Genomic DNA, 56205 nt, shown 5'->3' on the forward strand with positions numbered 1-56205 from the left:
CTGCGCAAGCTGCGCTATCCCTCCCCGGCATGAATGCCGAGGTTTCCCGCGCTAACGGATGAACTCAAACATTGATTTCCCCCGCGACGGCGTCCCGTTATCGGACCAGGTGCGCCGCGGCGAATTGTTGTCGGCGGACTGCCCATCGAGGGAGGTGCTCAAGCATGTCACCAGCCGATGGGGCGTGCTCGTCTTGATGGTGTTGCTGGACCAGACCTGTCGTTTCAGCGATCTGCGTCGGAAGGTGGATGGCGTGAGCGAAAAGATGCTCGCGCAGACTTTGCAGTGGCTGGCGGCCGATGGCTTCGTGATACGCACCGCGTACGAGGAGGTGCCGCCGCATGTGGACTATCGGCTGACGCCGCTGGGTGAGGAGGTCGCGCGGCAAGTCACGTCGCTAGCGGACTGGATCGAGGTGAATCTTTCGCGCATTCTGAGTGCGCGGGTGGTGGAAGCGTAGAAAGCGGACACCTACTCGCTTCTTCTTTGCATTCCCCGATCGCCGGCCTCCGGAAGCGAAGCGCACTCGCCTGTCGCAAGGTTGTTGCGCATCCACTCGTGAAGCCCGCAAACCGCAATGCCATGGCTTCGCCGTGGATAACGACGACGCATCGAAGTCGATCGGGCGTCACTCCGGACATTCTGTACAAGCTCATTGCTCGCGCGACGCGCTCCAGACCCGCATGGGGTGCGTCGGGTTTCTTGCCTGCAGCGCTCACCAAGAAAACGATCTGGTATGTCGAGATTCATCGTGCTTGCCAAGCGTGATAGAGCATATAGGCGGCGACCGAGACGATCATTGCGGAGAAAACGAGATTCAGCGCGCCACGCTTGCGTGCGAGACGACTTGCAGCACGAGTCCCCAAGAGGCCGCCCACAACGCCGCCACCCACAAATTCCGCCGCGACCAGCCAATCGATCTGACCCGAAAGTGAATAGTTGATCGCATTGGAGTGGAGGCAAGGATCATGGATCAGCCTTGGCGCTTCGCCAGCGTAGAGGGCTGACCACACGCCAGGTTCGCGGGTATGGCGACATCCATCATCTTGGGGTTCGGAAGATTCAGGCCCCTCATGATCTCCACGTACTCACTCGCTGTCTTCCCCGCGAGCCTCGGATTGAAATGCTTCTCCTCGCCAATGCTTGACGCGGTCCACCCTTTGTAATCGTGAGCAGGATAGAGCGTTGTTGCGTCAGGCAGCTTGAACAGCTTGTTGACGATCGAATCCCACGACCGATGCGGGTCTCCTCCCTGAAAGTCCGTGCGCCCGCTTCCGCGAATGAGCAGTACATCGCCGGTGAAAACGGCCTTCGGTGCCGAAGGGTTCAGGACAAAACTAAACGACTCGTTGGTGTGGCCAGGCGTGTAAAGAGCCCGCAATTCGATTCCATCGACACGGACGATCTCGTCCTCACTCACGTGCTGCGACACGCAATCCGCCTGCGACAATTCGCCCATGATCGTCCTGCAGTGCGTAGTGTCTCGCAGGTCGCCGAGTGCTGTAATGTGGTCGGCGTGCGTGTGGGTGTCGATGGCGTGAACCAGTCGCAGATCCAACTGTTCGATCAGCTTGAGATATTGCTCGAGCTGGTCCTTGACGGGATCAATGATGACTGCCTCCCCACCTGCTCGAGAGGCGAGCAGGTAGGTGTAGGTGCTCGACGTGCTGTCGAAAAGTTGTCGGAAAAGCATCGACTGATAACCCTGGCAAAAACGCTATATCACTTTTTAATATAAGCTTATATCTTTATTGAATATAGTGTTGAAACCATGGAAAGTCAACGGGAGGAAGGAGTTGTGGCTACGAACGCGGGTATTCGAGCATCGTTCAGCGTGGTGATCGTGGGTGCGGGCGCAGGCGGGACAAGTGTCGCTGCGCGCCTCAAGCGCATGAGTCCGACGCTCGACATTGCCGTCATTGATCCCTCGGAATTTCACTATTACCAGCCGGCCTGGACATTGGTCGGTGGTGGACAGTACGACAGCGCAAAAACGCGACGTCCGATGCGTGAGTGCTTACCGCATGGAGTCGAATTTATTCCCGGCCGGGTAACCGCATTTGAGTCGGCTCAGAACGTGGTCGTTCTTGAGGGCGGCACGAGGATCGGCTACAAATACCTGGTTGTGGCAGCTGGAATTCAACTTGATTGGGATGCAATCGAAGGGCTGACGGATACGCTTGGCAAGAACGGCGTGACGAGCAATTACCGTTTCGACCTCGCGCCTTACACCTGGCAGTGCGTCCAGCAATTCAAGGGCGGCACGGCGCTCTTTACGCAGCCCCCGATGCCAATCAAATGCGCCGGTGCGCCACAAAAAATCCTCTACCTCGCAGCCGATTACTTTCGAAAACACCGGATAACCGCGGACATCCGTTTCTTTACGCCCGGGCCGTCCATGTTCGGCGTTCCTTTCTATGCGAAAGCATTGGATCGTGTCATGAGCGACTACCAGGCAAAGCCTTGCTTTGGTCAAAAGCTTGTGCGAGTTGATGGGCCCGCGAAGACTGCGTACTTTGAAATCACGACCGATGGCGTCAAGTCGATCCAGCCAATCGAATTTGACTTCCTGCACGTCGTGCCACCACAAAGTGCTCCTCGGTTTATCCGTGAAAGCACGCTGGCCGATGCTGGCGGCTGGCTCGAGGTGGACAAGGCAACACTGCGGCATATGCGGTTTCCGAACATCTTTGGCATTGGCGACTGCACCTCCACGCCTAACAGCAAAACCGCAGCGGCCGTCAAGAATCAGATGCCCGTGGTCGCCGCGAACCTGATGGCAGCGCTGACCGGCCATGGGCAAACCGTGACATACGACGGTTACGCGTCTTGTCCGCTGACGACTTCCGCAGGGAGGGTGATGCTCGCCGAGTTTTGCTATGACGGGGTGGTCACGCCAAGTTTCCCGACGGACCCGCGTTCGCCGCGAAAGATCTACTGGTGGCTCAAACGATCGTTCCTTCCGTACTTGTATTGGAACATTGTCATGAAAGGAAAGCGATGGCCGCTCATGCATAAGCGTCGAGATTTCACGGATGCGCTCCCGTCAATCAAGCCATGAAGGGAAAAGCCTCGCCAAGTAGCTCGTGAATTTACGACAGAAAACAAAGACAGGATTGCGAACAATGATTATCGACTGGGCAAATTTCACGCCGACCAAATCACTGGCAGGTGGCGCGATGATCGGTTTGTCCGCTGCGCTTTTCATGCTGCTCAATGGGCGTATAGCAGGGATAAGCGGGATTCTTGGCGGCCTTCTGACGGCTGGCGGATGGCGTGACGGTTGGAGGGTCTCTTTTGTCGCAGGGTTGCTTGGTGCGCCAGTGCTCTACGTTTTGATGACGCCGTTACCTCCGATCGTTGTTCAGACCAGCGCGCCGCTTCTCATTCTCGGTGGCCTGCTTGTTGGATTTGGCACACGCGCGGCAAGCGGCTGTACGAGTGGTCATGGTGTGTGTGGAATATCACGCGGTTCGGTCCGCTCGGGTGTCGCCACATTGACATTCATGCTGGCCGGCTTCGTGACGGTCTTCTCTATCAGACATCTGTGGGGCGGCTAATGCGAAACATCAGTTCGTTTCTTGTCGGGCTGCTTTTCGGTTTCGGCCTGATCCTATCCGGCATGGCGAACCCTGCGAAAGTGCTTGGTTTCCTCGACCTCGCGGGACAATGGGATCCTTCGCTGGCCTTCGTCATGATCGGCGCGATCGCGCTTGCATCAATCGGGTTTTTCGCAAGCCGACGGGCTGGAAAGCCGCTTCTTGATCAAACAAAGCATCTTCCCGCGAAGAAAGAAATCGACGTGCAATTGATTGTGGGAAGCGCGATTTTCGGAGTCGGCTGGGGGATTGCGGGTTTCTGCCCGGGACCCGCCGTGGTTGCGGCAGGCTCGGCGAAAGCTGCCGCTGTAATTTTCCTCGCCGCGATGCTTGCAGGCATGTTCGCCTTTAAGTTGTTGGCCGCGCGGAGAAGTATCGAGTCGAACTCGAGTGCGCGTTAAGCGGTCGTCGCTTTCGCTAGTCCGGATCGCCGAACAGTTTGACGTGCGTTGAAATCTTATTGCGTTCTATGGGAGCAACGAGCGCTCCGGCTTTTCAAGGCGCCCTTCGTCGCGCGCGACAAGATCCTCCTGCAAGGCCTCGGGTAATGCGCAGAACCACTGGCAGGCACGCAGTTTCTCGCGGTAAGGTTCCAGCTCGTCGGGTAGCCGACAGATTGGGTGCAGGGTTCGGGTCATGATGTCGTTTGCCACGCTTAGGAGGGTACTGCCGTGAAATCCCTGGTTGACCAGCTTGGGCAGTACGCGGTGTATCACCGCGACTCGCGCAACATTGTTTCGCACCTCATCGGCATTCCGCTGATCGTGGTCGCCGTCGCCACCCTGTTGGCGCGTCCGTCGTTTGATATGACCGCAGCATTGACCTTGTCACCGGCGATGCTGGTCGCCGCCGCGGTGGCAATATTCTATCTTCGACTGGATATACGATTCGGCATCCTGATGACTGTCTTGCTGGCCTTGAGCGTTTGGGCCGGGAAGCTCCTCGCCATGCAATCGACCGGGCTGTGGCTCGCCTGGAGTTTGGGCCTGTTTTTTGTCGGCTGGGTGATCCAGTTCATCGGCCACTATTTCGAAGGCAGCAAACCGGCTTTCGTGGACGATGTGATCGGGCTGGCGGTCGGGCCTCTCTTCATTGTGGCCGAATTGGCGTTTTTCCTGGGTCTGCGCGACCCGGTTCGCCGCGCGATGGAAGAACGTGCTGGCCCGATACGCAGCGGCGCGAGCAAGAGAACCGTCTGATCTAGGTGTTATCAACAACCGAGGCGCACAAAACCGTCAGGTAATCGTAATTCGACAATATCGTCGACACTCGGGTGTTCTAGGGTTTACGCCTAATTCGACAATAATCCCTTGCGCACTCTGCTCTTAATCTTAAGCGTGCACTTACCTAAACTTGAATCACTGAAACGCGAACAGGGTTGTTCGCGACAAAAACCAAGATTCGGAGGTAGGTCATGAAACTCGTTCAATCTCTTATTGTTGCTGCTGTCCTCGCCATCCCGGCTGTCTCGTCTTTCGCTCAATCGAATGCGCCTGTTACCCGCGCCGAAGTGAAAGCTCAACTGGTTCAGCTTGAAAAGGCGGGGTATCAACCCGGCCGTGACGACCCGGATTATCCGGCAAACATTCAAGCCGCTGAAGCACGCGTTGCTGCGCAAAACGGCGCTGCTGTTGGTTTTGGTGGTGTGACCGACGGAACGTCGGTATCCGGTGCCCGCGCAGTCGTTAGCCCCGCGCTGAACGACAACGCGAAGTCGGTCTACTTCGGTCGTTAATTAATTGCGTCGCCAAACCGCCAGACATCCTGGCGGCATTGAAGATGGGTTGATGAGCGCGCGGCGATCCTGCGCGCTTATCCATTTCAAGTAAACGAACAGCACCTCCTCCAGCGGGGTTGCTCCGATCCCGATGGATTTGCCCAGCTAAATGTTGGGCTTTTTTTCAGATTGATCGATGGCGCGATGAATCGCTGGACTAACAAGCAAACCGGTTCACGAAGCAGTAGGCCAACCCATCCGCGCAGCGCTGCGCAAGCTTGATCGAACCACCATTTGATGGAACGGCGCGATCAGCATGATGTAGACACGTCCCAGAAGATTGTGGCATCGGACAACCGTCGACACGGTCAGATAACGCTCACCGCCTGCGGCATCGTCTTTCGTCTCCTGGAACACGGACACCCTGAAGTCGAGATGCTTGTCGTCCTCGCCGATCACGATTTCGTCGACGGTGCGCTCGTAGATTCTGAATATGTAGAGATGCTTATCACTTTGAGAGCGGGCAGACTCTGCCAGCTGCTTCGCCGTCTTGAGGCCAAACCTGGCAACGAGTGCGTCGCGCATACGCATGAGTTTTCCAACCCATGCCGCCTGATGCGAAAACATGAATCGGGCGAGCAGTTCGGGATCGGTGCTTGCGTTGTCCGGCAAGCGGATGGTGTAGGCATCGGCGAGGTTCGGGCTCGCGTACATTTCAGTGACGTGTGACCGGGCCGGCAACGCGACGGAGGTCACGGACACAGTTGAATTTTTCATGGTAATCGTCCGGAGATGAATCGGTTAAGCGGGAGCCCAATCCGAGCGCCTACGCGCTTACTCAGTGCGCAGATGCGCAATGACCAGATCAGCTACGGCGTCAGGTGCTTCGCGAGGCGGAAAGTGCCCGACACCGTCCAGCACCACACGCTTATAGCCACCCGTGAAATACCCCTCCATCCCTTCCGATGAAGCCGGTTCATCGCAGAAATCGGCGCCGCCCTGAATCATCAGCGTGGGCGTCGAAAGCTGGTCGATGGCCGCCAGTTTCTCCCGCAACGCGGCATACGCGGGATCCGATACCTCGCCTTCACGCCAGCGCCGTCGATACCCGTTGAGCGTGATGGGCACCCAGTCGGGGTTATCGAAGGCAGCGGCGGTGCGGGCGAACTCGTCCTCGTCGAACCAGCCCGGCGGGGACCAGGTATCCCACTGCAAGCGCGCGAAACCTTTGGGATCGGCGGCGACCGCCGCGGGACCGCCATCGAGCGCCATGAACCACTGATACCAGAGCTTCCGGGCCTGCGAAAAGTGCGGCAATTCGAACGCGCCTTTCGGCTGGAACTGCAGCGCGAGCCCGGCGATGCGGCTGATGCGCCCGGGAAAAAGCGCTGCCAGCGTATATGCCGTGCGTGCGCCCCAGTCGTGGCCGACGACATCGAAACGATCGATTCCCAAGGCGTCGGCCAGATCGATAACGTCCTGGGCGAGCGCTACGCCCGAACCGTCGCGCGGCGTGTCGGACGAGAGAAAGCGTGTCTTGCCGGCACCGCGCAAGTCTGGAACGATCGTACGAAAACCCGCTGCGGCGAGGCGTGCCGCCACGACTGTCCAAGCCCGAGCCGCGTCGGGCCAGCCGTGCACGAGCATGACGGACGGCCCGTTGGCCGGTCCCGACTCGGTGTACGCAATCTCAAGTTTGGTCGTGCGTGCCAGCAGGTTCTGATCGTCCATGCGCGTTCTCCGCGAGAGGGTGGCCAATCATATTGACACGCAATTCCATCTGCATGTTCCAGCGGTTCGGACGCTGGTGCATGACGCGCTGCGTTGATACTCTGTCGATCATTCGCACCGGTTTTCCAACGGGCGCCATCCACGAAACGAAACTACACGAGACGAGGTGAGACATGGACTCAAGCAAAGCCGCATTGCGGAAAATGGTCGATGAACGGCGCGGCCTGGTCGTGCCTGGTGCGTTCAACGCGATGAGCGCCCGTGTCGTGGCCGAGAACGGCTTTCGCGCCGTCTATGTGACCGGTGCGGGCGTGACCAACATGTACATGGGCATTCCCGACTTGTCGTTCATCGGCCTGCACGAGATCTGCGAGCACACGGCGCGGATTCGCGACGCGGTTGAAATTCCCGTTATCGTCGATGCGGATACGGGCTTTGGGAATCCCGTGAATACCTACCGGACCGTGCAGATGCTCGAGCGCGCCGGCGCCGACGCGATCCAGCTCGAAGACCAGATCTTCCCGAAGAAGTGCGGGCATTTCTCGGGTAAGGAGGTGATCGACATTAAGGACATGGAAGCGAAGATCAAGGCCGCCGCCGATGCCCGCAAGAACCAGGACCTCATGATCATCGGCCGCACCGATTCGGCGGCGGGTGAGGGTTTCGATGCCGCTATCGAACGGGCGCAACGCATGGCCGAGGCGGGCGCTGACATCCTGTTCGTGGAGGCGGTGGAGAGCGAAGCGGAGATTCGCAAACTTCCGCAACTGCTTGACCGGCCGCTGCTGATCAACATCGTGATCGGCGGCAAGACGCCGACCCTGGACGCCGACGCATTCGGCGCGATGGGTTTCTCGATCGTGCTGTATGCCAACGCCGCGCTGCAGGGCGCGGTAGCGGGCATGAACAAGGCGCTTGGTGTGTTGAAGGAGCGGGGGCGTATTGATGAAGACCCCGCGATCGTTGCCTCCTTCGCTGAGCGCCAGCGGCTCGTAAACAAGGATTTCTACGACGAACTCGAACGCAGGTATAGCGTGGAATGAGGACGAGAGGGCGTGTCGTGTCCGGTACGCCTTCACTAATAAAAGCAACTAACTGTCCGCCCTGCCAGCGCCCTCGAGTTTGTTACCGCCCCACGTTCATCAAAGCAGGTTTCGCAGAAAAAGGGCCTTCCGGCCTTCGATGTCAAGATCCGCTCAACTTTGAACGTTGTTCACTTAAGTCTGAACTCGTGAACTGTGCGGCCCTTTCTCATGGCATCCGTTCGCTAATCCTAGCGACTCACGCCAAATCCAGGGAACCCCCCACCCGGGTTGCAATCGTCAGTCACGTTCAGGCAGATCGAAGAACACAATCCGGCACTCTGCCTCCCCGTGCAGTGGCCCCGGGTTCACTTGCTCAATCAATTCATCACCGAGCAATGCGATAGCAACTGCGTAAAGATACATCTTTAACAACTGTTATTGGCCGGCGGCCGGCGACACGACGCTCGGGGTCGCCAGCGTGTTGTGACTTCCGGGAGCGTTAGTGAGGGAAGTCGCGCTATTGTTCGTGCTATTCGGCAGACCCGAGTTCGGCGACCCGGCGCCCATGCCGCTTTCCGAGTTGGTGACGCCAGGCGTGCCGTAGCCGCTCGTTGCATTGGCCGGCGACACGGCGGCCGGCGACATTACGCTCGGGGTCGCCAGCGTGTTGTTGCCCTGTGCATAAGCGCCGCTCGACAGCGTGAGTGTGGCGACGGCCGCGATCAATGTGCTGGTTGCCTTGTTCATGACCCGTTCCTCCTTGATTGGACTGGAATTTCGACGCAAACGATCCATTCGTATTTTTCCATAGCGGTCGTTATAGGTTTGGCTCGTGGCGATCAAACAAACTCGCCCGACCGTTCGTAGTGGTGCACGTGACGCAAACGACAGATCGCCGCTCAGGGTCGGCAACGAGACACGTACTTCATTCCTGGAAAGAATCTACGCCCGCCTAAGGCCTACCTGGGTGACCGGCACCTCGTTTATGCCCACGATGCCCTCTATGTCTCAATCAGCTCAAGCGACGCGCGACAAGGCCTCTCGGGCCGATATTGCACAGTATTGACGACATACAGTGCGCCGACAGCGCGCGATCGAGTCCATAGCAGGCCATACCAAGTTTAGGAAAGCGGTCGCTGATAATTAAGCGCATTATTCGCAAGGGTGAATTTCTATTTTCGGGGTTACCCCTGATGGGTCCTGGTCCCCAATCTGAGGTCGGCGTGGTTCGGCGTTGCGCGGTGCATGCTACGTGACCCGCGAGGAAATTGATTGGGCTGCGTGGATAGCGAACAGCCACTGGAGCGGGGGGGCCGGTAAGCAAACTTGCAAACGAACTCCCCCACGATTGGCGACGGTCTGGGCGGAAGCATCGAACGTCACTTCCTGGCCGATTTCGGGAATTTGCCATAGGCTATCGGCCGCTGGCCGTCATGGTTCAGGCTGCGCTCCAGAAAATTCAAACTTAAACCATCCAAACTCCAGATGGCTCAAACCTAAGTGAACTGCGGGTTCAAAGTTGGCTGAGCAGTACGCCCCGAAACTCCTATCCTGGAGACATCACCAGTTCTCAGTTAAATGAATCTCGACATTCGATATGAACCAGATGAGACATGAGCGGCATCGCGTAAAATTTCCCTTTCGACAAGAGACGAGACGCTTCGCTTAACCCATGCAAACGCCCGAGATCAAACCCGGCCCGAAAGAGAGCGAAGGCGTTGCCGTCATCGACCGTGCTTGCGCGATCCTGTTTGCATTCAGGCCGGACGATACATCGCTTACGCTCGCTGAACTCGCGGCGCGTACCGGGCTCTACAAAAGCACGCTGCTTCGCCTTGCGGGCGCGTTGATCCAGCACCGCTTGCTGCTGCGTCTGGACGATGGCCACTATCAACTCGGGCCGGCCACCTTCATGCTCGGTGCGTTGTATCAGCGCAGCTTGAATCTCGGCGATATCCTTGTCCCGCTGATGCGCGAACTCGCCGAAATAAGCGATGAAAGCGTGTCGTTCTATGTTCGCGACGAAGCGGTGCGCGTGTGTTTGCATCGTGTGGATTCGACGCACGCGGTGCGTTATCACGTGCGCGAAGGCGACGTCCTGCCGTTGGAAAGCGGGTCGGGCGGATTGGCGCTGCTGGCGTTTGGCGGCAGCGAAGGCGAAGTTTTCGAGCGCATTCGCGACGACTTCTATTGCGTCTCGATGGGCGAGCGCGACCGCGAAACAGCGGGCATTTCCATGCCCGTCTTCGGCGTGCGCCAGACCTTGCGCGGCGTGTTGACGCTTGCGGGTCCGAGCTCGCGGATCGATCAGGTATTCGTGGAACGCAACATCGGCGCGCTGTTCGATTGCGCCGCCCGCGCCACCGATGCGCTCGGCGGCGACGCGCGCGCGTTGCGCAGCGCGCAACGGCGTGCAGCCGGAATTCAGAACAAATGAGTCAGAGCAGATGACGCTCGGGTTTGCCGGTGTATTTGTAGGCCATCTGACGCGGCATCGGCCCTTTATTGCGCTCGTTGCGGCCGCGCTGTTCCCACGCATGCGACAAGATCCCGACTGCGCGCGATAGGCAAAACACCCCACGCGCCAACTCCGGCGCAAAGCCGAGTTCAGCATAAATCACGGCCGTTGCGCCGTCGATGTTCATCGGCACCGGCTTGTTTTTCCGCTGCTTCAACAACGCTTCGATACCGCGTGCTACCGAAGCATATCGGCCGCTGATCGTGCCTTGTTCGACGCTTGCATCGACTAAAGCAAGCAGTTTGACCGCGCGCGGGTCGACAGGATGAAACCGGTGCCCGAAGCCGGGCAGATATTTACCGCGTTCGGCAATAAAAGCATCCACGCCTTGCGCGACCGCATCGTTCGAAGCGGCACCCGCCTCTTCGAGCGCGACGATCGAATCGTATAGCTCGACCGCTTGCTGACCCGCGCCGCCGTGGACGTCGTCGAGTGCATTGATGGCCGAGGCCATCGCACCGTTCAACGGCAAACCGCAACTCGTCGCCATGCGCGAAATGGCAATGGACGGTGCGTGCGGACCATGATCCACCGACGCGACGAGCGCCGCTTCAAACAAACTCGCTTGGGCTTTATCGGGCAATTCGCCGCGCAGCATCAGCCAGATCATCTGCGGGAAACTGACCGCGCCGATCAGCTCCTGAATCGGAAAGCCGCGAACGCTGATCGATCCCGGATGGATATCGATGATCGACGTGCTCCAGTAATCCGCAGCGAGCGTGGCGGCGTCAACAGCTTGCGTCATGTTCAGATCACTCCTTCGGCGCGCAGATGGTCGATTTGTTGGTCGTCGAAACCGAGCTCCGAGAGATGCCCGTGTGTGTTCGCGGATAACATCGGCGCGGGGGTGGCGGGGGCTGTATCCGCATCGGAGAAACGGAAACCCGCGCGCGTAACGCGCTGTCTTGTCGTGGTGTCGTCGCTGTTGAACTCGCGTACGAATTCACGCGATACCAGATGCGGATGCGCGAGGATTTCCGGCACTGACATCACGCGTCCGGCCGGCACGCCTGCATCGATAAACTTTGCATCCCAGTTCGTCGCGCTATCCGTCGCCAATGCCGCTTCGATCTCGACCTTCAACGCCGCGCGATTCAGCTTGCGTGTGTTGCGCTCGGAAAAACGCGGGTCGTCAGGGAGATCCGGCCGCCCGATCAAACGGCACAAACTCACGAACTGCTTCGTTTCGTTCGCCGCGATGTTCAGCAAACCATCGCCCGTTTTGAACGTCCCGGACGGCGCGGCCGTGAAGTTTTCGTTGCCCATCGGTGCGGGAGTGACACCGGCGTTCAGGTAGTTTGACACGACCCAGCCCATGGTCGAGAGCGTGGCTTCGAGCATCGATACATCGAGCATCCGGCCGCGACCGCTCGCGCGGGCATCGACCAGAGCCGCGCATATCCCGAACGCCGCGGTCAGGCCGCCGACCGTATCGGAGACCGGATAGCCGACGCGTAAAGGCGCGCTGTCGGCATCGCCTGTGACGCTCATCACGCCTGAAATACCCTGGATGATCTGGTCGTAAGCCGGACGCTTCGAAAACTCGCCGTCCATTCCGAAGCCGGAAATCGCGCAATAAACGAGCTTCGGATTGATCGCGCTCAACGCGGCGTAGCCCAGGTCCAGTCGTTCCATCACGCCGGGCCGGAAGTTCTCCACCAGCACATCCGCCGTCTTCACGAGCGAGCGCAAGATCTCTTTGCCGCGCGCGTCTTTCAGGTTCAGCGTGATCGACTGCTTGCCCGCATTGACGGCCACGAACGACGCACCCATGTCGCGCGCCGACGCTTCTTTATCGGCGCCTAGACGCCTTGCCAGATCGCCGCCTTCCGGATGCTCGACCTTGATTACCTCCGCGCCGAGCAGCGCGAGTTGGTACGCGCAAAAAGGCCCGGCGAGCACATTCGATAAATCCAGCACCCGCACGCCAGTCAACGGAAGCGTCATGTCAAACCCTCTTGTTCAATGCTAAAAAGCCGATGCAAAGCGTCATTGCGAAATTTCATCAAGATTGCGGTTGTTGGTACGCGGCCCGAAGATGCCGATCGCGCCCATCACCATCACCATCGACACGCTGATCAAAGCGAACACACCGGTCACCTCGAAGTGGCGCAGCGCGAACGCGATCATGAAGCCGGAAAACATGGCCGAAAGACGCGAGATGGAATAAACGAAACCGACGGCGCGCGCCCGCAAACGCGTGGGGAACAGCTCGGTCTGGTAAGCGTGATACCCGACGGAAAGCAAGGTGCCGCAGAGCGTGATCAGCACGCCGAGAATCATCAGCATGACCGGCGATGTCTGGACGGCGAACAAGCTGCCAAACACAACAATGCCGAACGCCGACAGCACAATCAGCGTCTTCCGTTCGATCCGGTCCGCAATCGCCATCCCGATCAGGGGACCGAACGGATTCGAGATCGCGATGACAAACGAGTACAGCAGGCTGTGCGTGATCGTGACGCCTTTGGAGACGAGCAGAGTCGGCACCCAGGACGCGAAACCGTAGAACCCGATCGCCTGGAAAAAGTTGAAAACGAGCATGGTGATCGCGCGTTTGCGATACGGCGGCTGCCAGATTTCGCGGAACGCGGCTTTCGTCGTCGCCGGTTCGAGGGTTGCGACCGGTGGTGGCAACGCGCGTCCGTACTGCGCGGCGACCTTCGCCTCAAGCGCTTGCAGCACCTTTTCCGCTTCCGCCGCACGGCCTTGCTGCGCGAGCCAGCGCGGACTTTCAGGCACGCGCCGGCGGATCGCCCAGACCACGACCGCACCCAACGCACCGATAATCACGACCCAGCGCCACCCGTCCATGCCGAACGGCTTTTGCGGCACGAGCCACCACGCGAGAAACGCGACCGAGGGCACCGCCGTGTACTGCACGAGGTGCACGAACGCGAACGCGCGGCCGCGCAAGTGTTTGGGGACGAGTTCGCTGACGTAGGTATCGATGGTCACGAGTTCCACGCCCACGCCAATGCCTGCAATCAGGCGCCACAGGTTGATCGCGGGCGCGGTGGTTTGCAGCGCCATGACCAGCGTCGCCGCGGAATACCAGAGGAGCGAGACGGTGAAGACGGTGCGGCGGCCGTATTTATCGGCGAGACCCGCCAGGAAGAACGTGCCTATAAACAAGCCCGCGAACGACGCCGCCACGAATGCGCCAAGTCCCGAAACGCCGAAAAAGGAGGCGGTTGTCGTGGAATAGAGTCCGCTCTTGACGAGGCCAGGACCGACGTACGCGGTGAAAAACAGGTCGTAGAATTCGAACCAGCCGCCGATGGACAGCAGGAACACGAGCATCCAGACGGAACGCGTCGCCGGCAGCCGGTCGATGCGCGCGTTGACGCCGGGCGTTGGTTCGCCCCCGCCAGCGCTTGAGTTAGGCGACCCGTGTGTCGCGTCGATCGGCAGGCTTGCCATGGAACCCTCCTATGGGCGTCTCGCTTTTGTGTCGTTCTATCTGATAGAACGACGTTCTGTTTAATGGTGGCGCGAGAGTAGTGCGTGAGGAGGGCACGCGAAATCAGGGGTTTTACCTAGATGAGGGATAGCGGTGCGCCCGGAGCGGGCGCACCGGTGCAAGCAGTTTCAGTGATCAGGTGCGCCGGCCAAAATCCACGCGATCACGGTATGCAGGTCGGCGTCGCTGATACCCGGGTTCGCGGGCATGGGAACTTCTCCCCAAACGAACGCCCCGCCTTTGCGGACCTTGGTGAAGAGTGTGTCGGGCGCCGTGGCATCGCCGCGATACTTCTTCGCAATCTCTCGATACGCCGGCCCGACAACCTGTGAATCCACAGCATGACAGGAGACACAGTTGTTCTTCTGCACGATCGATAACGCCGTCGCGGCATCAGGCGCTGCGTGTGCCGTCAGTGCGAATGCAGCTAGTAATAGACTGAATAGACTGCGTGGCCATTTTGTCATCGGTCAGCCTGCCACCTTGTCAGTCGCCGTGGCTGCCACGTGGCTGCGAAAATCCATCGATGCATTCGCTCTTAGCCCTTGATATCGAAGACAGGTTACGCGCAGGAACGACGCGAAATTCGTCGTTTCGCCCAGATGCTGCGTGACCTCTTCATGCAACTTCGCGATGAGCTGGTTGGTCGTCATGTCGTTGTCGGCGGCGAGCTCGGACAGCGTCTGCCAGAACAGGTTTTCCAGCCGGATAGTGGTTGTCACGCCGCTGATGCGGACAGAGCGCGCGCGGCATTCATAGAGAATCGGATCGGTTTGAGCGTAGATTCTGCACATGATATCTCCTCAAAAAGAAGCAGGAGCCGCCGGGCGGCGGCTCCTGCGCACGCTAGAGAAAGCTAGATGCTGCGGCGTTTCATCTGGTCCGCGATGTAGTCCGATTGCCGGATCGCCAGCGACACAATTGTCAGCGTTGGATTTTCAGCCGCGCTCGTGGTGAACTGACTGCCGTCGGAGATGAACAAGTTTGGCACATCGAAGGTCTGGCCGTGTTTGTTACAGACGCCGTCGCTGGCTTTCGCACTCATCCGGCAGGTGCCCAGATTGTGCGTGGAAGGATAGGGCGGTGTGCGTAGCGTCTTCGTTGCCCCGGCTGCCGCGTAGATTGCTTCGCCTTGCTTGTACGCATGATCGCGCATGGCGATGTCGTTCGGATGATCGTCGTAATGGACGTTTGCGACTGGCAACCCGACCTGATCCTTCACGTCGTGATTCAGCGTGACGCGGTTGGACTCATGCGGCATGTCCTCGCCGACAATCCACATGCCCGCCGTATTTGCGTAGTTATCCATATAGTAGGTAAAGTCCGATCCCCACGCACCAGGGTCGAAGAACGCCGCTGCGAACGGCAGGCCGAGCGAGATCGTTTCCAGCTCGTAACCGCCTGCAAATCCGCGCTTCGGATTGAACCCGGCTTCGTCCGTGACGATGCCTGCCATCACCGTGCCGCGATAAAAATGCACGGGTTCCTTGAACACGCCGAATACCGAGCCGGTGGTGTGCCGCATGTAGTTGCGGCCGACCTGGCCCGAACTGTTCGCGAGGCCGTCAGGGTGCTTCGATGATTCCGAGAGCAGCAACAGGCGCGGTGTTTCTATCGAGTTCCCCGCGACGCACACCACGCGTGCGCGCTGGCGCTGTTGTTTGCCGTCGGCGTCCATATAGACCACGCTGCTGGCCTTGCCGGCCGCGTTCGTCTCGATGCGCATCACATGCGATTCGGGACGCAATTCGAGCCTGCCGGTGGTTTCGCCAGCGGGAATCTCGGTGTAGAGCGTCGACCATTTTGCGCCCGACTTGCAGCCCTGGAAGCAGAAGCCGAGTTGCATGCAACGGCCGCGCCCGGCGCGCGGGCGGCTGTTGATCGCCATGTGGCCGGTATTGCAGGTTTTATAGCCGACCTTCGTCGCGCCGTCGTACATGATCTTGAAGTTGTTGTTGCCCGGCAGGCCCGGAATGCCGTTCGTGCGCGTGACGCCCATCTTGTTCTCGGCGCGGGCGTAGTACGGTTCGAGATCGGCGAGGGTGATCGGCCAGTCGAGCAGGTTCGCCTGATCGACGGAACCATAGGTCGTGCGCGCCTTGAACTCGTGCTCGTGAAACCGCAGCGACGCGCCTGCCCAGTGCGTGGTCGTGCCGCCCACTGTCTTGCAGACCCACGCTGGCAATTCCGGGAAGTCCTTGGCGACGCGCCAGTTACCGGACGTGGTGCGTTTGTCGGTCCAGGCGAGTTGCCCGAACGACTTCCATTCGTCGTTGATGAACGTGGCCGACGACTGGCGCTTGCCAGCCTCCAGCACGACCACTTTCACGCCTTTCTGACACAACTCGTTCGCCAGCGTCCCGCCGCCCGCGCCCGAACCGACAATCACGACAACGGAGTCGTCGTTGTAGTCGAACTTAGCCATGCTTGCCTCCTCGGCAGGTATCAGGTGTGCGCCCGGATCTCAGGCAACCGGCGGACTTGCGTCGGCGGGCGGATTGGGCAACCAGGTCAGGTCGTTGAAGCCGCGATACACGTAGCCGCCCTTGCTGAACGCTTCACCTTCGTAGCCGAAATGGGCAAACGCCATGTCGTTGTTGTACAGCGATGTGATGCACTGGCCGCGCACGAGCAGGACGAACGGATCGGTCTGGTTCGCTTCGACAATTGAAGTGCGCTGCGCGTCCGAGAGGCTTGCGGTGTCATTCCATTTGCCGGACGCCGCATCGTTCAGTTTCGCCACGCCGGTCTTGATGACATCGACGGTCTTCGGGTCGGTGGCCTTTGCATCCACATCTTTCACCGCGAGCGCGTAGACCGCATCCGGCAGCGTCTTGTGCGGGTAGAGCGTGCGCGCGAGCACCATGATGGCGTCAGCCTGGTTTTGATCGATATGGCTCAGTTCCACGGCCCAGGCTCGGCTCGGCGCAAGCAGGGCGATCGGGGTGCCGGCCGCAAGCAAACCGGACAGCACCACGGAACCTTTGAGGAAGTGCCTGCGGCTCACGCGCGCAGACGACACAGCGGGGATCGCATCGCCCGTCGATCCGGTGAAGGTCTCGGCGGCGACTATGGCAATGGGGATTGCCTTTGGCATGATTTGTCTCCTTTTATATTTTGTACTGCAGCAACCTCAGTTCATACGTAGTGACCCTCCCTGGATAACACCTCGATCTTGTAGCCGTCGGGATCGGTGATGAAGAAAAAGCGCGCGGCGATAGCGCCGTTGTGGGTTAACGATTTCAGGTCGCCTGGTTGCAGGCCCTGGCTTAGCAGACGGTCACGGAATGCTTCGATATCGTCAACGGCAAACGCCACGTGGCCGTAGCCGGTGCCGTGGGTGTATGGCGTGGTCGTGCCTTTGTTCAAAGTGAGTTCGATTTCGGCGCCACTCTCGGGATCGCGGAGATAAACGAGTGTGAAGGTATCGAAGTCAAGGCGATGCGACTCGCGCATACCGAGGGCGTTTTGATAGAACGCAATAGAGCGATCCAGCGATTCAACGCGGATCATGAGGTGAAGGAATTTGGACATGCGCGGACTCGTGTCGTAGCGTCACTTCAGTATGCAACGTTGACACAAAAGCGGGTAATAGCGGGTTATTACGAGGGTTTGGTTTGGTTGGGTTAAACACCTAGGGCGAGGTGTTTCGCTCGCGCCGGTGGACGGGTTTCTGGGTTCTGGCGCTCGTTGGGCTGGGTCGATGCCGGGTTGCTGCTGCTCGGGCCTTTGCGCGGTCTGTCCTAGCTGTTTCTTTACCACTATCAGCCACTGTGCGTGGCGCCCTTCGTTTTTTTCAAAGGATGTGAGCTACCGTCCAACACTATCGAATGAGTGTTAGATCCTCCGTCCTTACATCGCAAACCAGCATGTAACCCGGGGCGTGAGTGATGCATATCGGCGGCCGTGCTTCCATCGCCGCTGCCTGGGGCGTCACTCCGCAGCCCCAGAAAACAGGAATCTCTCCGGCGCGGACCTCGGTCGGTTCGCCCTCATCGGGTAAGTCCACATTCGCAATCCCGATCAACGCAGGGTCACCCATATGGACGGGCGCACCGTGCGCGCCCGGTAACTTCCGGCAAACCTCATACGCGATCGCCGCCTCAGCCGGCGTGTACGGCCGCATCGATACGACCATCGGCCCGCGAAAAGCGCCGGCGGATTGCGTCTGAATAGAGGTGCGGTACATTGGAACGACCTTACCTTCGTCCACGTGCCGCACCCGCAAACCTGCAGATTCCAGCGCGTGCTCGAACGACAGCGAACAGCCAAGCACGAAACCAATGAAGTCCTCCTGCCAGATCGCGGAGATATCCGTCAGTTCCTCCACGAGTATGCCGTCGCGCCAGACCCGGTAGCGCGGAATATCGGTGCGCAGGTCGATGTCGTCGCCCAACATCGGAACAAGGCTGCTCCCGGGTTCGGTCATTCCGATGAGCGGGCAAGGTGTGGGATTGGCATGGCAGTACGCGATGAAATCGTCAGCCCACGATTGCGGCAGAACCACGAGGTTGCCCTGCGCGAAGCCGGGAGCCATACCGCTCGTATTGCCGTTGAAGCCGGCACGAATAAGGGCTCTCGCACCGCGAGGCGTGGAAGCCAAACCGGCCAGGACGCTGCCCGGCGATGCGCCAATTGTCTGGTTCATGACAGGTCCTTCAAGCAGGATTGCATTGAGATTCGTGTTGCGCGATGGCATTTACAGCAAGGAGGAGTCTGCGGTCTCACGCGTCCTGGAAAGCGTCAACAAACCGATTGCCGCCGCGCCAACCAGCAGGAACGCTGGACTCAACAGGTTGCCGGTCTTGCCGATCAGCGCAGTCGCAATGTAAGGCGTCACGCCGCCGCCGAGCATGGCGCCGAAATTGAAGCTGAAGGCCATCCCGGTGTGGCGCACCCGCGTCGGGAATTGCTCGGCATAAGTAGGATAACCAACCGATTGAACAACAGGCATCGGCAGGGCGACGATAAACATCGCAAGGAAGGCAAGAGCGAGATTCTGATGGTTCATGAGCATCATCATCGGGAACACCAGCACGATGTATCCGACAAAGCCGATCGCCAGCACGCGACGACGCCCGATGCGGTCCGAAAGTCCTCCCCACAGGGGCATCTGCACAGCCATCGACATGCTGACGATCGACATGATCCAGTAGACACTTGTCTTGTCGTATTTCAGGTACGTGGTCATGTAGATGGTCATGAAGACGAAACCTACCCAATACCCGGCGTTCTGCCCGAACGAAATCAGGAAGACCTTGAGCATGGCGGCACGATGGTGCGCGAACACTTCATTGAGCGGCGCCTTCAGCGGTTCGCTGTGTTCGAGCGTCTTCTTGAACGCGACCGACTCCTCCACGCGTTTGCGCACATAAGCCGATATCAGCACGAGCGGAACCGCCGCAAGGAAAGGAATCCGCCAGCCCCAGTCATGCAACTGCGACGAACTGATGGCAGCCGTAGTCAACCCGCACACTGCCGCAGCAAGCGCGCCACCGAGAGCCACACCGACGGGCGTGAATGCGCCGTAGAATCCGCGCCGTCCGTGAGGCGCCGACTCCGCGACGTAAGCGGCAGCACCGGTCACTTCCGCTCCTGAAAAAAATCCCTGCACGAGACGCACGACCAGCAGCGCCGCCGGAGCGAACACACCCGCGCTCGCTGCGGTCGGCAGCAGGCCAATGACGGCAGTCGCGACACCCATGCCGATAACGGTCACCAGCAGGATTGCGCGGCGCCCGAGCTTGTCGCCAAGGCGCCCCAGCACGATTCCGCCAACTGGGCGCATGAGGAATGCACTGCCGAAGATCGCCAGGATCGAAAGCAGTGCCGCAGTCGGATTGTCCGACGGAAAGAACAGCGGCCCGATTACCGCGGCCATGTATCCGTACACGCCGAATTCGTAGTACTCGATCGCGGTTCCGACGGCGGCGGCAGTCGCGGCCTTGCGAGCGACGTGTTTGGCCGGAAGGGATGCAGGCGGAATGTCATCGTTAAAGGCGGCTGTTGGGGCGTGGGACATTGTGCGTTCCGTTGTGGGGGTGAAAGATAGACTCGTCCCGCCGAGATCGCGGTCGAAGTCGCGATTCAAATCGCGATTACGCATGGCACAGTTGCTCCAACTGCGCGAAGCTGCCTTCCTGCGATAGAAGAAGGCGCTGCGCCTCGGCCAGGTCGACCAGCGCGAAGCGCACGCTGTCTCCGGGTATCTGCTGGGCGAGACGCGGCAAGTCGACGGCGCACACGTGCGCGATCTTCGGATAGCCTCCGGTCGTCTGGCGGTCCGCCATCAGGATGATCGGCTGGCCATCGGCGGGCACCTGGATCGCGCCGAAAGCCACCGCCTCGGACGCCATTTCCCGGGGAGCCACGAGGCCGAGTTCCGGGCCTTGCAGGCGATAACCCATGCGGTCGGATTGCGCAGTGATCTTGTACGTTTGATGTTCGAGCGCCCGCTGTGCATCCGCCGTGAAATATCGCCATTCGCGCCCTCGTGTGATCCTGATCGGCGCGTTATTCGATGACAGTACGTCGTCGGCAAAGACCGTTTCCGAAAAGAGCGAGCGGCTATGCCATGGCGTGCTTTCCCGCGTGACCAGCTTGTCGCCTTTCTTCAGGGGGCGGCCGGCGTGGCCGCCGTAACCGCCGCGGGTGAACGTACTCGTGCTGCCCATGACCGGCTCGATCGCGAAGCCGCCGCGCACGGCAAGGTAGGTGCGTAGCCCTGTTCGGCGATCGCCAAACGAGATCTCGCCGCCTGCGGGGACATTCAAGGCGCAATGGCTAAAGAGCGGCTGTCCGTCGAGTTGGCAGTCGAGATTGCCGCCGCTGAACGCGATCGTTGCCGTGTCGTGAAACCTGAGCGTCGGCCCCATCAGCGTAATTTCGAGCGTCGGCATGGCGGGCGGGTTGCCGACCAGTGCATTGGCCAGCCGATGCGCCCGTTCATCCATCACGCCGTTGACCGGAATGCCGAGATGCTGATATCCCACGCGGCCGAGGTCCTGAAACGTGCTCAACGCACCCGGCTTGATGACCTCGATACTCATCGAGCTGCCCTCGCATGCCGGTGCGTCGATTGACATGCTTGGAACTGCTTCGGCGTGATCGGCACGAAGCGGATCCGGTCGCCGGCATTCACAAGACAGGGTATATCGCGCGATGCATCGAACATCAGACTGGGGGTCCGGCCGATCAGATTCCAGCCGCCCGGCATGGTCATCGGATAGATGACGCTTTGCCGGTTTGCGAGACCCACGGAGCCGGGCGCGACCGCCACGCGAGGTGTTGCGCGCCGGGGCGGCGACAGGCGTTCGTCGAACATGCCGATGTACGGATGTCCGGGGGCAAAGCCGAGCAGCATCACATCCAGCAGCGACTCGCTGTGCAACGCGATGACTTCATCGCTGGAGAGACCGCACGAACGAGCGACGTTTTCAAGATCCGGTCCGTGCTCCCCGCCATAGCACACGGGGATCTCCACGATGCGCGCCGACTTGGGCTGCGCTGCAGTTGCGCGTTCCAGCAGGCCGGTCACTACTTTCACCAGCGCGTCGTAAGGCGCCTCTGCCGGATGTGACAGCGGAACCCGCGACGGCGCATAGTGAATGCCGACAGTCGTCATGGCAGGCGTGATATCGATCACACAGGCAAGCTGCGCGGCCGCCATGCACGCTGCAAAGTTCCGCGCACGCTGGTTTTGCACGATGCGGTCGGTTCCCGCCACCTCGATAATCAGAAGGCTCTCGCCCGATGGGAAGATCGACCATGCGTACTCAGGAATAGCCTCAGCTTCTGGCAGGTAGGACGCGCTTTTCATGGGGCAGATCCGGCTTCATGGGGAATGCAATGCAATGAGCGGCGTCATGACGATGCCGCTCATTTACGAAGTGAACACGCAGCGCAACGCTTACTTTGCGAACAGCAATTCGATATGTGCGAATGCCTTGATCTCGAGCGCGTTACCTGACGAGATCAGACCGATATAAGTTGAATGATTTAGCCCGCGACAGGATCGCAACCGCATCTTCCCGCCATGTTGGTGCGCCTGGAGAACACGCCATGAGAAGCAGTCTAGGGATGACAAAAATAGCGTAAAAACGATATATTTTTACCCTCAGCATCAATAATTTCGATCAATCAACCCATGATACGAGAGCTCAAATCCCTGGCCACCTCCGTTTTCGCAACACTGAATTGACGCTGTGGTTGGCTTGCTTAAACCCCGGGGGCAAAGCTGCCAGGGTGCGCGCTGGCTGACGCACACGTAACCACGACGCGGCCCAGTTTGCAGAGGGTTGGTTCTGTCGCGGTCGGCACTAGGGGGTAATCGCTCCGAAGCCGGTCTGCTTCAGAATTGCTATAGCAAGGTGGGAGAGACAGGCTGGGGTGGGCGGGGCGGGGCTGAAGGATCTTATTCCTCGCGAACCATTGCCGCCTTGAAAAACCGGTGAAAGCAACTTTGACCGCCTCAGTGCGTTGAGGTTTGTTATTGGCGCGACGGCGACACTTTTAATTCGGTTTACGGCTTTATCGTCACGTTTTTCGCGGTTTCGCATTCGACGTCGACCATGTTGCCAGCGCTACACCAGCAACAGCAAAGGCCATCGCGCCCCACGCGAGCGGTGGCATGACTTCCCTCAACAGCAGTGAAGAGAGGACAGCGGCAACCGGCGGAATGAAGAAAAATAACGACGCGATCTTCGATGCCTGGCCCGCCCGAACCAGCGCAAGAAGCAAAGTAATCGCAATCAGCGAGTTGCCGATCACGAGGTAACCCAGCGCAAACATAAACGTCCCGGTCCACTCCACATGAGCGTCTTCCAGAAGAAGCGCCAGAGGAGCACAGAAGACCAAGCCAATCGAGTACTGGATCAGATTCGCCGTCACCGGATGCAGTCCTACACCAAACCGCTTCTCATAGAGCAAGGCAGCCGTCATCCCAATCAACGCACCAATCGCGAGGAAGAGACCAGACGCCGAATTCACCGACAAGCTCGACCTGGCAATAATCACCCCCGTCGCGCCTATCAACCCGAGCGCCAAACCCAGCCATTGCCGCCCGGCCACCCGCTCACCAACGAGTCGCGGAGCTAGCGCCGCGACCAGCACGGGTTGCAAGGACACGATGACCGCCACCACGCCCGCTGAAGCCCCCGCTTTGAAGGCGAGGTAACTCATGCCGAAGTAGATAACCTGCACAAGGAACCCGACCACGCTCGCATGTGCCCAGGCGATGGGATCTTTCGGCAACGCAGGTTTGGTGATGATGAAGAGCGGGATCAGCAAACAGACGGTGCATCCGTAGCGCAACGCCAGCAAGGTCAGTGGCGGCGCGTATCCCACCGCCAGTTTCGCAATCGGGAAACCGCCCGACCAGAGCAGGACGAAAACCATCTTGGCAGCGAAAGTCTTTTGGCTGGCATGTTGCGTCGACGCATTGGCTGGCAGCATTGTTCCTGGCTCGAGTGCTCTCCGATTCCTCATTGCAGCAGGCATCGATCCTTTAAGCGCCCGTGAACGCGGGCGCTCGTCGAGAGGGTTGATTCTTATAGGTCGTGGCGTTCGCGCCGACGTCGCGAACGCTTTGAGATTTCTGCAATTGCTTGCGTTTTGTCGCCGACGTCGGAGATCCGCATGTCCTCTTGTTCGACGCGATGTCGCGCTTAATTGTGAGGCGGCTGATTGCCACCACCTCCGCCTTGTCCTCCACCGCCACCACCGTGACCGCCTTCGCCTCCGCGACCACCGCCTTGTTCACCACCCCCGCCGCCGTGACTGGGCTGTGGGTTCGGAGGATGTCCGCCGCCCCCTTGTTGCCCCGGAGGGCGGCCCCCGGCCATGCCCTGACCTTGTTGTTGCGGAGGACGTCCGCCTTCGCCATGACCAGGTTGTGGCCCCTGCGGTGGACGGCCACCTTCGCCCGGCTCACGCCGTGGCGGCGGATGACTCTCCCAGCGCGATCGGTCGTTATACCAAGGGCGGCCACGGTAATACCTGTCCCAATACGAGCCGATGGAAAACGTCACGATAGGTAAGCCGATCACCATCCCGTACGTGAGGATCGGCACATTGTTGCCCTGATACGGATAGCTGAGATTTGCCCCGTAGACCCAGCCGCGCAAGTTGGGCACAACCACGTCGCACCACGAATAGTCGCTGACGCAACCCATCACGGTGACGGGCACGCCGCCGGGCAACTGAGCCACGGCCGGATAATCTCCCGCGGGCCCGGCGAACATATAGACCGGGCTATTGGTGTACGCCTGCTGCTGCGCGAACGCCGCGCCAGGCAGCGCCAACAGACCCGCAATCCCGGCGCATCCCCATTGAATCAACTGTTTTCGCATATGGCCTCTCATCGTGCGAGTGCAACTTCCGATGCTTATCTGCAACCGTCCCCGTAACAGCGGTTTCCGATCCGAAAATCCGATTATCGGACGATTTAAGCAGGTGTGGAGTTCACTTTTTGACGAGTCTATGCGCGTGACGCGCGGCAGAACAGAAAATCTACTGCGTCGGCGCAGCGCAAGGCTTTAAACATCGGCGACACGGCGATCCGCAGAGCCCGCTGTCGCGACGGCCAACACAGGTAAGGCCGCCGCTGCTGGAAGTTAGCCGCTTTGTAGAATGGCCGCCGATCTGCCAAAGTTAGTCTGTAGCGCAATCCAAATCAGAAGGACTTTCCATGCTTGTTGGAATACGGGAGGCAACGGTCGAAGACGCGGAGGCCATCGCCAAGATCCACGTGAACTCTTGGCAAGCGGCTTATCAGGGAATCTTGCCCGACGGTTACCTGGCGAAGCTGACTGTCGAGGCGCGCAGCGAGGCATGGCGTCAATCGATCATGTCCGGAAGACCCCGGGTCCTGGTCGCCAACGCTAACACCGATACCGATGAAACGATTCTCGGCTGGATCGCATTCGGGCGCAGCCGGGACAGTGACAAGGGTTATCACTGGGCCGAGGTAGAGACGCTCTACATTGCCCCGGCGTTCTGGCGAAAGGGCGTGGGCAAGCGATTGATCGACGCTGCACGACATGTATTGAAGTCCGCCGGATATACGGACGTCGCGCTTTGGGTCTTGCTGGACAACCGTCGCGCGCGGGCCTTTTATAAACGAGCCGGCTTTGTCTGCGATAACTCCAGCAGAGGTGTCCAGCTCGGCGGCAAGTGGCTGACCGAGCTTCGATACTGTTGCTCTCTCAGCAGCGCCTGAATAGTGAAATCAACCAAACAGGAAAACGCCGTGGCACGCGACAAAGGTCTCGAAGAACTCTTAACCGATGAGCTTAGGGAAGAGCCAGGAATCACGGAAAAGGCAATGTTCGGCGGCTGGGTGTGGCTTGTGAACGGCAACCTTCTGTGTGGCGCCCGGGAAGACGGAATGCTGGTGCGGCTCGGCAAGGACAAGGATGTCTGGGCTCTTCAAATGCCCGGCATCGTTCCGATGATTTCACAAGGCCGTCGAATGCAAGGCTGGGTATGGGCCGCCCCGGAAGTCTATGGCAAAGACGCGCTACGCCGGAAGCTGTTGGACGCCGCTCTTGAGTTCGCACGGTCGCTACCGGCGAAATAAATCGAAGCAGTATCTGAGATGGTTGCATTGGCGACACGCCATGTGACGTCGCCAACAATTTGACGCAACAAAATACGAGGGAAGTCATACAATCCTGTGCATGTATTACACCGAAAATCACGCATGCAATCCGACAGCCGACTTCCCCGTTATCAACGCCTGCGCGACGAGCTTGCGTCGAAGATAGCTGAGCGTCGCTGGCAACCCGGCGACGCCATTCCCACAGAACAGGAACTTGCACAGAGCTTCGATCTCGCGGTTGGAACCGTGCGCAAGGCGATCGACCTGCTGGTAGCCGAAGGCCTGCTCGAACGTTATCAAGGGCGCGGCACGTTCGTCCGCCGCGCGAGTTTCGACGGTTCGCTGTTCCGCTTTTTCCGCTTCCAAAGCAAGTCGGGCGAGCGACGGATTCCGAAGAGCCAGATTCTGAAACGCAGCGTGGTGGAGGCGCCGTCCACCGTCGCGGCGACGCTGCAGATCGCGCCTGGTGCCCATGTGATCCAGATGGCGCGGCTACGCTTGATCGAAGACGCACCTGTTTTGACCGAGGACATCTGGCTGCCGCTCGACCGTTTTGCGGCGTTCGCCGACTTGCCGCTCGACTCCATCGGCGATCTGCTTTATCCCGTATACGAAGCGAAATGTAATCAGGTTGTCGCGTCGGCCACGGAAACCTTGACGGTCGAAGCGGCAAGCCCGAAACACTCGAAGCTGCTGGGAATCGAGAAGGGAACGCCGATCGTGGTGATCGAGCGGCTGGCCTACGGATACGACCGCCATCCGCTCGAATGGCGTCGCTCTCGCGGCCCGGCGAGCCAGTTCCTGTATCAGTCCGAGATACGCTGAACCGCTCGCCTGAGCGTGTTCAGAACGTCCGTGCTTCCGGGCTCACGCTGAAAATCGCGAGCGCGTCTTTCAACGACTTCGCCTGATCCTCGAGCGATTGCGCCGCAGCTGCGGCCTCTTCCACCAGCGCGGCGTTCTGCTGCGTGACGGCGTCCATCTGCGTGACGGCGGTGGCGACCTGGCTGATGCCGCGGCTCTGTTCACCCGATGCCGCCGAGATCTCGCTCATGATGTCGGTCACGCGCTTCACGGCCTGCGTGATCTGCGTCATCGTCGTGCCTGCTTCTCCAACGAGTCCCGAGCCCGCACTCACCCGCTCCACCGATGTATCGATCAGGTCCTTGATCTCTTTCGCCGCGCTGGACGATCGTTGTGCGAGGCTGCGCACTTCGCCCGCCACGACCGCGAACCCGCGGCCTTCCTCGCCCGCGCGAGCGGCTTCCACGGCTGCGTTAAGCGCCAGGATGTTGGTCTGGAACGCGATCCCTTCAATGATCGTGATGATGTCCGCGATCTTTGCTGAACTCTTCGAAATATCGGCCATGGTCGATATCACGTTGTCGACCACCGTGCTCCCGTGGCTCGCAATCGCCGATGCGTTCGCGGCGAGCGTGGCGGCCTGGGTGGCGTTGTCGGCGTTGCGTTCGACGGTGCCGCTGATCTGCTCCATGCTCGCCGCAGTCTCCTGCAACGAGGCCGCCTGCTGCTCGGTACGCGATGACAGGTCGGTGTTACCCGATGCAATCTCGCCGGCCGCAACAGTAATCGATTCCGCTGAATGGCGAATGTGCCGCACGGTGGTCGCGAGTTCGGTCTGCATGCGGCGCAACGCGCCTTGCAACTGGCCGATTTCGTTGTCGCTTTCCACGACGATCGGCGTACGCAGGTCGCCGCCGGCAATGCGCTCGAAGTCGGCGGCCATCGCCGTGATCGGCTTGACGACCAGGCGCGTCAACACAATCCGCACCGTGACACCAATCGCCAGCGCCAGCAGCGCGCATGCGGCCAGCACCATATTCACGACGTCGGCGGTTGTCTCCGCGGCTTCGAAACGCTGCTGGGCACGCGTCGATACATAGCCGAGTAATGGCTGCGAAAGCTGGTCGAACTGGTTGTATAGCGGGCTGCTGAACTGCATCTGGATACGTTTATACGCGTCGAAGTCTTTCGCTTCGAGCGCGTCGAACTCCGGCATGATGCCTTTTTGCATCATTGCGGCGTGCTTGGCGGCGGCGTCGGTAATGAGCGCTTGCGCGTCACCCGATACCGGCAACGCGGCAAACACATCCCACTGCTTTTGCGATTCGTTGCAGTACTCGTGGGCCGCGGCCAGTTGCTTCGCGGCGGCGTCGGCCTTGTTATCGGTGGTCAGCGATTCATAGCGGTTCTTCGCCGAGCGGCAACGCAACAGCAACTCGGAACTGCGAGTCAAAGCCGTGCTCCCCGCCAGATCGTGCTCGTACATACCGCTGAGCGCGTGGTTTGCCCGGCCTAGCGAAACAAATGCACACGTTCCGACAACGAGCACCAGCAAGACGAACACGCTTGTCGCAAGGCTCAAGCCTGTCTTGATTGAAAGGTTTCTAAGCACTGTCCGTTGGCCTCAATGATATGAACATATATATGACTATGTTTAACGGACCGAGAACAGAAGACTTGAGTTTTTTTCCTGTTACCGGCTCTTAGCTATCTGTTTCTAGCGAAAGTGGAACAGCTCCGCAGGCGTGTCGATCAACACGGCCTGTCGATGTGACGCATCGGTGACAAGACGGTGCAGGTCGTTTATCGCGCGTTGGGGATCGCAGACTTGCTCGAACTGGGTGTGCGGCCAGTCCGTGCCCCAGAGCAAGCGGTCGACGCCGAAAGCGGGCAGCAGTGCGGCCCAGGCGCTCGCGGCCGTCGCGAAGGTCGCTTTCGCATCCCCCGGTTTTGCGCTTACCCGATACGCCGCCGAACCCTTCACCCACACGCGCCCCGTTTGGCCGAGCGAGACCAGGTGCGCGAAACCCGGGTCGCCCATGCAGAGCGCGGGATCGAAGCGGCCGAAATGATCGATCACGATCCGCACGCCGCTCGCCAGCAGGGCGGGCGTCACTTGGTCCAGTCGCCCCGCGTCGATCTGCATTTCGAGGTGCCAGTCGAGCACGACCATTCGCGATAGCAGGGCGGTCCAGTGGTGATCGGCGAAATCGGGCAGTTGCGCGCCGATCAGGTTCGCGCGAATTCCCACGACCCCCCGTGCATGCCAATCGTCGATATAACCGAGGGCGTTCTCCGGATCGGCCATCACGACGCCGCGCAATTGCTGCGGATAAGCGTCGAGACACGCGAGCAGATAACTGTTGTCGAAGCCGAGGAAGCTGGGCTGGATCAGCACGCCATGGGACATTCCGATGCTCGCGAGCATCGCCCGGTAGCGATCCGGCGTGGCATCGTAGGCCGGCGCGTAACGCCGGCCGGCTGTGAGCGGCAGGTCTCGCGTGAAGACGTGGGCATGCGTGTCGATGCCGGTAATAAGGCTATCGGTCATGATTGTCTATGCCGCAACGTCTTCAGTGAGCGTGCGCCCGCGCGTTTCCGGCAGCATCATCACGCTGACGGCAACGATCGCATAAGCGAACGCCGCGTCCACGCCGATTGCAAACCCGAGCGAATACTTCGCGGCCAGATGTCCGACCATCACCGGGAATCCGGCGGACACCACCCGGCCGAAGTTGTAGCAAAAACCCACGCCCGTGCCACGCGTGCCGCGCGGATAGAGTTCGTTGAACAACGCGCCCATGCTGGCCGGAATGCCGGCTGCGAAGAAGCCGAGCGGGAAGCCGAGCGCCAGCATCGCGTGATTGGAGAGCGGCACGAACAAGTACACGATCACCGTCGCCACGCAGCATACGGAGAAAAACAGGATGGTCTGGCGGCGCCCGATCCGGTCCAGCAACTGGGACGCGGCGAGACAGCCCAAGAAGAATGCCGCGATGATCACCGCCAGATAACCGCCGGTGCTCAGCACCGAAAGATGGCGCTCGGTTTTCAGGTAGGTCGGCAGCCAGGTGGTCAGGGCGGAATACCCGCCGTGTGCACCCACGCCGAGCAGGCCGCCGATCAGTGTCATGCGCAATACGTCCGGCGCAAAGATCGACAGCAGGGGCGTGCGTTTTTTCGCGCCGTTCAGTGCCGCGGTCTTGGGTACGGGCGCAACGGGTTCCTTCACGTTGCGCCGGATGTAGATGATCAGGAGCGCCGGCAGGATGCCGATGGCGAACATCACGCGCCAGCCCATGTCGGGGGACATGAACGAAAACACGGCCGCATAGAGCAGCACGGCCCCGGCCCAGCCCACGGCCCACGCGCTTTGCACGGCGCCCATCGCCTTGCCGCGATGCTCGTTGCGGATCGTCTCCGCCATCAGCACCGCGCCCGCTGCCCATTCGCCGCCGAAGCCAAAACCCTGCAGCGCCTTCAGCACGATGAACTGCGGATAGTTTTGCGCGAACGCCGACAGCAACGTGAACACGGAGAAGAAAATCACGGTGACCTGCAGCGTCTTCACGCGGCCGTACCGGTCTGCCGCCGCGCCGCAGATCCATCCGCCAAGCGCCGACGCCACCAGCGTGACACCGCTTACGAGGCCCGCCTGGGTCTTGCTGATGCCCCATTCAGCGATGATCGCGGGAATGACAAGACTGAACATCTGGACATCGAGGGCGTCGAGCGCCCAGCCGCCGAAACACGCCCAGAACGTGTATCGCTCACCTTGAGAAACCTGCCGGTACCAGGAAAACATCGAGTCTCCGTGCGTCTTTGTCGTGCTTTGGATGAATGAGGCGAATCGAGATTGACCCATAGTCAACCATTCGATGAAACATATATATGTTTATATGAATGGTGAATCCATGGCATAGGTGTTTACCCGTTATCGGCAGGTGGCACTCAGACTTTAGCGTTTGTCTTTGGCGCCTTGGCCGTTGGGTTCAACATGGACCGTACGATCTGGGCAAGCCTGCCGACGGCTTCGTCGGCGTGTGCTGCGGCCACGCCTGCATAACCCAGCAGAAGGCCGTTGTAGCGAGCGGCTCTTCCCCGGGCCAGACAGAATGTGCTGACCGGTGCGACCCATAACCCGGCTGATCGAGCGGCACGGCACACATCCACGTCGACGAGCGGCACGTTCAGCCGTACCGTCAGATGCATGCCACCGGCGTCGCCTGAAATGGTCACGGCCTCGCCGAAGTGGCGCTGGAGCGCACTGATCAATGCAACGCGCCTCTGCGCATACAGCACCCTCATGCGTCGCAGGTGGCGGGTGTATGCGCCGCTTCGCATGAAATCGGCGAGCGCCAGTTGATCGGCGACGCGGCCTTGACGAGAGATCTCGCCGAGCGTGTGGGCAAACTCGCTAGACAGAGCGGCCGGCACGACCATAAAGCCGATCCGCAGCGCCGGGAACATGGTTTTACTGAAGGTGCCGAGATAGACGACGGGCGTATCCGCCGCCAGTCCCTGCATGGCGGCGAACGGAGAACCGGTGTGACGGAATTCGCTGTCGTAATCGTCTTCAATGACCCATGCACCGTGTTCCCGTGCGCGCTCGATCATGTCCATCCGCCGTTCGATGCTGAGCACGCTGCCAAGCGGATACTGATGCGAAGGTGTGACGTAGATAAGTCTGGGCGGTGAGGTCGCCCAATCCATCGGCGATGGCGCGATGCCGTCAGCATCGACAGGTATGGGTAAAAGCGTGAGGTTAGCGCCCTGAAACGCGGCGCGCGCACCGATGTGTCCGGGTTCTTCGATCCACACCCGGTCGCCGGCATCGGCCAGCATTCGCGCGCACAGATCGAGGCTGGTCTGCGTGCCGTCCGTGATGAACACTTGCCCGACGTCACATCGTACGCCCCGCGATACCTTCAGATAGTCGACCAGCGCGTGCCGAAGGTCGGGCAGGCCCGCGCTGCTTGCGTAACCGAGATCCGCCGCGTCCAGACTGCGCCACGCGCGGGCGATGGCTGCCCGCCATGGCCGCATCGGAAACTCGTCGAAGGCGGGCAGGCCGGGACGAAACGAAATGGGGGTCTCGCGGGTGGGCGGCTCACGCCTCAATCCGTCGACGCGGCGCGACAATCTCGCCGAAGCCGTTTTGTGCCCGGTCGACTTCAGCAGCGATGCCGCGCCGACCCGCGCGACGACCGAGCCTTGGCGGCTAACGTCGAGAAAGCCTTCCTCCGCGAGTTGCTCGTAGGCGAACATCGCCGAGTTCCGCGCGATACCCAGTTCTTTCGCTAACGCGCGCGTTGCCGGTAAGCGCGTAGCTGCCGGGAGCAGACCTTCCAGGATGGCATCGCGCAACGCTTCATACAGCATTCGCTGCTGCGTTATTTTTCTGCCGTCTAGCCGGGCAGTGAATGAAGAAAACAGCAGTGCAAGGTCCATGCGGGAGTCCGGCTGTGGCTCTAGTTCGAATGAGTTTATTGGGTCTATGAATGGTGCCAACACTATTTTATTCTTATAACCGACCTGACGAGCCGGAGAAGCACGATGCGAACGACTACACGACAACTTGAAACGCGTGCTTTCGCATGGAATCTTGTTCGGCTGCTGCTTGCCGCAGTGCTCATCGCGGCGCTCGCGTTCGCTCACCCTATTCGTCGCATAGCTGACGCGTCGAAGAGAAATGTCGAGTTATGCGTGGCAAGCCGCACCGCCGGAGCGTGAGAAAAGCAAACGCGGGCTCTTCAGCCGGCGGAGCGCTACACGGTGCTCGGCGACTGCGCTGCTTCTACATGACGCACCATGCCAACCGCGGCCACCGGGCCGCTAATCACTCAAGCACTCGATATGACCGAAGCCATCCATGTACGCCCTGTTGTGTTGTCCGATTTTCCCGCGTGGAAGCCTCTCTGGGATGGCTACAACGCCTTTTATGGCCGCCACGGCGACACGGCGTTACCACTTGAAATCACCAAGATGACGTGGTCGCGGTTCTTCGACGCCTACGAGCCCATGCATGCATTGGTCGCAGAAAGCGCGGGGGAGTTGATCGGCCTTACGCACTTTCTTTTTCATCGAAGCACGATCCAACTGGGACCGAGTTGTTATCTGCAGGACCTGTTTACAGCGGAATCTTCCAGAGGAAAAGGGGTCGGTCGCAGGCTGATCAACGAGGTCTATCGATGCGCGCAGACGTCAGGCGTGGAACGCGTGTATTGGCACACGCGAGAGACGAACACCACGGCGATGCAACTGTACGACAAGGTCGCCGAGAAGCAAGGGTCCGTGGTCTATCGCAAGCTGCTCTAAGCGACACAGTGCGCTTCGTGTTCAAGCAAGCCCTTTGTCCGCGAGGCGTTGGTAGAACAGCAGATCGAGTTCAGGCGCACGCCCGGCCAGACCGGTCAGCAACGCATGCACCTGACCGCGGTGATGCGTCTGGTGATTGAACCAGTGCGCGAGCGCGGGCGCGAGCGGTTGCGTGATTGCTTCCGGCGTTGATACACGCCGGTACGTGATCGAGCCTTCCAGCGCGGCCTCTTCAAGCCCGGTTACGTAGCGCACGATCCGTGCGTCCTCCACCTCGCGCGCGCGATGCAGCGACTCGAGTTGCTCGAAGAGGATTGCATCGAGCCGGTCAGGCGCATCGCCCTCGCCAGTGAAGCGAAACATCCACACCCGGTCGGTCACCAGCAAGTGATTGAGCGTGCCATGTACCGATCGGAAAAACGCACCGCGATCGGCTTGATAATCGGTGTCGCTCAAGAGGGCGGCAGCATCGAAGAGTCGTGCATTTGCCCACGCGTTGTAGCGCGCGAATGTGTCGAAGTGCTGTTTGAGTAACCCGTCCATATCGTCTCCTTCCGGCGCCGCGGCGCTGATATTGAACGGATTTTAATATCAAAATCAAGCGTCGAGATCGATGGCGACCTTCCCGAAATGCGCTGCACTTTTAAGGAACCGGTAAGCATCCACGGCTCGCTCGAAGCCGTAGGTCCGATCGATCACTGGCTTGATGCCGGCCGTGGCGATTGCGCGCATCGCATCGGCAAGATTCGCTGTCGATCCCGTGTTGTTGCCCACAATATTCAGTGTCTTGATGTTGATGGGCAAGACCGGAATGGTGAGCTCCATCCCGCCGACAAAACCCACCACAAAGATCGTCCCGGCCGCAGCCGCCGCGTTAAGCGAGCGCGCGAATGTCTGCCCGCCCACCGTCTCGACAATCAGGTCTGCGCCCAAACCGTCGGTCGCGGCGAGGACCGCTTCGTCCCAGGCTGGCGTCGATTGATAGTTGATCGTCACATCCGCACCGAGTGAGCGCGCGCGCTCGAGTTTTTCATCCGATGCCGACGAGATAATCACCCGAGCCCCCGCCGCCTTGGCGAACTGCAGCGCGAACAGGCTGACCCCGCCCGTACCCAGCCACATGACCGTCGATCCCGGGCGCACCCGTCCGGTGACGATAGCGTTCCAGGCGGTCGTTGCGGCTATCGGCAGCGTGGCGGCTTCTACAAACGAAAGCTGATCGGGGATCCGGACCAGCTACGTGGCGGGAACCACTGCATAGTCGGCGAGCGAACCCGGCATGGTCACGCCACGCAGGCGCTTGACGCCCACGGCCGTCAGAGTCCCGGCCGGCCAGTCGGCCATCAGGCCGGGCACGACCCGATCACCGACCACCCAGCCCTGCACTCCGCTGCCGGTCTCCGCGATCTCGCCCGCGCCATCCGTGCCGGGGATAAACGGCATGATCGCGTTACCGAATCGTCCCGACGCGACCATCAAGTCGAGGTAATTCAGGCTCGCCGCGTGCAGACGGATCAATACTTCATCGGGCTTGGGCCGGGGTGTCGGGGCATCGACACGCTTCAGGGCATCGATCGAAGCGGCGGTCAGGTGGAAGGCGCGCATGGCAATCTCCAGGAGGCAATGGAGAAAATCGTAACAACGTCCCGACGCTATAATTCATCGTGAAAACAAAACACTACTGCGTGTGGCGCATCAATGGATAGCGTAGAAGCAGATCAGACGGCGGCCTTTCTCGCCGTTGTCGAATTCGGGAGTTTTTCAGCGGCCGGCCGCAAACTCGGTCGCGATGGATCGGTCGTGTCGCGACGGGTTGCGGCACTCGAAGCACGCCTCGGCATTCGCCTGCTCGAGCGTTCGACGCGCCGCGTGGCGCCGACCGAAGCCGGTGTCCGTTTCCGCGACCGGATGCGCGACGCCATGGAGATGGTGCGCGCGGCCGAAGACGAGGCGCGCGCGATGGCCGCTTCGCCGACGGGTCTGCTGCGGCTTACGCTACCCGTTACGTTCGGGCGCATGTGGATTGCGTCGCGGTTGCCCGAGTTCCTCGCACGGTATCCGGCGGTTCGCGTCGAGGCGCTTTATGCCGATAGATACACCGACCTGATTGCCGAAGGATTCGATGCGGGTATCCGGCTAGGCGAGATGAAAGATAGCCGGCTGATCGGCCGCCGCCTCGCGATGACGCGCCGCCTTCTATGCGCCGCGCCCTCGTACCTTGATCGGCGGCCCGCGTTGAGAGAGCCGGATGATCTGCTGCGTCACGACTGCGTCGGCTTCACGCGGCTGGCTACCTATCCGGTCTGGCATTTGAATCGCGATGGCAAAACCCGGACGGTGAGGATCACAGGACGGCTGGAAACGGACGATGCCGAAGCCGGCGTCCAGGCAGCACTCGCCGGCACGGGCATCTTCATGGCGGCCGACTGGCAGGTGGCGAGGGAACTGGCCGACGGCCGGCTCGTGCCGGTGCTGACGGACTGGGCGGTTAGCGAAGAGTCGGGGGTCAGCGTGGTGCGGCCATCCATTCAACACGAGCCGGCCAAGACCCGCGCGTTTGTGGAGTGGATAGTTGGGGTCTTCGCCAATCGTCCGTGGCAGGAAGCAATCTAGACGGAGCTCGACCGCTCCTCGACCGCCCCTTCGCAGCTCACGCCGCCGTTTTTTTCAGCGCGTTCGGTCGCGCCCGCTTGGAGAGGTCTTTTAACAGTCGCTGCACGCGGTGTTGTTGCACGGCCACCAGGTTGTTCTCTTTTACCAACGCGCGAATCCGGCTTTCCCAGTACTCCTGGTCCATGCCGTGAACCGGTCCGACGGGGTTGGCACGCGCGACGGAACGGACCATGCGTTCAATGTGGTCAAGCTGGCGATCGGCTAGACTTGCGGGCAGCAAGTTGCCGGGGCTAGGCGACGGTGCTTTCTTTAAAGCGCTCATTTGCTGATATCTCGTCTTGCTTCGCTGAGCTTCTCAGGAAGGATGCTGCGATCAGTTCGTCCGGACATCGCCGATCAATCCGCTCGCTCAGCCCATACGCATCCCGATGAACAAGGGCCGCGGTACCGTTATGCCGGTCTTTCTGACGGGTGAGCCTGCGATTCCAGCGTGCAATGCCGTAAACCAAGCATCGCCATTCGTGATCGGGAATGGACAGCGATGTTATTAATCTGAAGATATCGCACTGTCTTTGGCAGGCTTTACCCTATGTCTCAGTTCTCGAAATAAATTGAACTCTGTGTCCCCGCCGGATTGTCTGGCTGTTTTTGGGGCGCTATCAGGTAACGAAAATGTCTTCACACTCCCGTCCAGACGGGTCCGCTCAGGCTGCGACGCCAGATGCCGGCATTGTCCGCAGCAGTTTCAGCACTCATGGCACGGCAGTGGACCGGCAACTTCTGGCCTGGCGTGACCGTGTGGGGCATATCGTGGATGTTCCGCCTTCGAACGAGCAGATCGCCGGCGGCTTCAGCGGCCGTATCGACCGGTACGCCGTCGGCGATTTCGTCTTCACCGACACCGTTACCGACGCGATGCAGCTCGAACGCTCGGTCGCGAGAGTGTCCACCGACGTGCGGCGCGACTATGTTTTCCACGTCTTCGTGGAGGGCGAGGTCGGCACGGTAACGGGCATGCAGAAGAAACGCAGCGCCGCGAATTCCGTGCGGGGAATTATCGCTTTCGACCTGGATCAGCCGTTTCACGTCGAGCGGCCTGCGTGCCATGTATTAACGCTTTTCGTGCCGAAAGCGATGGTTGCGGCGGCGTTCCAGGATGTCGATTCGATTCATGGCCGCGTGGTCGAGCAGGGTGCGCCATTGACCCAGCTCATCATGAATCACGCCACCGCACTGAGCCGTAATCTGCTGCGAATGAGCGCGGCGCTGGCAGCGCAGGAACTGGATGCCGGCGCGCAACTGCTGCTCGCCGCTTTTCACAAGCAGGCACGACTGACAGGCGATGCCCGTGCGGCCGTGCAGGTCGCAGTGATGAGCCAGGTGCGGCGGTTTATTGAAGCGAACCTCAACCAGCCGGACCTTTCGCCTTCGAGCGTGGTGGACGCGCTGCAACTGAAGCGCGCCACGATCTATCGCTGGTTCGAGCATGAGGGCGGACTGGGGGCTTATATCCGCAATCGCCGTTTGCGCGAGGCGGCCGACGAGCTGGTCCGCTTCCCGCACCTGCAGGTCATCGATATTGCCTACGGCCTGGGTTTCAACAGCGCGTCGGATTTCACGCGCGCGTTTCGCCGCGCTTACGGCATGAGCCCGCAAGATGCGCGCGCCCGCGCGTTCGAGCTGCAGCGGGCGAGCAGGCTGGACATGCTGTCGTCGCAGGCGCCCGGCGGTAAATGATTCAATGACTTGCTGACGCGCTCAGTCGGGCATCGTTTCGGGGAAGCGCTGCAAGGCAAATAGCGTGATGACGATGGCGGCGATGAGATACCACGCGGGCATCATCGGATTGCCGGTCGTGGCAATCAGCCACGTAACGATGAGCGGCGAAAAACCCCCGAAGATCGTCACACCGAAGCTGTACATGATGGACAGCGCGGCGGCGCGTTGATGCTGCGGAAAGGCCTCCAGCATCAGCACCGTGCTGGCGCCAGCATTGCTCAGCGCCACGGCGACATACGCGAGGATGATCAGCAGCGCGGTTACATCGCCTACGCCTGACCTCAGGCCGAGAAACGCCGGATAAGTCATCACGAGACAGATCACGAGGGTCAGGTACTGGATTGGCTTGCGGCTCCGTTGTCGATCGGCAATGCGAGCCAGCAGCGGATTGACCACCAGGATCACAAGGCCGGACAGACTGGCGGTCATCAGGCTGATGGCTGCGGGCCGGTGCAGCGTTCGCACCAGATAGCTCGGCATGTAGAACACGGTGATGTAGATGCCCACCGAGGGCGCGGCCATCATCAACGTTCCGAAGAGCAGCGGGCGGGCGTGTTGAGCGAATAGGCTGGCGAGCCGCGGGCGCTCGGGTGCATCCACGACGACTGAGGGCATGCGCCGGCGAAGATACCAGCCGACGGGGCCGATCAGGCCACCGAGCACGAATGGAATCCGCCATCCCCATTCCTGCATGTCGGCGGGCGAAAGCCAGGCGGTTGTGATTGCGCCGACCAGTGCCGCGGCGAACGCGGCGGCGCCCTGGCTCGCACCACGCCAGCTGGTGAGATAACAGCGCCGGTTGCGCGCGACCGATTCCATCAGTACCGCTGACGCCGGGCCGATCTCCCCTCCCGCCGCGAGCCCTTGCATGAGCCGCGCGACGACCATGAGTACGGTTGCAGCTGGGCCGATGGACGCAACGGTGGGCAGGCATGCGATCAGCCATGTGCCGAGTGTCATGAGCGCGAGCGAGCAGGCCATGCCGGCCCTGCGTCCCCGGCTGTCGGCGATGTGCCCGATGATCATTGCGCCGAGCGGGCGCATGACGAAGCCTGCGCCGAAGGTCGCCAGCGACAGCAACAGCGAAGACAGCGGGTTGTGCGACGGAAAGAAAAGTTTGCCGATGATGACGGCGGAGAAGCTGTAGACCGTGAAGTCATACGCGACAAACGCGTTACCGATGATGGTCGCCAGGACAATGCGGGCGGGTTTTGCGTTTGGGGCGTGGGTCAGGTGATCTGCTGCGGGGTACATGGGCGGTCGTTGGCGGCTGTGCCCATGTGCATGGGTCGCTTTTTTCTGGTCGACGAATGATAAGGCAATGCGAATACTCGCGCTTGAGTGCGAACCCAAAACCCGTCCACCGGCGCGAGCAAACCCCCTACGGTAACTTCGCGGCTAGCGCATCGAACTCCCCGAGCCACTGGACTCTCCAGGTTTCCCGCGTCGCGTCATCGATCCAAGCCGCATCAATCCCGTTCAGCATAAAGCCGCGCAAATCGCTGATGCCAAATCCGAAATGGCTGAACATCAGTTCCCACGCCTCGCTCGGATTCACCTTGTGCAGCGCCGGGTCGTCGGTATTCGGATGGATCTTCAAACCAAGCCCCGGCATGCGGCGAATCGGATGCAGCTCCGCCCATTTCTCCGGCGCAAGCGTGCGCAAATAATAAGAGTTGGTCGGCACCACCGTGAACACCAGACCCGACGCAGCATACTTGGCTGCAAGCGCAGGATTATCGACGATCGTATAACCATGATCAACACGATCCACCTTCAGCAACTCGACCGCCGTCTCCACATTGCGCCAGGGCATGCCGAACTCGCCGGCATGCGCAGTGGTCTTGAAACCCGCCTCGCGAGCATTGCGATACGCCTTCCAGAACAACTCCGGCGGCCGGTCGTTCTCACGATAATCCACGCCAATGCCCGCGACTTCATCGGCGCGATGGGCTTTCATCCACTCGACCAGCATCACCGCTTCGTCAGGATCGGCCTCACGATCGATACTCGGAATCAAACGCGCGGACATTCCAAAGTCCCGCGAGGCATCGCGAATGGCCGCGACTATGCCCGCCTGCGCATCGCCGTATTCAATCTTCGATACGCGTACCGTGCCAGTCGGATTCCAGAAAAATTCGGCATGGCGCACGTTATGCGCAGCCGCGTCCTCCAGATACTCATAGGTGATGCGGCGCAGGTCGTCGGCATCGGTGAGCAAGTATTCATCGAGTGCGCGCAGCACGCGCAACACGCCCACCGGTTTCTCGCCGCGCGTATAAAACGCGTCGATCTCAGCCCGTTCGATCGGCGCGCGGCTTTTTTCAGCCAGCGCGATAAACGTCTGGTGCCGAACCGCGCCCAGCAGATGGCAATGCAGTTCGACCTTCGGGATTGCCTTGAAGAATGCCCGGTGCGCGGGCGTGATCTCTACGCCGGTGCGTGAAGCGGGCACGTTGCCAAATGTCTCGTTCATATTTTTCGGTACTTGCGGTAGTGCAAAATTAATGATGTTTTACAACGGTCCAGAAGTAATAACCAAGCGGAATCGCCAGCACAACAAGACCCCAGGGGACTTCTTTAAAGCGCCCGGCAAGCAGCTTCACGATCACGAAACACAACAGGCCGCCTGCAATCCCCGTGCCGAAACTATTCGACATCAGCGTGAGCAGGACCATGGACAGGACCGGGAAAGCGTCCGTGAAATCATCGAAATGCGCGTGGCGGATCGTGCTGAACATCGACAGGCCGATCAGGATCAGCGCCGGCGCGGTGGCTTCCTTCGGGATCGCGAGCGCGACGGGCACGAACAGCAGCATCAACGCAAACATGGCTGCGGCGGCCAGCGACGAGAGACCGCTGCGACCGCCCGCTTCCACCCCCGCCGCCGATTCGACCAGCGCCGTGAGCGCCGGAATACCGAACACGGGGCCAAGCGTGGCCGCGATCGAATCGACGAGGAACGGCCGGTTGATATTCGGCAGGTTGGCGTTTTCATCGAGGAGATTGGCTTTGGCGCCGACCGCGAGCGTCGTGCCGAGGGTCGAGAAAAACTCGGCGGCGAAGAACACGAACAGATAAGGAATCGCAGCAACGGTCAGCGCGCTCGGGATATCGAGCTTGAACGCAACGGGCATGATGTCGTGCGGCAAGGAGATCATCGATGACGGCAAATGCGTGACGCCAAGCGGTACACCTGCAGCCGCTGCGATCAGGATCGCCCAGAGAATTGCACCGGGAACACGGCGCCCCTGCAGCACAACAGCCGCCGCCAATCCGATCAGCGCAACGATGGTGCCGGGCCGCGAAAAATCGCCGAGCGCAAGAGCGTTGGTCTTCGCATTGGCGAACACCATGCCGGCGTTGCGGAATCCGAGCACCGCGATAAAGAGTCCGATAGACGCGCCCAACCCCAGCTTGATCTGCGCCGGAATCAACCGCACGACGAGACTGCGCGCGCCGACCAGCGTGAGGATCAGGAACAGCACGCCCGAGATGAACGCGATGCCAAGACCCGTCTGCCATGCGACATGTTCGGTCGCAGCCAGCGTCACGCCAAGGATCACCGACCCCCCAATCCCCGGTCCGACGATAAACGGCAAATTCGTATAAAGCCCCATGAAAATGGTGCTCAAAGCGAAAACGATGATGGTCGACGTGGTCGCCGCGCCCCGATCCATGCCACCCGTTGCAAGCAGCGAAGGAATCACGACGAGGAGATAGGCTGCCGCCAAAAACGACGTAATACCCGCAAGCGTCTCGATGCGCACGCTGGTATTGCGTGCGCTCAATGCAAAGCGGCGATCCAGCCAGCCGCTCGATGTTTTTGCTGCGATCAGGTCGGGAGATGACATCGAAGATTCCTTGTTCACTATTAATTTCCTTTGCCCGGCCAGACTTGCACGCGCCTTATACTGCGGCGCATCTGTCTCAAGCGGTGGCGCTCAATGTCCGATCGTTCGTCCCTCTTGCCTGCGCTGACGCTGCGGCAAGTGCAGTACTTCGTTGCGCTTGCGCACGCGCGCAGCTTTACGCAGGCGGCGCAATCGCTCTCGCTGACGCAACCCGCCCTGACCGCCGCGATCCGGCAGATCGAGTTCCTGCTCGGCGGTCCCCTGTTCGCGCGTTCCGCCCACCGTCTGACGCTGACCGCTGCCGGGGCCAGCATACTGCCGCTCGCCGAACGCCTGCTCAATCACGCACGCGGCACCTTCGACGACATGGCCAGTACCTTCGCCGAACGTCTGCAGACGGTGCGTATCGCGATGATTCCATCGGTGGCGGGACGCCTGCTGCCGGTGTTGAACGCCTTCCGCGAACAGCGGCCCTCGCTGCGTTTCACGCTTACCGACTTGCCGAATACGGCGCTTATCGAGGCTGTTCGCGACGGGGTGGCGGATATCGGTATCGGCGTGCACGAGCCGGAAGCAAACCACGAGGCCTTGCGCTTCAAGGACATTTTCGAAGACGAGATCGTGGTGGTCCTGCGACGCGACGATCCACTCGCCAAGCGCAAGACGCTGCCTTGGGCGAAGCTCGTTGGTCGCGATCTCGCTGTATTCGTGCGCGGCAGCGTGAGCGATGCTCTGAATCGTACGAGTGGCGATGAAAACCTGCGCCTCTCGGTGGCGTACCGGATGGAATACTCCGAACCGCTCTACGCGCTGGCGCGCAACGGACTCGCCATTGCGGTGCTGCCGAGCCTCTACACGCTGCATTTGCACGATCCCGAACTGATAGCCTTGCGTCTCGACAAACCGCGCGTCACGCGTGCAATCGCGTTGATCTCGCTGGTCGGTGAAGATCGCGGTCCGCATGTGAAAGCGTGTTGGGACTATATCGCCGCACACATTTGAGCCATTGGTCAACGGCGGTTTAGGGCAGCGTTGCAATGCTCGCCCGTAAGGCGGCATAAAACGCATCGGCATCGACCTCGGTGATCCAGGTTGCGTTCGGCGCACGGCCGCTGTGACCGCTCCAGTCGACCACGGTTTCGCCCAGCGTCCATTGCCCCGTTGTTTCCACCATCACATTCACCTGGCGCCCCTTGAACAACGTCGGGTCGACGAGATAACCGGCTGCGGTGGGATCGTACATCGGCGCTTCTTCCACGCCGCGGCGGCCCTTCTGATACTTGACCTCGGCCGCCATGATGTCTGCGACGATCGCGCCGCAGCGGTTGCCGATGGCGCGTATTGGCGCAATGCGCGCGGGCGTGATGGACGCTTTCACGGCGACATCGCGCGGCAGCACGACAATCGGCACGCCGCTCGCGAACACGATGCTGGCCGCTTCAGGATCGACGTAGATGTTGAATTCGGCGGCCGGCGTGATGTTGCCGCGTTCGAAGAACGCACCCCCCATCATGATGATTTCGCGCAAGCCTTCGCGGATCTCCGGCGCTTCGGTCAGCGCGGTGGCAAGGTTCGTCAGCGGTCCGATCGCGCAGATCGTCACGCTGTGGGGCGCGGCTGCTTTCAAGGTTTCGATGAGATACGCCACGCCATGTTGGGTGCCAAGCGGCGCCAACGGCTCGTGCAACTCCACGCCTTCAAGACCCGTCTTGCCATGCACGTTCGCAGCCGTGATCAACGGGCGCATCAGTGGACGCGGACAGCCTGCGTACACCGGCAACGTCTTCGTTTGACCCGCCCAATCGCGAATGATGCGGGCGTTGCGTTCTGTCAGATTCAGCGGCACGTTGCCCGCAACGGCCACCAGCGCGCGCACGTCCAGCCGGTCTCGAGCGCCGAGGGCAAACAGGATGGCGATGGCGTCGTCCTGACCCGGATCGCAGTCGAAGATCACCGTGCGGCGCTCGTTCGCAGCCTGCGCCAACGAGTTGAAAAGCGCACCGGCAGTCAGCGCCGCCGATGCCTTGAGAAACGTACGGCGAGGGAAACGAGAAGTCTGGCTCATGATCAGAATACGTGGCGCATGCCGATGGTGGCGACCAGTTGGCGCGTGGTCGTCGAACGGGCGAACGCGAAGATCTGCGCATGCTGGGCGTCGCCGGCGGCTTGCTGGCCGATCACCGTCAACGCTACGTCCGTCCGCTTCGAGAGGAAATAGTCTGCCTGCAAGTTCACCTGATGCCACTTCGGGCTCTGGTTGATCACGTCGTATTTGCCGTCCGTGTAGCCGTATGCAGCACCGAGGAATAGCGATGGGGTCATCGTGTAGACCACGTTTACGCCGAAGTTTTGCAAATGCAGGTGGGAGTTGTCGAGGTAATCGTAGTGGACATCGGTGAAGAGCGCGGCGAATTGCGCGCGGCCGATGGTGTAGAAACCGCCGGTGCCGGCAATGCGTTGTTTGCTCGCGAACACGGACGGCGTGGTCGCGCTCTTTGCAAAGATCAGCAGCGACGAAGCGTAGTCGTTCGAGATCGCGCCGTCCTGATTCGTGCTGCTGTACGGGTGGTTGTACTGCGCGTAGACCACGCTCCACTTGAACGGGCCGTGCTCGTAACCGAGTCCGAAGCTGTACGCGTTGTTGTCGCCGAAGCCGGTCGCGTTGCTGAAGCCATAGATGGCGGTCGCCTTCAGCCCACGATAATCCGGGCTCACGTACTTGACCGAATTCTGGATGCGGATGTCGTTATAACCGTTGTCGTTATCGCCGATATTCACGCCGTTGCTCGCGATGATCACCGGGCCGATGTAATCGTGGATCGCATCGTATTGGCGGCCGAGCGTGAGCGTGCCGTAGGTTTTATCCGCAAGACCAACGTACGCCTGGCGGCCGAATTCGCGGCCGTTCTGCGAGGCCGTGCCGGTCATGAGGTTGAAGCCGTTTTCAAGCTGGAACACCGCGCTCAGGCCACCGCCCAGGTCTTCTCGTCCCTTCAGGCCCCAACGGGGGTTCTGGTTCGTGCCGCTAAGCGCCTGATAGGCGTTGTGACCGCCCTGGTTAGTCGCGAAGCCGACGCCGCCTGAAATCAGGCCGTAAAGGGTGACGCTGCTCTGTGCATACGACGAAGCCGTGAAGGCGCCGAGCACCGCGAGAGGAGCAAGCTTGAGTAGTTTCATGGTGGTCCGGTGGCGAGTGGATGTTTTTGTCGCGCTCGTTTTTTATTGCCTGGCGCGTTGTGACTGCATCGGACTGTACAAAGCTGAAAACCATAAAAATAATTGTGTTTTTTTATAAACCCATCAAATGAATTTATACAAGCGGGTTCACGCTCGGGGAATTCTCAAGCAAGGGGAGACAAGAGCTGAACGCTCAGGCGATACCTTGTTCCAGCATCGGCACGGTCCGTAGGCGCGCCGCGTCTCGTCCGGGCGGCGCGCCGAACAGGCGGCTATATTCGCGGCTGAACTGCGACGGGCTTTCGTAGCCCACCTCGAATCCCACCGCGGCGACATCCCCTGAGCTCAGGAGCCGGGCGCGCGCCTCCTGCAGGCGTATGCGCTTCTGATATTGAAGCGGGCTCATCGAAGTAACTGCACGGAAATGCCGATGAAACGACGAAACGCTCATGCCCGCCAGCCGGGCGAGTTCTTCGGTCGCCAGCGTCTCGGCGTAGTGGCTGCGAATCCAGCGGATGGCATGGCTGACCTGCGATAACCGGCTGTCCGCCAGCCCGATTTGCCGCACGATGGCGCCTTGTTCTCCCGCGAGCAGCCGCCACAGGATTTCGCGCTCGATCATGGGCGCGAGCACGGCGATGTCCTCGGGACGATCCAGCAGGCGAAGCAGACGCACGACCGGATCGAGCAACTCGGGCGAGGCGTTGCTGATGCCCAGACCCAGGGGCTCGACAACGGCTCGGTCGCTGGTCGCAGTCTCCAGCAGCAGCGTGGCGATGTTCGCCGGCTTCAGCATCAGCCCCATTGCCAAAAATGGCTCGCTGGGGCTAGCCTGAACCACATGGCCGGTGATCGGCAGATCGACGGACACCACCAGGTATTGACCCGCGCGGTACTCGAAAATCTTGTCGTTCAGCACGGTTCGCTTGGTGCCCTGGGCGACCACGCCAAGCGCGGGTTCGTACACATGGTGGATCGGTTCGGTGGTGGTGTCGGAGGCTATTACCGCGACGCCCGGCAGCGCCTCGACCATTATGTCGCGGCGAGCGTGGCGGGTGATCAGTGCGCGAAGGTCGGCGAGATGGTCCATCCTTCTACGGTAAGCGGTGAACGCGCGAGACGCAAGGTCCGCACGCATGATTCGCTCAATGTTGGCAGGATTGTGCAAGAGCTTGCGAGCATTGATCTACCGCCGGCCAAGCGCGCGATGGTCTCATCGATGTCAGGCGAACCCGTCAATTTTCAGGAGAAACTTCATGTCGCTGGATTCCTACGTCACCCTCGGCCGCTCCGGCCTTCGCGTCAGCCCGTTTTGTCTCGGCACCATGACCTTCGGCGAAGACTGGGGCTGGGGCTCGAGCCCCGCTGAGGCAGAAACCATCCTCGATGAGTATCTCGACCGGGGTGGCAATTTCCTGGATACCGCCAATATCTACACCGTCGGCCATTCCGAGAGGATCATCGGCGATTTCTTTGCGCGGCAAAAAGGCCGCCGGGATCGCACGGTCATCGCCACGAAGTTTTTCGGCAATCTGTATCGTGGGGATCCGAACGGCGGCGGCGCCGGGCGCAAGGCCATCGTCGAACAATGTGAACAATCGCTGCGCCGGCTGCAGACGGATTACATCGACTTGTACTGGATGCACAACTGGGACCGCACCGCGCCCATTGAAGAGACGATGCGCGCCATGGACGATCTCGTGAGCGCGGGGAAAGTGCGTTATCTGGGGTTCTCCGACGCACCCGCCTGGAAGGTCGCGCAGGCGCAAGTCATCGCGCAGTTCCGCGGCTGGACGGCGTTGATCGCGATGCAGGTCGAATACTCCCTGCTGCAACGGACCGTGGAGGGCGAACTCACGCCCATGGCGCAAGAGCTTGGCATCGGTGTGATGCCGTGGAGTCCTCTGAAGAACGGGTGGTTGTCGGGGAAATACAGCCGTGACAATGTCGGGACCGTGACGTCCGATCGCGGTTCTCTGGTCGGCTTGCCGGGCGAGAAGGATTTTCAGGTTATCGATGCGCTGACCGCTGTCGCCAAGGAAGCGAATGCCAGTCCGGCGGCGGTGGCGCTCGCGTGGGTGCAAAGCCGTCCGGGCGTGAGCTCGACGATTATCGGTGCGCGCAGGATCGATCAGCTTCGGGCGAATCTTGCCGCGCTCGAGCTCAAGCTGACGGAGGCGCAGATCGCGACGCTTGACGAGGCATCGAAGCCGGTTCTCAACTTCCCCGCCGATATCAACAGGGACCTATCGCCAAGCTTCGCGTTTGCAGGCGCGACTGTCGACGGTCAGCGGACGGCGGTCTTGCCCTTGCTGCCCGAAAACATGGTTCGATACTAAAGACTGGTGAGCAGCGGCGCCGGGGCTTCGCCGGGGTTTAATCCCCGGCGCGATCAACCAGGTGGCGCATCATCCAGCGTTCCGCCTTCCGAGCGCGGCCGCAGCGTTGTCATGGTCCTTTCCGCCAGCACCGCATCGCGCTTCGACAGCAAATGGCTGCGCAGGATCGTTGCCATCCGTTTGCCGTCGCGTGCTTCCAGCGCCTCGATCATCGCTTCGTGATCGCGGATTGCACTGTCCCACTTCACCGTCTGGAAGTTGGACCGGAACCGCAACGCCTGCAGCCGCCGGTTCACCGCGATATACGTCTGCCTTAAAGCTGAATTGCGCGCGGCGTCGTTGATCTTGTCGTGAATGGCCTGATTGCGGCTGTAGTACCCCGACAGGTCGTTCTGCTCGCGGCACGCGAGCATGGCGTAATGCAGCGCCTTGATCTCGCTGAGCTCGGCGGGCGTCATCCGTTCGCACGCGAGTTCGCCCGAGAACGCTTCCAGCCCGCTCATCAATTCGAAGGTCTCGCGAATCTCCGCCTCGCTCATCTGCGACACCGACGCGCCGCGATTCGGCAGGATATCGATCAGGCCCTCGGCTGCCAGCACCTTCAGCGCCTCACGCAACGGCGTGCGCGAAATGCCGAGCGTCTCGCACAACGTGCGTTCGTTGAGCTTCATGCCCGGCGCGAGCAACCCCTCGACAATGAAATTGCGCAGGTGATCGACCACCGTGTCGTGCAGCCGTTGCCGCTCGACTTTCGGAAGCATGCTCGGGATCTGCGCAACCTGTGCGATCTCCGCACCAGGCAGATGATCATTTTGCATTCAATACCTCGAATCATTCTGTTGACGCGATTTTACCGTACCACCCTCGCAAAACAGGAGGGACGGGTTTTCACCTAAGCAAAACACGAATTTAGCGCTTTGAGTCATCGCATCGGTGCGCTAAAGTATTTTGCATGCAAAATTCAAAGGACGCATCATGTTGAAGCTCGATTTCCATCCCGCTGGTCGCCATTTCCTGCAGATTCCGGGTCCGAGCCCGGTGCCCGACCGCATCCTGCGGGCAATGAGTTACCCGACGATCGATCATCGCGGGCCGGAATTCGGCGCGTTGGGGCTGAAGGTCCTGGATGGCATCAAGACGATCTTCAAGACGGCGCAGCCGGTGGTCATCTATCCGTCCTCGGGCACGGGCGCGTGGGAAGCGGCGCTCTGCAACACGCTGAGCCCCGGCGACACCGTGCTGATGTTCGAGACCGGCCACTTCGCGACGCTCTGGAAAAAGATGGCCGAAAACCTCGGGCTGAAGCCGGAATTCCTGGGCCTCCCGGGCATCGAGGGATGGCGGCGCGGCGTGCAGGCGGACATGATCGAAGCCCGTTTGCGTGAAGACACGCAGCACACGATCAAGGCGGTCTGCGTCGTGCATAACGAAACCTCGACGGGCGTCACGTCGGATATTGCAGCGGTGCGCCGCGCGATCGATGCGGCGGGGCATCCGGCGCTTTTTCTCGTCGATACGATCTCCGGCCTCGCCTCGGCGGATTACCGGCATGACGAATGGGGCGTCGATGTCACCGTGTCCGGTTCGCAAAAAGGCTTGATGCTGCCGCCGGGAATCAGCTTCAACGCGGTCTCGCAGAAGGCGCTGAAGGCAAGCAAGGACGCGAAGCTGCCGCGCGCGTTCTGGGCGTGGGACGACATCATCGAGATGAACAAGAGCGGGTACTGGCCGTACACGCCGAACACCAATTTGTTGTACGGCTTGTCGGAAGCGCTCGAGATGATCGGCGACGAAGGCCTCGATCAAGTGTTCGCTCGCCATCAACGGTTGGCCGCGGCTTGCCGGGCAGCTGTCAACGCGTGGGGACTCGACATTCAATGCGCCGACCCGGCGGTGTATTCGCCGGTGCTGACGGGCGTGATGATGCCAGACGGCGTGGACGCAGACGCGATCCGCAAGACCATCTACGAGACATTCGACATGTCGCTCGGCACCGGTCTCGGCAAGCTCAAGGGCCGCATGTTCCGCATTGGGCACCTGGGGGACTGCAACGACCTCACGCTGATGGCCACCCTCACAGGCTGTGAAATGGGCCTCACGTTGTCGGGCGTGAAGCTCGCCGGCAGCGGTGTCCTCGCAGCGATGGACTACCTGACGAGCCACCCCGCGGCGCCGGCGTTGAAAGCGGCGGCGCGACGCGAAGCGGGACTTGCAGCCAGCTTGAACGCTCCTATCAATCAACCGCGCGCAGACGCCGATGCTGACTAAATCATCCGAAGCACTCGTCCAGCCCATCCACCTGATGCCGGTCTCGGCGCGTGCCACGCTCTCGCCGCTGGCTACGCGTCTGCGTCGCGAGTTGAAGGGCGATGTGCTGTTCGACCGTGCGGCGCGTGGACGCTATGCGACGGATGCATCGATTTACCAGATCATGCCGCTGGGCGCAGTCGTGCCGAAGGATCAGGCCGACTTGCTGCTCGCTCTGGAGATTGCACGCGACGCCCGCGTGCCCGTGCTTGCACGCGGCGCGGGGACGAGCCAGTGCGGGCAGACGATTGGCGAGGCGCTGGTTATCGATACAAGCAAGTGGCTCAACAACATCGTCCACTTCGACCGCGAAGCGCGCACGGTGACGGTGGAGCCGGGCGTGGTGCTCGATCATCTGAACGCGTGGCTGAAACCGCATGGCTTGTGGTTTCCCGTCGATGTCTCGACCAGCGCGCAATGCACGATCGGCGGCATGGCGGGCAACAACTCGTGCGGCTCGCGGTCGATGGAATACGGGATCATGGTCCACAATGTAACGTCGATAGACGCCGTTCTGGTCGATGGTCATCAAGCGGTGTTCGCGGCTTTGCACGCGATGTCCTCCGATCCACGCACGCGTCTGCTGGTGGAAGGCGTGCAGCAAATAGCGCAACGTGAACGCGATGAAATCCGCGAGCAGGTGCCGAAGGTACTGCGGCGTGTTGCAGGCTACAACATCGATCTCTTCGATTGCCAGAGTCCCTTGCCCTTCAGCGCCGACGGCGAACCGAACCTCGCGCAGTTGCTGGTGGGCTCTGAAGGCACGCTCGTGTTCAGCCGGCAACTCACGCTGAAGCTGTGGCCGCTGCCCGAGCACAAGACGCTGGGCGTCGTGAACTTCCCGGCGTTCTACGACGCCATGGACATGACGCAGCACATCGTCAAGCTGGGACCGGTTGCGGTCGAACTGGTCGATCGCACGATGATCGATCTGTCGATGTCCAATCCCGCGTTCCGTCCGGTGATCGAACAGGCGCTCGTTGGTCAACCGCAAGCCGTATTGCTGGTCGAATTCGCCGGTGCCGACAAGGCTGTGCAACTCGCGAAGCTGGCGCAGCTCGTGGAGCTGATGGGCGATCTCGGCCTGCCCGGTTCGGTGGTCGAGATGCCCGATGCCGCGCAACAAAAGGCCTTGTGGGAAGTGCGCAGGGCCGGCCTCAACATCATGATGAGCATGAAGGGCGACGGCAAGCCGGTATCGTTCATCGAAGATTGCGCCGTGCCGCTCGAACATCTGGCGCAGTACACCACGCGTCTTACCGAGGTCTTCCACAAACACCATACCGAAGGCACCTGGTACGCGCATGCGAGCGTCGGGACGTTGCACGTGCGGCCGATTCTCGATATGCGCCGCACGGGCGCACAAAAGATGCGGGCGATTGCGGAGGAAGCATCGGCATTGGTGCGCGAATACAAGGGCGCTTATTCGGGTGAACACGGCGATGGCCTGTGTCGCGGCGAATGGGTTGCGTGGCAATACGGACCGCGTATCAACGCTGCGTTCCGCGAGATCAAAGCGCTGTTCGATCCCGACAATCGCATGAGTCCGGATCGCGTTGTGAATCCGCCGAAGATGGACGACGCGACGAACTTTCGTTTCCCGCCGAGCTACCGCGAGCGTGAGTTAAAGACGCAACTCGACTGGTCGCAATGGAACGTGACACGCGATCCGTTGACCGGAGCGGAGACCGCGCCGGGAACGGGCGACGATCGCACCGGCGGTCTCGCGAAGGCCGTCGAGATGTGCAACAACAACGGCCATTGCCGCAAGTTCGACGCAGGCACGATGTGCCCGAGCTATCGCATCACCAAGGACGAACAGCATGTCACGCGAGGCCGCGCGAATACGCTGCGGCTCGCGATCAGCGGACAACTCGGTGAAGACGGACTGGCGAGCCAGGACGTGAAGGACGTGCTGGACCTCTGCGTCTCGTGCAAGGGCTGTAAGCGCGATTGTCCGACCGGCGTCGATATGGCGAAGATCAAGATCGAAGCGCGTGCGGCGTGGACCGCGAGGAACGGCCTGCGCATGCGCGATCGGCTGGTCGCGTTCCTGCCGCGTTACGCGCCGTATGCGAGCCGCGTGCCGTCGTTGTTCGGATCGATGGAGCGGTTACCGCGTTTCGCGGGCTGGTTGAAAACGCGCCTTGGCCTTGCGCCGCAGCGCTCGTTTCCGCGCTTCCTGAAGTCGTTTTTATCGTCGGCCGTGCAGCCCTTATCACCCAACCCGGACGGCAAGGAAGTGCTGCTTTTCGTCGATACCTTCAACAACTACGTGGAACCCGACAACGCACGCGCTGCCCAGCGCGTGCTGGAAGCGGCCGGTTATACGGTTCATTTCAACGTGAAGGCGGGCGAACGGCCGCTATGTTGCGGACGCACGTTCCTGTCGGCGGGACGGGTCGACGAAGCGAAAGCCGAAGCGCGCCGCACGCTGGACACGCTGCGGCCTTACATGGAACGTGGCGTGCCGATCGTCGGCCTTGAACCCTCGTGCCTGCTTTCTTTCCGCGATGAGTTCCTCGACTACGGTTATGGCGACGAAGCCCGCAAGCTCGCGCAATCCTCGTTCTTGTTCGAAGAGTTCCTGGTTCGCGAGAAAGAGGCGGGACGTCTGAAGCTTTCCTTGAAACCCCTCGCTCAGCCGAAGGCGCTGGTGCATGGCCACTGCCATCAAAAGGCCTTCGATGTGTTTCGTCCCGTGCAGACCGTGCTCGGCTGGATTCCTCAACTCGATGTGTCGGTAGTCGAATCGTCGTGTTGCGGCATGGCCGGAAGCTTCGGTTATGAAGCCGAGCATTACGAAGCATCGAAGGCGATGGCGGAGTTGTCGCTGCTGCCGGCGGTACGCCGGGCGCAGGACGCCGTGATCGTAGCCGACGGCACGAGTTGCCGCCATCAGATAGCCGACGGCACGGACACGAAGGCGCTGCATGTCGCCCAGGTATTGGCGTCGGCGCTAAAAGATTAGCGACGCGCAGGGATTCACATAAACAGCGGACGGGCTCACGTTCCGCGAACAGGAGACACGCATGGCACGACCGCGCAGACCCAGGATTCGACACATCGCTTTAACGCCCGTTCAGTAACGCCTTATCGACGTTTCAGATGCAGCTCGCTTCAGGCGCCCGTGGGCGTCGTGATGAAACACGCACTAATCAAGGAGACGATGATGTTCCGTCGAGCTACGACGCGCGTTCTGTTGTTGCTGTGCGCAATGTATTTCATTACCTATGTCGACCGTGTCAACGTCAGTACCGCCGCCTCGCAGTTCGGCGCGGAACTGCACTTGTCTCATACGCAAATCGGCTTCGTTTTTTCAGCGTTTGCCTATCCGTATCTCGTGTTCCAGATTATTGGCGGATGGGTCGGTGACCGGTTCGGGCCGCGTCGGACGCTTGCCGTCTGTGCCGTGATCTGGGCAGGTGCCACGGTGATGACCGGGCTGGCCGGCGGGTTCGTATCGCTGATCATTGCGCGCTTGTTGCTCGGGCTGGGCGAAGGGGCAACGTTCCCCACCGCTACCCGCGCCATGTCGAACTGGATGCCCGCCGATAAGCGCGGTTTCGCGCAAGGGACCACACACGCCGCATCGCGCATCGGTAACGCCGTGGCGCCGCCGTTGATCGTCTGGTTGATGATCGCGACCAGCTGGCGTGGTGCGTTTATCGTGACGGGGGTTATCAGCTTTTTGTGGGCGGTTGTGTGGATCTTCTATTTCCGCGATAACCCGCGCGAGCATAAGAGCATTACCCCCGACGAGTGCGCCACGCTTTCGTCGTTCTCCGGAGTCAAGCAGCGCGTGCCCGTGCCGTGGCGTGCATTGCTGGGACGGATGGCCCCCGTGACCGCCGTGTACTTCTGCTACGGCTGGGTGTTGTGGCTCTTCCTCGGCTGGATTCCGCAGTACTTTCTCCACAACTATCACATGGAGTTGGGGAAGTCGGCGTTGTTCGCCTCGGGCGTTTTCTTTGCCGGCGTGCTTGGTGACTGGCTCGGCGGATCAATGACAGATCGCATCCTGCGGCGCAGCGGAAACATCCGCCTGGCTCGCAATGTGATGGTCGGTGTCTGCATGTTCCTGACGCTGCTTTCGCTTGCGCCCATCATGCTGGTTTCCAACATGTCGATCACCCTGGCCGCGGTGTGCCTGAGCGGTGGGTTCTTCTTCAACGAGATGACGATCGGGCCGATGTGGGCCGTGCCCATGGACATCGCGCCGAAACACGCGGGCACCGCTAGCGGAATCATGAATTCGGGTTCTGCGCTCGCCGCGATCATTAGCCCGGTTGTCGGCGGATTCCTGATCGACCGGACCGGGAACTGGAATCTGCCTTTCACGGTGTCCATGATCTTGATGGTTGCCGGCATTGTGCTTTCGTTCACCATGCGGCCAGACCGGGCGCTGGATGACGTTGTTGCCGGTGCTGACGGGAAGAAGGGCGCGGAGCCGGAGCGGAAGTTTGTTTAGGAGCGCGCTCGCGCCGGAAGCTGTTATTTCTTGCTCCAGGAGACGATGTGGCTGAACCATCCATCTTGATCGAACGCGGGGATTTCATCGCGACCGTTGTCATCGATCGGCCAGCGAAGCTCAACGCCATGACCAAACCGTTATGGCAGTCGCTGGGCGAAAACATCGAAGCGCTCTCCGCCGATGATTCCATCCGCTGCATCATCCTGCGGGGCGCCGGCGAGAAAGCCTTCTCGCCGGGCAACGACATAGCCGAGTTTCAGACCGACCGCTCCAACGTCGAACAGGCCCGCGCGTATGGCGCGATCATGCATCGCACGCTTTCATCGCTTGGTGCATGCCGGCATCCGATAGTCGCGATGATTCACGGCATCTGCGTGGGCGGCGGGCTCGAAATTGCAGCCATGTGCGATCTGCGCATCTGCGGGGAGTCCAGCCGTTTTGGCGTGCCGATCAAGAACCTTGGCCTCGTGATGGCGCATGCGGAACTCGACGCCCTCGTGCAACTCGCGGGTCCCGCCGTTGCGCTCGAAATCTTGCTGGAAGGGCGCATCTTCGGCGCGCAAGAGGCGCGTGCGAAGGGACTCGTCACGCGGGTCGTCGCCGACGATCAGGTCACCGCAGAAACGCTAGCCACAGCGCGCCGGATTGCCGACGGTGCGCCGCTCGTCGCGCGCTGGCATAAGCAGTTCGTGAAGCGCGCAATGAACCCGGCGCCGCTGACGGCCGAGGAACGCGACGAAGGTTTTGCGTGCTTTGGTACGGAAGATTTTCGTACGGGTTATCAGGCCTTCCTCGATAAGGTCAAACCGGAATTCAAGGGGCGTTGAAATGCTCGAAACAGAAACACGCAGCAAAGGTCCGCTTGCGGGCATGTGCGTCATTGAACTCGCTCACATCATGTCTGGTCCCATCTGCGGAATGATGCTCGCCGACATGGGCGCCGATGTCATCAAGGTCGAGAAGATTCCCGGCGGAGACGACTGCCGTCGATTCGCGCCTATCCTTGAAGGCGGCGAGTCGGCGTCGTTCATGATCGTGAACCGCAATAAGCGCGGCGTCGCAATCAACCTCAAGACCGAGGGCGGCCGCGAAGTGCTGCGCAAGATGCTGGCCACCGCAGACGTAGTTACCGAGAACTATCGGCGCGGCACGATGGAAAAACTCGGCATGGGTTATGAGGCGCTCAAGGCCGAGAATCCCGGCTTGATCTATTGCGCGATCTCGGGTTTCGGCCGCAGCGGACCGATGGCCGACAAAGGGGGGTTCGACCTGATCGCGCAGGGCATGAGCGGCCTCATGAGCATGACCGGCGAACCCGGTCAGGCGCCCATCAAAGCGGGCTCGCCTGTCACCGATATCAACGCGGGCATTCTCGCCGCGCTAGGAATCTGCGCGGCCTACGCCGGCAGGCAGCGAACCGGGCTGGGCCAGATGGTGGACACGTCGCTTTTCGAAGCGGGTTTGCAGCAGATGTACTGGGCCTTTGCCAACTACTTCGCCGACGGCACGGTGTTGCCCAAGGCAGGCTCGGCCAATCCGACTAGCGCGCCGTATCAGGCGTTCCGGACACGCGACGGGTGGGTCAATATCGGCGCGGCGAATCAGAGTAATTACGAGCGTCTGGTGGACGCGCTGGATATTCCGGGTCTTGCCGGCGATGAGCGTTTCAGGACCAATGCTGGACGGTTGAAGCATCGTGGCGTGCTTGTCGAAATCCTGACCGCGAGGCTTGTCGAGCGGACGACGAACGAATGGCTCGCGACATTCGATGCAATCGGCCTGCCGTCCGGGCCGGTGCTTGGCGTGCCCGAAGCGGTCGCACACGAACAAGCGATCGCGCGCGGAATGATTGTGGAGACAACACATCCGGTTGGAGGGCGCATGCGCGGTCTCGGTCTGCCGATCCATTTCTCCGAGGGCCTCACGCAATCGCCCGTGCCCGCGCCGCTGCTCGGTCAACACACATCGGAAGTGCTGCGGGAATACGGTTTCTCCGATGAACGTATCCATGCGCTAAAGCAGGAGGGCGCCATTCTATCGAGCGATGTAGCGGTCTAAGTTATCGTGATTAAAACTGTCGGGTTCTCTTGTTACTCAATCGAGAGCCTCAACGCGAACGCCAGCAATGCCGCCGAGAACGTCCAGCGCTGCACGACCTGGGCGCGCGGATGACTGCGCAACCAACCCGAAATACGCACGGCAGAAAACGCGAGCGTCGTGTCGAAAACCGCGCCTATAACAACCAGCACCACACCCAGTTCTACCACTTGCGACCACACCGCACCCGCCTCGGGATGCACGAATTGCGGCAGCAGGACTGAACAGAACAGGAGCGCCTTCGGGTTGAGCAGACTGCTCAGCACGCCCTTCGACAGAGCGGCGCGCAGCGTCGGACGTGTCTTCGAAGTCGTATTGTTGTCGTCGAGACCGAACGCAGGCGAGCGGAAAATCTGGATCGCGATATAGGCGAGATACAGCGCTCCGGCAATACGCACGCCGTCGTAAAGCCACGGTGCGCTGCGCAACAATGCTGCCACGCCAAGCGCGGACAACGTGACGTGCAGGCTACGGGCAATCGCGAGGCCGGCGGCGGTCGAGAGCCCGTGCTTTAGCCCGCGCGTTGAGCTCGTCTGCAGAATGAGCGCCATGTCCGGGCCGGGTAGTGCATAAACGACCGCGAGGGCCCCGATAAAGACGAGCAGCAATTGCAGCGAGACCATGATCAACCTCCGTTTCGATGCTTTGATCTTGCCGCGAATCGATGAGCGTTTTCTGGCTTAGTGATCCTTGTTTTTACCTCTCGTTAGAGGAAAACGCCAAGGTGACTTCCGGAATATCGCTAAGACTTCTATAAGCCGGCAACCCGAGTTCTTCGGCGAGCTTGACGT

The 56205-nt window shown here is 60.6% G+C and carries 55 protein-coding genes and 1 pseudogene (1 of these 56 only partly in view); 21 read left to right on the forward strand and 35 right to left on the reverse strand.

The features are described from left to right. Positions 1–58 precede the first annotated feature (58 nt). The gene (locus M0D69_RS28890; protein ID WP_301785278.1) at positions 59–460 is read left to right on the forward strand and encodes a helix-turn-helix domain-containing protein; all 402 of its coding nucleotides are present in this window, start codon (positions 59–61) and stop codon (positions 458–460) included. Between the two features lie 513 nt (positions 461–973). Here M0D69_RS28890 and M0D69_RS28895 read toward each other — a convergent pair. Beyond that, complete coding sequence (locus M0D69_RS28895) at positions 974–1693, reverse strand: MBL fold metallo-hydrolase (RefSeq protein WP_301785279.1); 720 nt, start codon at positions 1691–1693, stop codon at positions 974–976. 78 nt (positions 1694–1771) lie between these two features. Here M0D69_RS28895 and M0D69_RS28900 point away from each other — a divergent pair, with 78 nt between their 5' ends. From M0D69_RS28900 to M0D69_RS28920, 5 genes are all read left to right on the forward strand, one after another. Beyond that, positions 1772–3061, forward strand: coding sequence for an FAD/NAD(P)-binding oxidoreductase (locus tag M0D69_RS28900; RefSeq protein ID WP_301785280.1), 1290 nt, complete (start codon positions 1772–1774; stop codon positions 3059–3061). Positions 3062–3125: 64 nt separating this feature from the next. Further along, complete coding sequence (locus M0D69_RS28905; RefSeq protein ID WP_301785281.1) at positions 3126–3560, forward strand: YeeE/YedE family protein; 435 nt, start codon at positions 3126–3128, stop codon at positions 3558–3560. Then, entirely contained in the window at positions 3560–4000 is a 441-nt protein-coding gene (locus tag M0D69_RS28910; protein WP_301785282.1) for a YeeE/YedE family protein, read from the forward strand. The genes M0D69_RS28905 and M0D69_RS28910 overlap by 1 nt, the downstream gene beginning before the upstream one ends. A 270-nt stretch (positions 4001–4270) precedes the next feature. Beyond that, entirely contained in the window at positions 4271–4798 is a 528-nt protein-coding gene (locus tag M0D69_RS28915; protein ID WP_301785283.1) for a DUF962 domain-containing protein, read from the forward strand. Positions 4799–5013: 215 nt separating this feature from the next. After that, positions 5014–5334, forward strand: coding sequence for a DUF4148 domain-containing protein (locus M0D69_RS28920; protein WP_301785284.1), 321 nt, complete (start codon positions 5014–5016; stop codon positions 5332–5334). A 216-nt stretch (positions 5335–5550) separates the two neighbouring features. On the opposite strand, the gene M0D69_RS28925 is transcribed toward M0D69_RS28920, so the two are convergent. Together M0D69_RS28925 and M0D69_RS28930 are read right to left on the reverse strand one after the other, a co-directional pair. Continuing rightward, positions 5551–6093: a DUF2867 domain-containing protein gene (locus M0D69_RS28925; RefSeq protein ID WP_301785285.1), complete on the reverse strand. Its 543-nt coding sequence runs from the start codon at positions 6091–6093 to the stop codon at positions 5551–5553. 57 nt (positions 6094–6150) lie between these two features. After that, positions 6151–7047, reverse strand: coding sequence for an alpha/beta fold hydrolase (locus tag M0D69_RS28930; RefSeq protein WP_301785286.1), 897 nt, complete (start codon positions 7045–7047; stop codon positions 6151–6153). A 173-nt stretch (positions 7048–7220) separates the two neighbouring features. Here M0D69_RS28930 and M0D69_RS28935 point away from each other — a divergent pair, with 173 nt between their 5' ends. Continuing rightward, complete coding sequence (locus tag M0D69_RS28935) at positions 7221–8090, forward strand: oxaloacetate decarboxylase (RefSeq protein ID WP_301785287.1); 870 nt, start codon at positions 7221–7223, stop codon at positions 8088–8090. 417 nt (positions 8091–8507) lie between these two features. Here the strand turns inward: M0D69_RS28935 and M0D69_RS28940 are convergent, their stop codons facing one another. After that, entirely contained in the window at positions 8508–8819 is a 312-nt protein-coding gene (locus M0D69_RS28940) for a hypothetical protein (RefSeq protein WP_301785288.1), read from the reverse strand. Positions 8820–9744: 925 nt separating this feature from the next. Between M0D69_RS28940 and M0D69_RS28945 the strand changes: the two genes are divergently transcribed. Continuing rightward, positions 9745–10509: an IclR family transcriptional regulator gene (locus M0D69_RS28945; RefSeq protein WP_301785289.1), complete on the forward strand. Its 765-nt coding sequence runs from the start codon at positions 9745–9747 to the stop codon at positions 10507–10509. A gap of 1 nt (position 10510) precedes the next feature. Here the strand turns inward: M0D69_RS28945 and M0D69_RS28950 are convergent, their stop codons facing one another. The 14 genes from M0D69_RS28950 to M0D69_RS29015 form a co-directional block, all read right to left on the reverse strand. Next, complete coding sequence (locus tag M0D69_RS28950; protein WP_301785290.1) at positions 10511–11335, reverse strand: citryl-CoA lyase; 825 nt, start codon at positions 11333–11335, stop codon at positions 10511–10513. 2 nt (positions 11336–11337) lie between these two features. After that, on the reverse strand, positions 11338–12537 hold the full coding sequence (locus tag M0D69_RS28955; RefSeq protein ID WP_301785291.1) for a CaiB/BaiF CoA-transferase family protein: 1200 nt from the start codon (positions 12535–12537) through the stop codon (positions 11338–11340). A gap of 42 nt (positions 12538–12579) precedes the next feature. Beyond that, positions 12580–14013: an MFS transporter gene (locus tag M0D69_RS28960; RefSeq protein ID WP_301785292.1), complete on the reverse strand. Its 1434-nt coding sequence runs from the start codon at positions 14011–14013 to the stop codon at positions 12580–12582. 168 nt (positions 14014–14181) lie between these two features. Next, positions 14182–14520 (reverse strand): c-type cytochrome, encoded by a 339-nt coding sequence (locus tag M0D69_RS28965; RefSeq protein ID WP_301785293.1) that lies wholly within the window; start codon positions 14518–14520, stop codon positions 14182–14184. Positions 14521–14523: 3 nt separating this feature from the next. Then, entirely contained in the window at positions 14524–14847 is a 324-nt protein-coding gene (locus tag M0D69_RS28970; RefSeq protein ID WP_165095765.1) for a ribbon-helix-helix domain-containing protein, read from the reverse strand. Positions 14848–14909: 62 nt separating this feature from the next. Continuing rightward, positions 14910–16478, reverse strand: coding sequence for a GMC family oxidoreductase (locus tag M0D69_RS28975; RefSeq protein ID WP_301785294.1), 1569 nt, complete (start codon positions 16476–16478; stop codon positions 14910–14912). A 39-nt stretch (positions 16479–16517) separates the two neighbouring features. After that, complete coding sequence (locus M0D69_RS28980) at positions 16518–17150, reverse strand: twin-arginine translocation signal domain-containing protein (protein WP_301785295.1); 633 nt, start codon at positions 17148–17150, stop codon at positions 16518–16520. A 41-nt stretch (positions 17151–17191) separates the two neighbouring features. Further along, on the reverse strand, positions 17192–17587 hold the full coding sequence (locus M0D69_RS28985; RefSeq protein ID WP_301785296.1) for a VOC family protein: 396 nt from the start codon (positions 17585–17587) through the stop codon (positions 17192–17194). A gap of 289 nt (positions 17588–17876) precedes the next feature. Then, positions 17877–18701: a putative hydro-lyase gene (locus tag M0D69_RS28990; RefSeq protein WP_301785297.1), complete on the reverse strand. Its 825-nt coding sequence runs from the start codon at positions 18699–18701 to the stop codon at positions 17877–17879. Positions 18702–18752: 51 nt separating this feature from the next. Continuing rightward, entirely contained in the window at positions 18753–20075 is a 1323-nt protein-coding gene (locus M0D69_RS28995) for an MFS transporter (protein ID WP_301785298.1), read from the reverse strand. A 76-nt stretch (positions 20076–20151) separates the two neighbouring features. Continuing rightward, positions 20152–21138, reverse strand: a complete 987-nt coding sequence (locus M0D69_RS29000) for a biotin-dependent carboxyltransferase family protein (RefSeq protein ID WP_367619772.1) — start codon at positions 21136–21138, stop codon at positions 20152–20154. Continuing rightward, positions 21099–21872, reverse strand: coding sequence for a 5-oxoprolinase subunit PxpB (pxpB, locus tag M0D69_RS29005; RefSeq protein ID WP_301785299.1), 774 nt, complete (start codon positions 21870–21872; stop codon positions 21099–21101). Before pxpB ends, M0D69_RS29000 begins: the two co-directional genes overlap by 40 nt. A gap of 716 nt (positions 21873–22588) precedes the next feature. Continuing rightward, a complete protein-coding gene (locus tag M0D69_RS29010) occupies positions 22589–23506 on the reverse strand; it encodes a DMT family transporter (protein WP_301785300.1) in 918 nt (305 codons plus the stop codon). 212 nt (positions 23507–23718) lie between these two features. Then, positions 23719–24402 carry an SH3 domain-containing protein gene (locus M0D69_RS29015; RefSeq protein WP_301785301.1) on the reverse strand — a complete coding sequence of 228 codons (684 nt, stop codon included), beginning with the start codon at positions 24400–24402 and terminating at the stop codon, positions 23719–23721. Positions 24403–24740: 338 nt separating this feature from the next. Between M0D69_RS29015 and M0D69_RS29020 the strand changes: the two genes are divergently transcribed. The 3 genes from M0D69_RS29020 (at position 24741) to M0D69_RS29030 (ending at position 26477) form a co-directional block, all read left to right on the forward strand. Beyond that, positions 24741–25271 carry a GNAT family N-acetyltransferase gene (locus tag M0D69_RS29020; protein WP_301785302.1) on the forward strand — a complete coding sequence of 177 codons (531 nt, stop codon included), beginning with the start codon at positions 24741–24743 and terminating at the stop codon, positions 25269–25271. A 30-nt stretch (positions 25272–25301) separates the two neighbouring features. After that, positions 25302–25631 carry a TfoX/Sxy family protein gene (locus M0D69_RS29025; RefSeq protein WP_301785303.1) on the forward strand — a complete coding sequence of 110 codons (330 nt, stop codon included), beginning with the start codon at positions 25302–25304 and terminating at the stop codon, positions 25629–25631. A 123-nt stretch (positions 25632–25754) separates the two neighbouring features. Further along, positions 25755–26477: a GntR family transcriptional regulator gene (locus M0D69_RS29030; protein ID WP_301785304.1), complete on the forward strand. Its 723-nt coding sequence runs from the start codon at positions 25755–25757 to the stop codon at positions 26475–26477. A gap of 19 nt (positions 26478–26496) precedes the next feature. On the opposite strand, the gene M0D69_RS29035 is transcribed toward M0D69_RS29030, so the two are convergent. The 4 genes from M0D69_RS29035 to M0D69_RS29050 all read right to left on the reverse strand — a co-directional run bounded on the left by M0D69_RS29035 (position 26497) and on the right by M0D69_RS29050 (position 31907). After that, positions 26497–28068: a methyl-accepting chemotaxis protein gene (locus M0D69_RS29035; RefSeq protein WP_301785305.1), complete on the reverse strand. Its 1572-nt coding sequence runs from the start codon at positions 28066–28068 to the stop codon at positions 26497–26499. Between the two features lie 105 nt (positions 28069–28173). After that, positions 28174–29007 (reverse strand): amidohydrolase, encoded by an 834-nt coding sequence (locus tag M0D69_RS29040; RefSeq protein ID WP_301785306.1) that lies wholly within the window; start codon positions 29005–29007, stop codon positions 28174–28176. A gap of 6 nt (positions 29008–29013) precedes the next feature. Next, positions 29014–30261 carry an MFS transporter gene (locus M0D69_RS29045; RefSeq protein WP_301785307.1) on the reverse strand — a complete coding sequence of 416 codons (1248 nt, stop codon included), beginning with the start codon at positions 30259–30261 and terminating at the stop codon, positions 29014–29016. Positions 30262–30407: 146 nt separating this feature from the next. After that, positions 30408–31907, reverse strand: a complete 1500-nt coding sequence (locus M0D69_RS29050) for a PLP-dependent aminotransferase family protein (protein ID WP_301785308.1) — start codon at positions 31905–31907, stop codon at positions 30408–30410. 405 nt (positions 31908–32312) lie between these two features. Between M0D69_RS29050 and M0D69_RS29055 the strand changes: the two genes are divergently transcribed. Then, positions 32313–32774, forward strand: a complete 462-nt coding sequence (locus M0D69_RS29055) for a GNAT family N-acetyltransferase (protein ID WP_301785336.1) — start codon at positions 32313–32315, stop codon at positions 32772–32774. Positions 32775–32795: 21 nt separating this feature from the next. Here M0D69_RS29055 and M0D69_RS29060 read toward each other — a convergent pair whose 3' ends face one another. The 3 genes from M0D69_RS29060 to M0D69_RS29070 form a co-directional block, all read right to left on the reverse strand. Next, complete coding sequence (locus M0D69_RS29060) at positions 32796–33317, reverse strand: DinB family protein (protein WP_301785309.1); 522 nt, start codon at positions 33315–33317, stop codon at positions 32796–32798. Between the two features lie 54 nt (positions 33318–33371). Beyond that, positions 33372–33896 (reverse strand): zinc-binding dehydrogenase, encoded by a 525-nt coding sequence (locus M0D69_RS29065; RefSeq protein ID WP_301785310.1) that lies wholly within the window; start codon positions 33894–33896, stop codon positions 33372–33374. A 114-nt stretch (positions 33897–34010) separates the two neighbouring features. After that, positions 34011–34379, reverse strand: coding sequence for an alcohol dehydrogenase catalytic domain-containing protein (locus M0D69_RS29070; RefSeq protein WP_301785311.1), 369 nt, complete (start codon positions 34377–34379; stop codon positions 34011–34013). 93 nt (positions 34380–34472) lie between these two features. Between M0D69_RS29070 and M0D69_RS29075 the strand changes: the two genes are divergently transcribed. Then, entirely contained in the window at positions 34473–35387 is a 915-nt protein-coding gene (locus M0D69_RS29075; RefSeq protein ID WP_301785312.1) for a LysR family transcriptional regulator, read from the forward strand. Positions 35388–35424: 37 nt separating this feature from the next. On the opposite strand, the gene M0D69_RS29080 is transcribed toward M0D69_RS29075, so the two are convergent. After that, positions 35425–35709, reverse strand: a complete 285-nt coding sequence (locus M0D69_RS29080) for a hypothetical protein (protein ID WP_301785313.1) — start codon at positions 35707–35709, stop codon at positions 35425–35427. A gap of 350 nt (positions 35710–36059) precedes the next feature. On the opposite strand from M0D69_RS29080, the gene M0D69_RS29085 reads away from it, so the two are divergent. Continuing rightward, positions 36060–37124: an AraC family transcriptional regulator gene (locus M0D69_RS29085; protein ID WP_301785314.1), complete on the forward strand. Its 1065-nt coding sequence runs from the start codon at positions 36060–36062 to the stop codon at positions 37122–37124. Positions 37125–37145: 21 nt separating this feature from the next. Here M0D69_RS29085 and M0D69_RS29090 read toward each other — a convergent pair whose 3' ends face one another. From M0D69_RS29090 to M0D69_RS29100, 3 genes are all read right to left on the reverse strand, one after another. Continuing rightward, positions 37146–38420, reverse strand: coding sequence for an MFS transporter (locus M0D69_RS29090; protein ID WP_301785315.1), 1275 nt, complete (start codon positions 38418–38420; stop codon positions 37146–37148). Positions 38421–38547: 127 nt separating this feature from the next. Beyond that, positions 38548–39642, reverse strand: a complete 1095-nt coding sequence (locus M0D69_RS29095; protein ID WP_301785316.1) for an adenosine deaminase — start codon at positions 39640–39642, stop codon at positions 38548–38550. A gap of 28 nt (positions 39643–39670) precedes the next feature. Then, positions 39671–41020, reverse strand: a complete 1350-nt coding sequence (locus M0D69_RS29100; protein WP_301785317.1) for an NCS2 family permease — start codon at positions 41018–41020, stop codon at positions 39671–39673. A 93-nt stretch (positions 41021–41113) separates the two neighbouring features. On the opposite strand from M0D69_RS29100, the gene M0D69_RS29105 reads away from it, so the two are divergent. After that, a complete protein-coding gene (locus M0D69_RS29105; RefSeq protein ID WP_301785318.1) occupies positions 41114–42022 on the forward strand; it encodes a LysR family transcriptional regulator in 909 nt (302 codons plus the stop codon). Positions 42023–42041: 19 nt separating this feature from the next. Here M0D69_RS29105 and M0D69_RS29110 read toward each other — a convergent pair whose 3' ends face one another. The 3 genes from M0D69_RS29110 to M0D69_RS29120 all read right to left on the reverse strand — a co-directional run bounded on the left by M0D69_RS29110 (position 42042) and on the right by M0D69_RS29120 (position 45287). Next, positions 42042–43085, reverse strand: a complete 1044-nt coding sequence (locus tag M0D69_RS29110; RefSeq protein WP_301785319.1) for a nucleoside hydrolase — start codon at positions 43083–43085, stop codon at positions 42042–42044. A gap of 2 nt (positions 43086–43087) precedes the next feature. Further along, a complete protein-coding gene (locus M0D69_RS29115; protein WP_301785320.1) occupies positions 43088–44197 on the reverse strand; it encodes a porin in 1110 nt (369 codons plus the stop codon). Between the two features lie 193 nt (positions 44198–44390). Beyond that, complete coding sequence (locus M0D69_RS29120; RefSeq protein WP_301785321.1) at positions 44391–45287, reverse strand: AraC family transcriptional regulator; 897 nt, start codon at positions 45285–45287, stop codon at positions 44391–44393. A gap of 166 nt (positions 45288–45453) precedes the next feature. Between M0D69_RS29120 and M0D69_RS29125 the strand changes: the two genes are divergently transcribed. Next, complete coding sequence (locus tag M0D69_RS29125; RefSeq protein ID WP_301785322.1) at positions 45454–46536, forward strand: aldo/keto reductase; 1083 nt, start codon at positions 45454–45456, stop codon at positions 46534–46536. A 53-nt stretch (positions 46537–46589) separates the two neighbouring features. Here M0D69_RS29125 and M0D69_RS29130 read toward each other — a convergent pair whose 3' ends face one another. Next, positions 46590–47354 carry a GntR family transcriptional regulator gene (locus M0D69_RS29130; protein WP_301785323.1) on the reverse strand — a complete coding sequence of 255 codons (765 nt, stop codon included), beginning with the start codon at positions 47352–47354 and terminating at the stop codon, positions 46590–46592. 157 nt (positions 47355–47511) lie between these two features. Here M0D69_RS29130 and M0D69_RS29135 point away from each other — a divergent pair. The 5 genes and pseudogenes from M0D69_RS29135 to M0D69_RS29155 form a co-directional block, all read left to right on the forward strand. Next, a pseudogene (locus M0D69_RS29135) lies at positions 47512–48729 on the forward strand (alanine--glyoxylate aminotransferase family protein); the annotation flags it as partial. A gap of 64 nt (positions 48730–48793) precedes the next feature. Then, positions 48794–51814 carry an FAD-binding and (Fe-S)-binding domain-containing protein gene (locus tag M0D69_RS29140; RefSeq protein ID WP_301785324.1) on the forward strand — a complete coding sequence of 1007 codons (3021 nt, stop codon included), beginning with the start codon at positions 48794–48796 and terminating at the stop codon, positions 51812–51814. A gap of 198 nt (positions 51815–52012) precedes the next feature. Next, entirely contained in the window at positions 52013–53314 is a 1302-nt protein-coding gene (locus tag M0D69_RS29145) for an MFS transporter (RefSeq protein WP_301785337.1), read from the forward strand. 47 nt (positions 53315–53361) lie between these two features. Then, entirely contained in the window at positions 53362–54144 is a 783-nt protein-coding gene (locus tag M0D69_RS29150) for an enoyl-CoA hydratase/isomerase family protein (protein WP_301785325.1), read from the forward strand. Position 54145: 1 nt separating this feature from the next. Beyond that, positions 54146–55375: a CaiB/BaiF CoA-transferase family protein gene (locus M0D69_RS29155; RefSeq protein WP_301785326.1), complete on the forward strand. Its 1230-nt coding sequence runs from the start codon at positions 54146–54148 to the stop codon at positions 55373–55375. Positions 55376–55407: 32 nt separating this feature from the next. Here the strand turns inward: M0D69_RS29155 and M0D69_RS29160 are convergent, their stop codons facing one another. Then, positions 55408–56037 (reverse strand): LysE family translocator, encoded by a 630-nt coding sequence (locus M0D69_RS29160; RefSeq protein WP_301785327.1) that lies wholly within the window; start codon positions 56035–56037, stop codon positions 55408–55410. 73 nt (positions 56038–56110) lie between these two features. Beyond that, positions 56111–56205: the 3' portion of a DUF4406 domain-containing protein gene (locus M0D69_RS29165; RefSeq protein WP_301785328.1), read on the reverse strand. The gene runs 295 nt beyond the window's last position; only the last 95 of its 390 coding nucleotides appear in the window; the start codon falls outside the window, past its right edge; it ends in the stop codon at positions 56111–56113.

This window comes from Caballeronia sp. SEWSISQ10-4 2 (assembly GCF_030464885.1).
Taxonomy (GTDB): domain Bacteria; phylum Pseudomonadota; class Gammaproteobacteria; order Burkholderiales; family Burkholderiaceae; genus Caballeronia.

Coding starts and splice junctions, on each gene's coding strand:
- M0D69_RS28890 (WP_301785278.1), top strand. CDS start 59: ATGAACTCAAACATTGATTTCCCCCGCGACGGCGTCCCGTTATCGGAC.
- M0D69_RS28895 (WP_301785279.1), bottom strand. CDS start 1,693: ATGCTTTTCCGACAACTTTTCGACAGCACGTCGAGCACCTACACCTAC.
- M0D69_RS28900 (WP_301785280.1), top strand. CDS start 1,772: ATGGAAAGTCAACGGGAGGAAGGAGTTGTGGCTACGAACGCGGGTATT.
- M0D69_RS28905 (WP_301785281.1), top strand. CDS start 3,126: ATGATTATCGACTGGGCAAATTTCACGCCGACCAAATCACTGGCAGGT.
- M0D69_RS28910 (WP_301785282.1), top strand. CDS start 3,560: ATGCGAAACATCAGTTCGTTTCTTGTCGGGCTGCTTTTCGGTTTCGGC.
- M0D69_RS28920 (WP_301785284.1), top strand. CDS start 5,014: ATGAAACTCGTTCAATCTCTTATTGTTGCTGCTGTCCTCGCCATCCCG.
- M0D69_RS28925 (WP_301785285.1), bottom strand. CDS start 6,093: ATGAAAAATTCAACTGTGTCCGTGACCTCCGTCGCGTTGCCGGCCCGG.
- M0D69_RS28930 (WP_301785286.1), bottom strand. CDS start 7,047: ATGGACGATCAGAACCTGCTGGCACGCACGACCAAACTTGAGATTGCG.
- M0D69_RS28935 (WP_301785287.1), top strand. CDS start 7,221: ATGGACTCAAGCAAAGCCGCATTGCGGAAAATGGTCGATGAACGGCGC.
- M0D69_RS28940 (WP_301785288.1), bottom strand. CDS start 8,819: ATGAACAAGGCAACCAGCACATTGATCGCGGCCGTCGCCACACTCACG.
- M0D69_RS28945 (WP_301785289.1), top strand. CDS start 9,745: ATGCAAACGCCCGAGATCAAACCCGGCCCGAAAGAGAGCGAAGGCGTT.
- M0D69_RS28950 (WP_301785290.1), bottom strand. CDS start 11,335: ATGACGCAAGCTGTTGACGCCGCCACGCTCGCTGCGGATTACTGGAGC.
- M0D69_RS28955 (WP_301785291.1), bottom strand. CDS start 12,537: ATGACGCTTCCGTTGACTGGCGTGCGGGTGCTGGATTTATCGAATGTG.
- M0D69_RS28960 (WP_301785292.1), bottom strand. CDS start 14,013: ATGGCAAGCCTGCCGATCGACGCGACACACGGGTCGCCTAACTCAAGC.
- M0D69_RS28965 (WP_301785293.1), bottom strand. CDS start 14,520: ATGACAAAATGGCCACGCAGTCTATTCAGTCTATTACTAGCTGCATTC.
- M0D69_RS28970 (WP_165095765.1), bottom strand. CDS start 14,847: ATGTGCAGAATCTACGCTCAAACCGATCCGATTCTCTATGAATGCCGC.
- M0D69_RS28975 (WP_301785294.1), bottom strand. CDS start 16,478: ATGGCTAAGTTCGACTACAACGACGACTCCGTTGTCGTGATTGTCGGT.
- M0D69_RS28980 (WP_301785295.1), bottom strand. CDS start 17,150: ATGCCAAAGGCAATCCCCATTGCCATAGTCGCCGCCGAGACCTTCACC.
- M0D69_RS28985 (WP_301785296.1), bottom strand. CDS start 17,587: ATGTCCAAATTCCTTCACCTCATGATCCGCGTTGAATCGCTGGATCGC.
- M0D69_RS28990 (WP_301785297.1), bottom strand. CDS start 18,701: ATGAACCAGACAATTGGCGCATCGCCGGGCAGCGTCCTGGCCGGTTTG.
- M0D69_RS28995 (WP_301785298.1), bottom strand. CDS start 20,075: ATGTCCCACGCCCCAACAGCCGCCTTTAACGATGACATTCCGCCTGCA.
- M0D69_RS29000 (WP_367619772.1), bottom strand. CDS start 21,138: ATGTCAATCGACGCACCGGCATGCGAGGGCAGCTCGATGAGTATCGAG.
- pxpB (WP_301785299.1), bottom strand. CDS start 21,872: ATGAAAAGCGCGTCCTACCTGCCAGAAGCTGAGGCTATTCCTGAGTAC.
- M0D69_RS29010 (WP_301785300.1), bottom strand. CDS start 23,506: ATGCTGCCAGCCAATGCGTCGACGCAACATGCCAGCCAAAAGACTTTC.
- M0D69_RS29015 (WP_301785301.1), bottom strand. CDS start 24,402: ATGCGAAAACAGTTGATTCAATGGGGATGCGCCGGGATTGCGGGTCTG.
- M0D69_RS29020 (WP_301785302.1), top strand. CDS start 24,741: ATGCTTGTTGGAATACGGGAGGCAACGGTCGAAGACGCGGAGGCCATC.
- M0D69_RS29030 (WP_301785304.1), top strand. CDS start 25,755: ATGCAATCCGACAGCCGACTTCCCCGTTATCAACGCCTGCGCGACGAG.
- M0D69_RS29040 (WP_301785306.1), bottom strand. CDS start 29,007: ATGACCGATAGCCTTATTACCGGCATCGACACGCATGCCCACGTCTTC.
- M0D69_RS29045 (WP_301785307.1), bottom strand. CDS start 30,261: ATGTTTTCCTGGTACCGGCAGGTTTCTCAAGGTGAGCGATACACGTTC.
- M0D69_RS29050 (WP_301785308.1), bottom strand. CDS start 31,907: ATGGACCTTGCACTGCTGTTTTCTTCATTCACTGCCCGGCTAGACGGC.
- M0D69_RS29055 (WP_301785336.1), top strand. CDS start 32,313: ATGACCGAAGCCATCCATGTACGCCCTGTTGTGTTGTCCGATTTTCCC.
- M0D69_RS29060 (WP_301785309.1), bottom strand. CDS start 33,317: ATGGACGGGTTACTCAAACAGCACTTCGACACATTCGCGCGCTACAAC.
- M0D69_RS29065 (WP_301785310.1), bottom strand. CDS start 33,896: ATGTGGCTGGGTACGGGCGGGGTCAGCCTGTTCGCGCTGCAGTTCGCC.
- M0D69_RS29070 (WP_301785311.1), bottom strand. CDS start 34,379: ATGCGCGCCTTCCACCTGACCGCCGCTTCGATCGATGCCCTGAAGCGT.
- M0D69_RS29075 (WP_301785312.1), top strand. CDS start 34,473: ATGGATAGCGTAGAAGCAGATCAGACGGCGGCCTTTCTCGCCGTTGTC.
- M0D69_RS29080 (WP_301785313.1), bottom strand. CDS start 35,709: ATGAGCGCTTTAAAGAAAGCACCGTCGCCTAGCCCCGGCAACTTGCTG.
- M0D69_RS29085 (WP_301785314.1), top strand. CDS start 36,060: ATGTCTTCACACTCCCGTCCAGACGGGTCCGCTCAGGCTGCGACGCCA.
- M0D69_RS29090 (WP_301785315.1), bottom strand. CDS start 38,420: ATGTACCCCGCAGCAGATCACCTGACCCACGCCCCAAACGCAAAACCC.
- M0D69_RS29095 (WP_301785316.1), bottom strand. CDS start 39,642: ATGAACGAGACATTTGGCAACGTGCCCGCTTCACGCACCGGCGTAGAG.
- M0D69_RS29100 (WP_301785317.1), bottom strand. CDS start 41,020: ATGTCATCTCCCGACCTGATCGCAGCAAAAACATCGAGCGGCTGGCTG.
- M0D69_RS29105 (WP_301785318.1), top strand. CDS start 41,114: ATGTCCGATCGTTCGTCCCTCTTGCCTGCGCTGACGCTGCGGCAAGTG.
- M0D69_RS29110 (WP_301785319.1), bottom strand. CDS start 43,085: ATGAGCCAGACTTCTCGTTTCCCTCGCCGTACGTTTCTCAAGGCATCG.
- M0D69_RS29115 (WP_301785320.1), bottom strand. CDS start 44,197: ATGAAACTACTCAAGCTTGCTCCTCTCGCGGTGCTCGGCGCCTTCACG.
- M0D69_RS29120 (WP_301785321.1), bottom strand. CDS start 45,287: ATGGACCATCTCGCCGACCTTCGCGCACTGATCACCCGCCACGCTCGC.
- M0D69_RS29125 (WP_301785322.1), top strand. CDS start 45,454: ATGTCGCTGGATTCCTACGTCACCCTCGGCCGCTCCGGCCTTCGCGTC.
- M0D69_RS29130 (WP_301785323.1), bottom strand. CDS start 47,354: ATGCAAAATGATCATCTGCCTGGTGCGGAGATCGCACAGGTTGCGCAG.
- M0D69_RS29140 (WP_301785324.1), top strand. CDS start 48,794: ATGCTGACTAAATCATCCGAAGCACTCGTCCAGCCCATCCACCTGATG.
- M0D69_RS29145 (WP_301785337.1), top strand. CDS start 52,013: ATGATGTTCCGTCGAGCTACGACGCGCGTTCTGTTGTTGCTGTGCGCA.
- M0D69_RS29155 (WP_301785326.1), top strand. CDS start 54,146: ATGCTCGAAACAGAAACACGCAGCAAAGGTCCGCTTGCGGGCATGTGC.
- M0D69_RS29160 (WP_301785327.1), bottom strand. CDS start 56,037: ATGGTCTCGCTGCAATTGCTGCTCGTCTTTATCGGGGCCCTCGCGGTC.